Below are 57,671 nucleotides of genomic sequence, written 5' to 3' on the forward strand. Positions count from 1 at the left end.
GTATCGTCAAAGAGATCCTGATCAAGGTAGGCGACAAGGTCGCTACCGGTTCCCAGATCATGATCTTCGAAGCCGAAGGCGCGACCGCCGCACCGGTTCAGGCTGCTGCCCCGGTTGCCGCCGCTGCGCCAGCCGCTCCCGTTGCTGCCGCTCGCAAAGACGTGCACGTACCAGACATCGGTGACGACGAAGTCGAAGTGACCGAGCTGATGGTTGCCGTGGGTGACATGGTTGAAGCCGATCAGTCCATCATCGCCGTAGAAGGTGACAAGGCTTCCATGGAAGTCCCGGCGCCGTTCGCGGGCCGCGTGGTCGAGATCAAGGTTGCCGCCGGCGCCAAAGTCTCCACCGGTTCCCTGGTGATGGTATTCGAAGTGGCTGGCACCGCGCCTGCTGCTGCCGCTGCGCCGGTTCAGGCTGCCGCCCCTGTGGCTGCTGCGCCTATCGCTGCCGCCGCCAAAGAAGTCAACGTGCCGGACATCGGCGGTGACGAAGTGGAAGTGACCGAAATCATGGTCGCCGTGGGTGACAAGGTCGAAGCCGACCAGTCCCTGATCGCGGTCGAAGGTGACAAGGCCTCCATGGAAGTACCTGCGCCGTTCGCCGGTATCATCAAGGAAATCAAGGTGAAGGCCGGTGACAAGGTCTCCACTGGTTCCCTGATCATGGTATTCGAAGTGGCTGGTGCCGCCCCTGCTGCCGCCCCGGTTGCTCAGGCTGCTGCCCCCGTAGCTGCTCCTGTCGCCGCTGCGCCGGTTGCCAAGGCCGCCGCACCTGCTGCTGGCTCTGACTTCGTTGCCAACGATGCCTACGTCCACGCCTCTCCGGCCGTGCGTCGTCTGGCGCGCGAGTTCGGCGTCAACCTGGCCAAGGTGAAAGCCTCCGGTCGCAAGGGTCGCATCGTCAAAGAAGACGTGCAGGCTTATGTGAAGGATGCGGTCAAGCGCGCCGAGTCCGCTCCGGCTGCCGGTCAAGGCAATGGCAACGGCATGACAGTGCTGCCATGGCCGAAGGTTGATTTCAGCAAGTTCGGCCCGGTCGAAGAGCTGGAACTGACCCGGATCCAGAAGATCTCCGGTCCTGCCCTGCACCGCAACTGGGCCATGATCCCGCATGTCACCCAGTTCGACGAAGCCGATACCACCGATCTGGAAGCGTTCCGCAAAGAGCAGAACATGCTGGCCGAGAAGCAGAAGCTGGATGTGAAGATCACCCCGCTGGTGTTCATCCTGAAAGCGGCCGCCAAGGCCCTGGAAGCGCACCCACGCTTCTGCAGCGCCCTGTCCGAAGACGGCAGCAAGCTGATCATGAAGAAGTACATCCACATCGGTGTGGCGGTTGACACTCCGGGGGGCCTGGTCGTTCCGGTCGTTCGTGACGTCAACAAGAAGGGCATCTATGAGCTGTCCCGTGACCTGGCCGAGATCTCCAAGAAGGCCCGTGCCGGCAAGCTGACCGCTGCCGACATGCAGGGCGGTTGCTTCACCATCTCCAGCCTGGGTGGCATCGGCGGTACCAGCTTTACCCCGATCGTCAACGCGCCGGAAGTGGCGATCCTCGGTGTTTCCAAGTCCGAGATGAAGCCGAAGTGGAATGGTAAAGAGTTCGTGCCGCGCCTGATGCTGCCGCTGGCTCTGAGCTATGACCACCGCGTCATCGACGGTGCTGACGGGGCTCGCTTCGTCACCACCCTGAGTGGCGTGCTGTCCGACATTCGTCGACTGGTTCTGTAAATGTAAATGAGAGGGCGAGCACAGAGCTCGCCCTTTTCACTTCTCATTTCATTAACAAAATTATAAAATCGCCCCGTTTTTTTCACGGCTGCAGCCGCCTTCTTTGGCATAAGACTGTGCTGTCCGGGGATATAGAACGACAAAGAGGTCATGATGAGTAAAGAAATCAAAACTCAGGTCGTGGTACTGGGTGCCGGCCCTGCCGGTTATTCCGCTGCCTTCCGTGCCGCCGATCTGGGTCTGGATACCGTTATCGTCGAGCGTTACTCCACCCTGGGTGGCGTCTGCCTGAACGTGGGCTGCATCCCGTCCAAGGCACTGCTGCACGTCGCCAAAGTCATCGAAGAAGCCAAGGCGCTGGCCGATCACGGCATCGTCTTCGGTGCCCCCCAGACCGACATCACCAAGGTCCGTCTGTGGAAAGAGAAGGTCATCAACCAGCTGACCGGCGGTCTGGCCGGTATGGCCAAGATGCGTAAAGTCCAGGTTGTGAACGGCTTCGGCAAGTTCACCGGCCCGAACACCCTGGAAGTAACCGGGGACGACGGCAAGACCACAGTCACCTTCGACAACGCCATCATCGCCGCGGGTTCCCGCCCGGTGAAACTGCCGTTCATCCCTCATGATGACCCGCGCGTATGGGATTCAACCGATGCGCTGGAACTGACTACCGTACCGGGCAAGCTGCTGGTCATCGGTGGCGGCATCATCGGTCTGGAGATGGGTACCGTGTACTCCTCCCTGGGTTCCGAGATCGACGTGGTGGAATTTGCCGATCAGCTGGTACCGGCTGCCGACAAAGATATCGTCAAGATCTACACCAAGCGTGTTGCCAAGAAATTCAACATCATGCTGGAGACCAAGGTCACCGCAGTTGAAGCTCGTGAAGACGGCCTGTACGTCTCCTACGAAGGCAAGCACGCCCCGGCCGAGCCGGTTCGCTACGACAACGTGCTGGTCGCGGTCGGTCGTGTGCCGAATGGCAAGCTGATGGACGCCGAGAAAGCCGGTGTTGCCGTCAACGAGCGCGGTTTCATCGAAGTGGACAAGCAGCTGCGTACCAACGTCGCTCACATCCACGCCATCGGTGACATCGTCGGTCAGCCGATGCTGGCTCACAAGGGTGTGCACGAAGGCCACGTGGCGGCCGAAGTCATCGCCGGCAAGAAGCACTACTTCGATCCGAAAGTGATCCCGTCCATCGCCTACACCGAGCCAGAGATGGCTTGGGTTGGTCTGACCGAGAAGGAAGCCAAGCAACAGGGCCTGAACTTCGAAGTCGCCACCTTCCCCTGGGCTGCTTCCGGCCGCGCCATCGCGTCCGATTGCTCCGACGGCATGACCAAGCTCATCTTCGACAAGGACAGCCATCGTGTCATCGGTGGTGCCATCGTCGGTACCAACGGTGGGGAACTGCTGGGTGAGATCGGTCTGGCCATCGAGATGGGTGCCGACGCCGAAGATTTGGCGCTGACCATCCACGCTCACCCGACTCTGCACGAGTCCGTGGGTCTGGCTGCCGAAGTGTACGAAGGATCCATCACCGATCTGCCGAACGCCAAGGCCAAGAAGAAGAAATAAATTCCTTCTTCCTGCCGTGATGAAAAAGCCGCTCCCATGAGCGGCTTTGTTGTTTTCCGCGATGAGAAAGAGATTTGTTCGGGGCTGTTTGCTATGCTGAGCCCCATCACGTCAAGCAGCGGCCCTCCCATGCAAGTTCCTTCCCAGCCCGATCACGAACGTCAGCGCCTCGATGCCTTGCGCCGCCTCGCCATTCTCGACACCTCCGCCGAGGAGCGGTTCGACCGCATCACCCGGATGGCGCGCAACATGTTCGAGGTGCCCATCTCGCTCATCTCTCTGGTAGACGAGGAGCGGCAATGGTTCAAGTCCCGCTGCGGGCTGGATGCACAGGAGACGCCGCGCGACATCTCCTTCTGTGGTCACGCCATCCTCGGCGATGACATCTTCGTGGTGGAGGATGCGGCGCAGGATCTGCGCTTCGCCGACAATCCGCTGGTGTTGGGGGATCCTCATATCCGCTTCTATGCGGGCTGCCCTCTGCAGCTCGCCGGTGGCTACAAGATGGGGACCCTGTGCCTCATCGATCGCAAGCCGCGCCAGCTGGGTGAGCGTGAGCGAGCCTTGCTGATGGATCTGGCGGGTATGGTGGAGCACGAGCTGGCCGCTATCCAGCTGGCCACCCTGGACGAGCTGACCGGTATCACCAATCGCCGCGGCTTCATCATGCTGGCGCAAAAGTGCCTGCAGCTCTCCCACCGACAGGGGCGGGAGGCGACCCTGCTGTTTCTCGATCTCAACCGCTTCAAGGAGATCAATGACAGCCTGGGGCACGAGGTCGGCGACGATGCGCTACGGCAGATGGCAGCCCTGTTGTCACGGGTGTTTCGCAACGCGGACATCTTCGCCCGGCTGGGGGGCGACGAGTTTGCGGTGTTGCTGCCGGGCATTGGCGCCGAGCTGGTGCCACGGGTATTGGCTCGCTTCGATGAGGCGCTGGCGGCCTTCAATCGGGAGGCAGGTAAGCCCTATCGGCTGATCTGCTCCACCGGGGTGGCCCACTACGATCCGGCGCTGCCGCCCGCCCTCGATCTGTTGCTGCAACAGGCTGACAAGCAGATGTATCACCGCAAGAAGGGCGGCTAGCGAGTCGCTGACATCGCAGGCACTAGCAAATAAAAAGGGGACGCATGGCGTCCCCTTTTTTGCATCCGAGTGGCTTACAACCGGAAGTTACCGACCAGCTTGTCGAGCTCGCCGGAGAGCTGTTGCAGGCTGCGGCTGGACGCCGTCAGCTGATGGGCGATGTCGGCGGTTTCCATGGTCAGCTGGTTGATGTCCTCCACGTTGCGGTTGATCTCGCCGACCACGCTGGACTGCTCCTCGGTGGCGGTGGCGACCTGGATGTTCATGTCGCTGATCTGGGTGATGTGACCGGTGATATGACCAAGCGCCGCATCGGCCTCGTCGGCCTGAGCCACCACCGCCAGACTCTGGGTACGACCCTGGGTCATGGCGCTGACGGCGCGGGCGCTCTGCTCCTGCAGGCGGTTGATCATGCCCTGGATCTCGGCGGTGGAGGCGGCGGAACGGCTGGCGAGGTTGCGCACCTCGTCGGCCACCACCGCGAAACCACGGCCCTGTTCACCGGCGCGGGCGGCCTCGATGGCGGCGTTGAGCGCCAGCAGATTGGTCTGCTCCGAGATGCTGCGGATGGTGTCGAGTATGCTGCCGATGGAGTCGGTCTGGTTAGCCAGGGACTCGATGACGCCAGAGACCTGTTCAATCTCGTCCGACAACCCGACGATGCCGTGGCGAGCCTGGGCGACCATCAGGGCGCCGGCATCGGCTTGCTCGTTGGCCTGCTTGGCCACGTCGGCGGCCAGGGACGCATTACCGGCGATTTCGCCGACGGTAGCCCCCATCTCGTGGATGGCGGTGGCCACCTGCACGGTGCGGTCGCGCTGAGCGGTGCAGTTGTGCTGGGTCAGTTGGGCCTGCTTGGCCACCTCGTTAGCGGTGGCGGCGAGCTGGCGAGAGTTGCTGGCCACCTGCTCGATGGATCCATGGATCTTGGCGACGAAGTTGTTGAAGCCGGTGGCAACCTGGCTCAGCTCGTCCCGGCCTTCCACCTTGAGGCGCTGGGTCAGATCCCCGTCACCGCTGCCAAGTTCGCGGAACAGCCGCGCCAGCTCGTTGAGCGGGCGGCTGACGGAGCCTGCCAGCAGCACGCCGAGCAGTCCCATGCCGACGGCGATCGCCAGGCTCACCAGCAGGATGTGCAGTCTGGCGCTATTGAGTTCGGCGTAGATCTCGGCCTCCGGTACCTGGGCCACCAGATACCAGTCGAGCAGCGGAATATAGCTGGTCGCCAGTACCACCGGCTGGCCGTCTACCTCGGCGTGGGTGGCGGCAAACGGCTGCTTGATGAGAAGGCTGCTGGCGCCTGGGCCCGCCAGCTGGGGCAGACTGTCACGATCGATGCGGGCGGCGTCCGGGTGCAGCTTCACCTTGCCGCTGCCGTCGGTCATGAACACGAAGCCGCTGTCACCGATGCGGAAGTTGGCGAGCATGCTGACCATGCTGTCGAGGGATTTGGCGAGCCCCGCCAGACCGCGACCATTGAGTTGCTGGAAGTTGACGAACAGCTTCACCTCGCCGTTGCTCTCGCGAAAGATGCTGAGCATAAGATCCTGCGGGCTCTTGGTGTAGTCGTAGAACCAGTTGTCCTGCTCATGATTGAGAACGCGCAGGAAGCCATCCTGGTTGTAGTAAGCGGCGCTTTGCCGGTCGGCGAAGGAGGCGGTGACCAAGCCATACTGGGCGGTCATGTCTTTGAGCTGCTCGATGAGGATGGACTCCTGCTCCTTGGGCATGCCACGGGCAACCCAATCCAGCACGAAGCGATCGTTGGCCAGTTGCTTGGCGGCGCCGGCGACCGAGGTGAGATCTTTTTCGATCTCCTTGCCGATGCGCTGGGTCAGGTTCGGCAGCTCCTGTTCGAACATGCGGGTCTCGATCAGCTGCTGGGCTGAGCGCTGGCTGAAGTAGCCGACCAGCAGGCAGGAGAGCGCCACGGCCAGGATGACGGTGGCCAGAATTTTCTGTTTGAGTGTCAGGCTTGCGAACATAGGGTGACTCAGGAGTGTGGGCCAAAGGTTGAGCTCATATTAGCGGCCGAGGGTTGGCTCCCTTGAGGTGATGAGGGGGTTTATTGCCGATTAACGTTTGCGCTCACAGCTTGTTGGGACTGGATTGACGCTGGTTTGCACGCGCCCGCCGGTGCGATGGATATTGATGAAATCTCGCCAGCACAGTCACTTGCGGTTACAGTTCCTCATCTTATAGTGAGCATCACGGCTCACTCGACTCGCACTGGATCAATGGACACTCATATGCGCATCTTTCCCCGGGGATGGACCCACCTGCTCATGCTGTTGCTGGCGACCCTGCCATTCATGGCGGCGGCTCAGACTCAGAGCCCGGATGGCGCCAAGGCGCAGGGCGGCGCCGCCAAGGGGGCCAGACCCAGGATAGCGCTGGTATTGAGTGGCGGCGGGGCCAAGGGGGCGGCGCATATCGGAGTGCTCAAGGCGCTGGAAGAGAAACGCATTCCGGTGGATATAGTGGTGGGTACCAGCATGGGCGCCTATGTGGCGGGCATGTACGCCATGGGGCTCAGCGCCGAGGAGGTGGAGCGAATGACCCTCTCCATCGACTGGAACAAGGGTTACCAGGACAAGGTCAGCCGCGATGAACTCTCCCTGCGCAAGAAGCAGCAGAGCGAGAAGTATCAGCTGCGTACCGACATCGGCGTCAATGGCGATCAGACCCAGCTGCCGGATGGCTTCTTCCAGGGCCAGTCCATGGCCAGCCTGCTGCGCCACGCCACCTCCAACCTGCCGGTGCAAAAGAGCTTCGATAACCTGCCCATCCCCTATCGCGCCATGGCCACCGACATGGAGACGGTGACCCCCTTCGTGCTGGACCACGGTAGTCTGGCCAAGGCGATGCAGGCCTCCATGTCCATTCCTGGCGCGCTCAAACCGGTGGATTGGAACGGACACATCCTCGCCGACGGCGGCACGGTCAACAACATGCCGGTGGACGTGGCCAAGGCCATGGGCGCCGACATCGTCATCGCCGTCGACATCAGCGCCAAGCTGCGCACTCGTGAATCCCTCAAATCGGGGCTGGCCATGATCGACCAGCTCACTACCTACATGACCCAGGTCGGTACAGAGAAGCAGAAAGCTCTGCTTGGACCGAAGGATGTGCTGCTGAGCCCGGAGTTTGGCAACATGGGCATTGCCGACTTCGCGCTGATGCCGGAGGGGATCAAGATAGGGGAACAGGTGGCCATGCGCGCCTCGAGCCAGCTCGATGCGCTCTCCCTCTCTCCCGCCGCCTACGCCGATTATCGCAACCAGAAGTTGAGCCGCCGCGCCGAGCGCAGCGGCCAGCCTGCCTATTACATCGACAAAGTGGAGATCATCAACAAGTCGCGCCTGTCGGATGACACTGTGCGCGCCATGTTGAAGGTGCGGCCCGACAAGGTGCAGACCTACGACAGCCTGGAGGCGGGCATCCGCCGTTTGTACGCGCTGGAATCGTTCGATCGCATCACCTATGAGGTGGTGGAGCGGGACGGCGAAAACGTGCTGGTGGTGGATGCCAGCGAGAAGAACTGGGGGCCTGGCTATCTCAACTTCCAGCTCGGTTTCTCCGATGATTTCGAGAGCAATTCCAACTACAACGTCGGTATGTCCTACACCCTCACCAACGTCAATGACTGGGGCGGTGAGTGGTTGACCGAGGCCTCCCTCGGCACGGCCAAACACATCAAGACCGACTTTTACACGCCGCTGGAGCCGTCCCAGACCTACTTCGGGGAGGCGAGTCTGGCCTACGACAAGACCAAGCGCCGACTCTTCTTTACGGAAGATAATGAGGTGCAGGCATCCAGCACCAGTTCCAGCGTCAGCTACCTGGACTCGGAGTACAGCTTCACCAGCGTGGATCTCGCGCTTGGCTGGAATCGCCAGCCCTGGAGCCGGCTGTCGTTTGGCCTTGAGGGTAAAGTGGGCAGCATCGACATCCAGAACCTGACGAATGCGGATGCGGATGCCACCGCCTGGGGGCCTTATGTGCGCTTCGAGCACGATACCCTCGACAGCCGCTACTTCCCCTATGAGGGGATCTACTGGGACATCAAGGGTGGCTACACCCACATCAAACTCGAGCCAACCAATGAGCCGACCGAGAAAACCGAAGGCCTCAATTATCATCTGGCGATGATCAAGCCCTGGTCCTGGGACAGGCACAGCATCAACCTGATGCTGGAAGGGGGTGGCTCCACTTCTGAGGAAGAGATACCGCTGTTCGTGCAGGATCTGGGCGGCCTGTTCCGCCTGTCCGGCTTCCAGCACTACCAGTTGAGCGGGCGTTACAGCCTGTTCGGTGGGTTGCGCTACATCTACCGGGTGGCAGACAACGACTTCGGCGCCTTCAAGGCACCGCTGTTCCTTGGCGGGTCTATCGAGCAAGGTAACGTCTGGAATAGTGGCGAGAAGATCAGCCTGGAGAACTCCTACACCGCCGGCTCCGTCTATATGGGGGTGGAGAGCTTCCTCGGTCCCATCTTCCTCGGCTATGGCATGGCGGAGGGGGGGCATGACATGTTCTATCTGCAATTGGGCACCACGTTCGAATAACGATGAAATGCTGCTTTTTTGTTAACTCGTGTGAGCAGTGTTTTTTATGGTCTGCAAAAACATGAGTCTGTTTAGATGGTTATGTCAATCTGGTGAATAAGTGCACAGGGTTTGGATTTTAATTACTCGTTAAAACTTATATAGTGAGGGGCACCCTACGGGTGTCCCGCAAGGACGATCGCCGCGAGCGTGGGCGAACCCCAAAAAAAAGACCAAAGAGGAATTAGTCGTGCTTGAAACCTACCGTAAACACGTCGAAGAACGTGCCGCCGAGGGCGTAGTTGCCAAACCTCTGGACGCAGAGCAAGTCGCCGCCCTGGTTGAGCTGATCAAGAACCCACCCGCCGGTGAACAAGATTTCCTGAAAGAACTGTTGTCCTCCCGTATTCCCCCCGGTGTTGATGAAGCGGCCTATGTCAAAGCCGGTTTCCTCACCGCCATCGCCAAGGGCGAAGCCCAGTCTCCCATCCTGACAGCTGCCGAAGCCGTCGAGCTGCTCGGTACCATGCAGGGTGGTTACAACATTCAACCGCTGATCGACTTGCTGGATCATGCGGAACTGGCCCCTCTTGCTGCCAAGGGCCTCTCCCACACTCTGCTGATGTTCGACTCCTTCCACGACGTGGAAGAGAAGGCTAAGGCTGGCAACGTCCACGCCAAGCGAGTGATGCAATCCTGGGCCGATGCCGAGTGGTTCCTGAACCGCCCGGCCCTGGCCGAGAAGATCACCGTTACCGTGTTCAAGGTGACCGGTGAGACCAACACCGATGATCTGTCGCCGGCGCCGGATGCCTGGTCCCGTCCCGACATTCCGTTGCATGCCCTGGCCATGTTGAAGAACGCCCGTCCCGGCATCACCCCGGACCAGGATGGCGTGATTGGCCCGATCAAGGCGATCGAAGAGCTCAAGCAGACCGGTTTCCCGCTGGCCTACGTCGGTGACGTGGTCGGTACCGGTTCTTCCCGTAAATCCGCCACCAACTCGGTGCTCTGGTTCATGGGCGACGACATTCCGTTCGTGCCAAACAAGCGTGCCGGTGGTGTCTGCCTCGGTGGCAAGATTGCCCCCATCTTCTTCAACACCATGGAAGATGCCGGCGCCCTGCCCATCGAAGTGGATGTGTCCAAACTGAACATGGGCGATGTGATCGACATCTTCCCGTACGAGGGCAAGATCAAACGCCACGGTACCAACGAGGTGCTGGCCGAGTTTGCCCTCAAGACTGAAGTGCTGATCGATGAAGTGCGCGCCGGTGGCCGTATTCCGCTGATCATCGGTCGCGGTCTGACCGACAAGGCGCGCGAAGCGCTGGGTCTGCCGTTCTCCACCGTGTTCCGTCGCCCGCAACCCGTCGCCGATACCGGCAAGGGTTACACCCTGGCCCAGAAGATGGTGGGCAAGGCGTGTGGCGTAGAGGGCATTCGTCCCGGCACCTATTGCGAGCCCCGCATGACCACGGTTGGCTCCCAGGACACCACGGGCCCGATGACCCGTGATGAGCTGAAAGACTTGGCCTGCCTCGGCTTCTCCGCCGACCTGACCATGCAGTCCTTCTGCCACACCGCGGCCTATCCCAAGCCCATCGACGTACAGACTCACCACACCCTGCCGGACTTCATCATGAACCGCGGCGGCGTCTCCCTACGTCCGGGTGATGGTGTCATTCACTCCTGGCTGAACCGCATGCTGCTGCCCGATACCGTGGGTACCGGCGGTGACTCCCACACCCGTTTCCCCATCGGGATCTCCTTCCCGGCGGGCTCTGGTCTGGTGGCCTTCGCCGCCGCCACCGGCGTGATGCCGCTGGACATGCCGGAATCCGTGCTGGTGCGCTTCAAGGGCGAGCTGCAACCGGGCATCACCCTGCGTGACCTGGTCCATGCCATCCCTTACGCCGCCATCCAGAAGGGGCTGCTGACCGTCGAGAAAGCGGGCAAGAAGAACATCTTCTCCGGCCGCATCCTCGAGATCGAAGGTCTGCCGACCCTCAAGGTCGAGCAGGCGTTCGAACTGGCCGATGCCAGCGCCGAGCGCTCCGCCGCCGGTTGCACCATCAAGCTGGATAAAGAGCCGATCACCGAGTACCTCAAGTCCAACATCGTCATGCTGAAATGGATGCTGTCCGAAGGCTACGGCGACGTGCGCACCATCACCCGCCGTATCAAGGGGATGGAAGAGTGGCTGGCCAACCCTGTGCTGATGGCAGCGGACAAGGATGCCGAGTACGCCGAGATCATCGAGATCGACCTGGCCACCATCAAGGAGCCAATCCTCTGTGCGCCGAACGATCCGGACGATGCCCGTCTGCTGAGCTCGGTCGAGGGCGTCAAGATTGACGAGGTGTTCCTCGGCTCCTGCATGACCAACATCGGTCACTTCCGCGCCGCCGGCAAGCTGCTCGAGAAGTACCAGGGCGAGTTGCCGACTCGTATGTGGATAGCGCCGCCGACCAAGATGGACAAGGATCAGCTGATCGAAGAGGGCTACTACGGCATCTTCGGCCGGGTCGGTGCCCGCATCGAGATCCCGGGCTGCTCCCTGTGCATGGGCAACCAGGCGCGGGTCGCGGAAGGGGCCTCAGTGGTTTCAACCTCCACCCGTAACTTCCCGAACCGTCTGGGCAAGGGGGCCAACGTTTACCTGGCCTCGGCCGAGTTGGCCGCAGTTGCCGCCATCACCGGCAAGATCCCGACCGTGGCGGAGTACCTGCAGTACGCCAAGACCCTGGATGCGACGGCTGCCGACACCTATCGCTACCTGAACTTCAACGAAATTGCCTCCTACACCAAGAAGGCCGATGAAGTGATCCTGCAGCAAGCGGTATAAGCGCCAGACTGGCAACGCCAATCTGCTAAAAGCCCCGGCCCTGGCCGGGGCTTTTTTGTGCGCGCTAGGCGGCCATTCATGGGGGGAGTGGGGCCGCCTCATTTTTCACCTCTTTGATCAAAAACTGATCTCGCACCAGAGATGGGGCAAGAGAGCGCTATATGATGCTGCGCCCTTGGTCATGCCCCACGCCGGCGTTGCTCATGGGGCCAGGGCGCTCCTCGTTTCTCTCATGGATATGGTCACCTATGCAGCTATTTGGATTTGACGCCTCCCGGCCATGCTGGCGCCTGCTCTGCGCCGCTCTGGTATTCGCGCTGCCCGTCTCGCTCGGGTTATGGGAATTGCATACCAACTACTTGAATACGTTAAGCAAACAGTCGGAATCCGCGGCCAGCAGGGCACTGACCCTGATGGAACTCATGCTGGATCATGCAGAGGAGAACAACCGCAACATGTTCCCCTTGCTCAACTACCCCTGTGAGGCAGCGCTGTTCACCATGCGCAAGCGCGTCGTGCTCGCCCCCTTCGTGCGCACCACCAACCTCATCGCCGACAATGGTGTCTATTGCAACTCCCTGTTGGGGAAGGTGAACTGGCTTGACGATAGTGTCGGCTACAGCAATGGCTTGCTGCGTCTGCTGCCTGGCAACCCTGTGTTGCCGAGGCACCCGGTGCTGGCGGTGCGCAGCAGTGGCGAGCATGGCGCCGTGCTCAGCACCATCGATAGGGAATACATCAAGATCATGCTGACCCTGAGTGCGCCGGCGAGGGGGGAGGTGCTGCTCAACGTGGGCAACAGCTGGCTGAACCATCAGGGGGAGCTGATGGTGCGGGATCCCAAGTTGCCGGCCCTGGCCACCTATGACCTCAAGTCGAGTCGCTACCCACTCTCCCTGTATGCCGGCATGGATATCCCCTCGGTATGGCGGGCGCTGTGGCAAGTGCGACATCTGACCATATTGATGCTGCTGGGCTTCTCCCTGTCCATCGCCCTGCTGGTGTGGTGGCTGCTGGGTCGCCCCCGCTCCATGGAAGGGGAGCTGAAACGGGCGCTGCGGGCGAGGGAGTTCGTGCCCTATCTGCAACCCCTGGTGGTCAGCGGTGATGGCAGGGTGATGGGGGCCGAGGTGCTGATGCGCTGGCAGCACCCGTCCTCCGGCCTCATCCGCCCGGACCTGTTCATTCCCCAGGCGGAAGAGTGCGGCATCATAGTGCCCATGACCCAGTCGCTGATGCAGACCGTGGCCCAGCAGCTGAGTCCGTGGCAGGAGAGGCTGCCGGCAGGGTTTCATATCGGCTTCAACATCAGCGCCGTGCACTGCCGGGATCTCTCCCTGCTGGCGGAGTGCCGCGCCTTCCTCGATCACTTCTCGCCAGGGCAGCTGGTGTTGGTGCTGGAGCTGACCGAGCGCGAGTTACTGGTGGCGACCCCCAATACCCTGGCGTTGTTCAAGGGGCTCGACGAGATGGGGGTCCTGCTGGCCATCGATGACTTTGGCACCGGCCACTCCAGCCTGCTCTACCTGCAGCAGTTCCATGTGGATTATCTCAAGATAGATCAGTCGTTTATCCGCAAGATAGGGACAGAGTCCCTGTCCGAACACATCGTCGACAACGTCATCGATCTCGGCAGCCGGCTGGGTCTGGCACTGGTGGCCGAAGGGGTTGAGACCCAGGCGCAGGCGGAGTATCTGCGACGCAAGGGGGTCGATTATCTGCAGGGCTACCTGTTCGGCCACCCGGTTCCGCTGCGGCAGTTCTGCGACGAGCAACTGCAAGAGGAGGTGAGGGCGCAGCCAAAGCGCGCCTGAGGGTGAACAAGGTGGGAGACCATGCCACAACTGGCATGCGGTAAGATGGCCCCCACCTTTTTCGGCTGATTGGTTTGGTTGTTTTTTGTGCTGTCAGGGTTGTGTTCAGTTTCGAACGCTACACTGGTCGGCCATTTTAAACTGGACCCGTCATGCCATATCATCCCAGGTTCAACAGCTCCCATCCCTGGCTGCGTCTGTTATTCGCCCTGCTGGTATTTTTAGCCCCCATGTTGCTCGGCAGTTGGGGGGGATACCACCACTACCAGAGTAATCTGCGGCAAGAATCTGCAGAAGCAGCGGCTCATACCGTCAATCTGCTTGAGACCATGCTAAGCAATGCCGATGCGGCCAATCGGCAGGTGTTGCCCCTGCTGGATGCGCCTTGCGATCCGGCGTTGGCGACCCTGCGAGAGCAGGTCGCCCTGGTGCCGTTCGTGCGCTCGGTCAATCTGGCCCGGCGGGATGATATCTACTGTTCCTCGCGGTTTGGTCCCTACCGCACCTCTTATCCAATGAAAGAGTTTGCCCGCGGGGTCCTGCTGCTCAACGACGTGGGGCCGGTACGGCAGGGGCACCCCTATCTGGCGGTGCGCGCCAGGCAGGGTCCGCACTCGGTACTGAGCGTCATCGACGGGGATTACCTCCGCTTCATGCTGAGCGTCAACGATCCCGCCATGATCATCATGCTCAGGGTCGGGCCTCATTGGCTCGACAGACAGGGTCACTTTTTCCAGCAGGCACCTGGCTTGCCGGATGAGGTTCAGGTCACCCTCGGTTCAGAGGTCTATCCCTTCACCATTTATGCGGGGCACCGGCTCTCCTCCAGCTGGCAGGGGATGGTGCAGCGACACTGGTTCGGGCTCTGGCTGCTGGTCGGTTTGAGCGTCACCTTCGCGCTGCTCATCTGGTGGCTGCTGGGCCGTCCCCGCTCGCCGGTCAGTGAACTGGCGCGCGCCCTTCAGGCGCGGGAGTTTGTCCCCTTCCTGCAGCCGCTGGTGGCGACGGAGGATGAGCGGATCATCGGCGCCGAGGTGCTGATGCGCTGGCAACATCCTGATGCAGGATTGATCCGACCGGACCTGTTCATTCCCCAGGCGGAGGCGAGCGGCCTGATCGTGCCCATGACCAACCTCATCATGGCGGAGGTGGGCTTGCGGCTGGCCGCCGAGCAGGCGCGCCTGCCCGATGGTTTTCACATCAGCTTCAACATCAGCGCGGCGCATTGTCGTGATAACACGCTGCTGGATGAGTGCCGTGATTTCCTCGCTCACTTCGCGCCGGGCAAGGTGGTGCTGGTGCTTGAGCTGACGGAGCGCGATCTGCTGGTGGCGGATCCCCATACCCTTGAGCTGTTCAGGCAGCTCGATGAGATGGGGGTCAAGTTGGCCATGGATGACTTCGGCACCGGCCACTCCAGCCTGGTTTACCTGCAACAATTCCATGTGGACTACCTCAAGATCGACCAGTCCTTCATCGGTCGGATCGGCACCGAATCCCTGTCCGAGCACATCGTCGACAACGTGATCGATCTCGGCAGCCGGCTCGGCCTGTCCCTGGTGGCGGAGGGGGTCGAAACCCGCCAGCAGGCCGAGTATCTCAAGGGCAAGGTGGCCTATTTGCAGGGCTATCTGTTTGGCCGTCCGGCGCCGCTTGGCGACTTTATCGCGGGTCTGTAGTCATGGGTCTGTGTGCGCTGGCGGGGGAGTCTATTGCCAGTGCGCAAGACCCTGACCTGTAGAGGGGCTTGTTTTTCATGCCTTGGCGGGGACTTTTCGGTAGAATTGGCACTCATTTTGAAGTCAGATGAGGCGCGGTATGACGGTCAGGTTCCAGGCATTTCACAGCATCAAGGCGATTGGCAATCGGGAGGTGCTGTTCAACTGGTCCAAGACCAATCCCCTTGGCGCGCTGGATCAGGTGTGGCGCCCGGGCAACCGCGACGAGTTGCAACGCCTGCTGCGGGAATCCCCACAACGCAAGCTGCGACTGATCGGCTCCGGCCTCTCTTTTGAGCCCATCCACAGCGTTTATACCGAAGGCAAGCAGGCGCTGCTGGTGGACTTGCACCACCTGAGCGGCCAGTTGGCCAGCACGGCCGACAGCGTCACCTATCAGGCGGGCACCCCGCTCGACACCGTCTACGCGGATCTCATCGCCATGGAGCGGATGCTGCCTGCGTCCCCTGGCGTCATCGGCATTCAGACCCTGGGCGGGGCGCTCAGCACCGGCACCCACGGCCAGGGGCTGCACCAGTCCGCCCTGTGCGATGCGGTGGAAGCCATGACCATCATGCTGGCCAATGGCGACAGCCTGCGGGTCGATCGCACCGACCCGCGCTTCGGCGCCTTCGTGATGGGCATGGGCATGCTCGGTATCCTGCTGGATGTGACCCTGCACACCGTGCCAAACCGCATCATGCGCTGCACCAAGTTCACCACCGACTATCCCTTCCTGCTGGCGCACAACGAGCGGCTCAACCGCGAGCACGCCTTCGTGAAGAGCTGGTGGTTCGCCTGGACCGGCGAGAGCCATATCTGGCTGGTGGATCCCGCCAGCGAGGAAGAGGTTGCCCGCTACCGGGCCGCTGGCAGCGAACCGCTGCTGCTGGAGGGGGACATCGACGGCCGCATGAATGCCACCATTGATGCCACCCTGCAGAAGATGGCCAAGGACACCAAGGACGAGGCGCTGGCCGGGGAACACTTCGAGACGGTGCGCCGCTTCAAGGATGCCTCTGACTTAGTGGGCAACGTCTATCAGATCCTCTGCAAGGGAATACCGGCGCCCCAGATCAACTGCGAGGTGGCGGTGCCCCTCGAGCGGATGGAAGAGGCGCTGACCATACTGCAGGACTGGCAGCAGGCGAACCCCGGCGTGCTGCACTATCCCTTCATCCTGCGCTGTACCGGCCCCTCCGAGGCCTGGCTCAGCGCCGCCTATGGCAAGTCGGTGTGCTGGATTGGCTTTTTGGTCTATCTGGCGGCGGACGGTACCTTCGTCAACGGCTCCATGGAGCAGATGCGCGAGTTGCAGCAACTGCTGGTGCCGCTCGGTGGCACTCCCCATTTCGGCAAGCACCTGGCGATGGATCTCTACGATTTCCCGGCCCTGCTGCCGCGCTGGCACGACTTCCTGGCCCTCAAGAACGAGCTGGATCCCCATGGCCGCTTCGAAAACCGCTGGCTCGGCGAGCTGTTTGCCAACCGCTAAGGAATTGACATGACCGAGATGCAAGACACCCGAGCGCTCATCGCCCTGCCGATCAAAGGTGAGTAACTGACATGACCGATATGCAAGATACCCGCATTCCCGTGACCCTGTTGACCGGTTTTCTCGGCAGCGGCAAGACCACCTTGCTCAACCACTGGGTCAAGCAGCCCGAGCTGGGCGAGTGCGCCGTGCTAATCAACGAGTTCGGCTCGGTCGGGCTGGATCATCACCTGGTGCAACAGGTGGACGAGCAGGTGGTGCTGCTCGATTCCGGCTGCATCTGCTGCTCGGTGCAGGGCTCCCTGGTGGAGGCGCTGCAGGGGCTGTTTATGAAGGCGATCCAGCGCAAGATCAAACCCTTCAAGCGACTGATCATCGAGACCACCGGCCTTGCCGATCCGGCCCCCGTGCTGTTTACCCTGAAAGAAGAGGGCTTCATCGCCCAGCGTTACCGCTTCGATGGCACTGTGACTGTGGTGGATGCCGGCCATATCGAGCAGCAGCTGGCGGCGCAGTACGAGGCGGTCAAGCAGGTGGCGCTGGCGGACTTGCTGGTGTTGAGCAAGGGCGATCTGGTGGACGCCGAGACCCAGGCCCGGGTGGAAGCCCGGTTGGCGGCGCTCAACCCTGCGGCGCCCATCGAGCGGGTCAGTAATGGCGAGCTGTCGCCGGCGGTGCTGGAGAAGCTCGGCGCCTACAACGAGGCGGCGGGGCGTGATGTGCGCCGTCTGCTGGCCTGGCTGCGCACTGAATCCCCCAAGCAGGGGCTGGCCTCTCCCATGCAGCCGAAGATGCAGCCGTTTGCCGCCAAGGTGGGCACGGCGGCACCGACCCATTTCGACCACGGCAACATAGAGAGCTTCTCCCTGCGCATCGGCGAGCCCCTCAAACCCTCTCGCCTGCTGGCGGCGGTCGATGCGGTGCAGGCTCGCTACGGCGATGCCTTGCTGCGGCTCAAGGGGATCTTGCTGCTGGAAGGGGAGAGCCAGCCGGTGGTGATCCACGGCGTCCATGGTCAACTCTATCCATTGCAGACCCTGGGGGAGTGGCCGGAAGGGCGCGCCCAGTCCAGACTGGTGTTTATTGTCAAAACCGGTGACAAGGCCGGGATCGAGGCCCTGTTCCTCGAGACCCTCAAGGCACCTGAGCCCACGCTCGAAGAGCAGCTCAGAGCCATGCTCGGCCAGCCAGATGCCTGATATCCTGATATGACCCGCCCTGGTGCGGGTCTATTTTTAGGCACAGAAGTCTTTGACCAAGAAGAGGTTGCTGCTCATGCCCGATAACGTGCACATGGTTACCCCCGCCCAACGCAAGTGGCTGCCCTTGCTGACCGCAGTCGGCTTCTTCATGCAGACGCTCGATGGCACCATCCTCAACACCGCCCTGCCCAGCATGGCGGCGGCCCTGGGGGAGAGCCCGCTGCAGATGCAGTCGGTGGTCATCGCCTACATGCTGACGGTGGCGCTGCTCATTCCGGCCTCCGGCTGGCTTGCGGACCGATTCGGCACCCGCCGGGTCTACCTGGCCGCCATCTTGCTGTTCACCCTGGGCTCCTTGGCCTGCGCCGCTGCCAACACCCTGCCCATGCTGGTTGCGGCCAGGGTGCTGCAAGGGGTCGGTGGCGCCCTGCTGATGCCCATCGGCCGGCTCGCCGTGTTGCGGGTCTACAGCAAACATGAGCTGTTGCGGGTGATGTCCTTTGTCACCATCCCCGGTCTGTTGGGGCCCTTGCTCGGCCCGGCGCTGGGGGGCTGGCTGGTGGAGGTGGCGAGCTGGCACTGGGTGTTCCTGATCAACCTGCCGGTAGGGGTGATTGGATTCATCGCCAGCTGGAGCTTCATGCCTGACTTGCGACAACACACTGCCAAGTTTGATTGGCAGGGTTTCGTGCTATTCAGTGCCGGTATGGTGTTGGTATCCGTCGGCTTGCAAGGGCTTGGGGAGCATAGTATATCGACGGGCTGGGCCTTGTTTGCCGTCTTGTTCGGCCTCGCCGCCATGGCGAGTTACTGGCTCTATGCCGCCAATGCCGAGCAACCGCTGTTCAGCCTGGCGCTGTTCAAGACCTCCACCTTTGCCATCGGCATCTGGGGCAACCTGTTTGCCCGCCTCGGCAGTGGTGCCATGCCCTTTCTCACCCCGCTGTTCCTGCAACTGGGGCTGGGCTTCTCGCCGAGCAAGGCGGGCATGACCATGATCCCGACCGTAATCGGCGCCATGCTGACCAAGACGCTGGTCAACAAGTTGATCCCCAAGGTGGGGTATCGCCGGATCCTCATCATCAACACCCTGGCGCTGGGGGTGCTGATTGCCAGCTTCTCCCTCATCGACAATCAGGTGCCGCACTGGGTGCTGCTGGCCTGGCTGATGGTGTTTGGCGCCGTCAACTCGCTGCAATTCTCCGCCATGAACACCCTGACGCTGCAGGATCTGAGCGCCGAGCACGCCAGCAGCGGCAATGGCCTGCTGTCGGTGGTGATGCAACTCTCCATGAGCCTGGGAGTGGCCATCGCCGCCAGCCTGCTTGGCCTCTTCTCGGTCGGCCAGTCTGCGAGTGATAGCGAACGCTGGCTCGGGGGCTTCCACCTCACCTATCTGTGTATCGGCCTGATGTCGATGCTGGCGGCGCTGATCTTCGCCCAGCTGGCCAAGAAGGAGCGCCCTTGATCCGGGCGCTGAGTGTCATCCACGGGTACAAAGAGGGTGATCAGAGCTGTGCTTCTGGCAGGTAGCTGACCTGGCAGGGCAGAGCAGCCAACAGTGCGGCCAGATGCTCGGTCGCCAGCAGGAAGGTCTGCTCCGGGTGGCCTGGCGTCCAGGTGAAGGCCCCGTGGGCCAGCAGGGCCGGGTCTACCAGCAAGGGGATATCGGCGCGGGGCAGGAAGGGGCAGACGGCTCCCGGCAGGCAGCCAATCTCGGCCTGCATCTCCTCGGCCGTGCAGATGTAAGGCTTGGCACCGAGGCTCGCTTTCACCGCCTTGTTGTCCAGCCGCCCGTCCCTGTGGGTCAGCAGCAGGGCGAAACGGCCATCCTTGAACTTGAGAAACAGGGTCTTGCTGAACTCCGCCTGCCAGCCGAGGCGAGCCTTGACCCTCTCGTCGGTGGCGTAGTCCAGGATGGGTTCGTGCTGATAGCGCTGATGGGGCAGGGTGGTCAGCAGCTGGCAGTTGAAGTCGTGAATGGCGTCGAGTGGCATGGTGGTCTCCTGTGTCAGGCCCATACTGCCCGTCGCCGGGGCTTGGGCCCAATCATCATTGCTGATAGCCGATAAGCAACAAGGGCCCGCGGGCCCTTGTGATTCAGTGATGCTGCAACTCGCGAGCTTGCCAATGAAAGGCAATGGGATGGAGCTGCTGCGATGCCTTGTCATACTGCTGCCACAGCTCACCCAGGGTACGGCCATCGGTCGGGTGGGGCAGGGTGGGCGCCAGCTCGGCCAGCGGCCAGAGCACGAAGGCATTGGTGAGGATCTCGCCACGGGGCAGGGCGACTGGCGTCTCGCAGACCAGCTCGCCATAGAGCAGCAGATCCAGGTCCAGGGTGCGCGGCGCGAACTTCTTGGCGTCCGGCTCGCGGCCATGGGCAAACTCCATGGCGCGCAGCCGCTGGCATAAGGTTGCGAGGGGCAGTGTCGTATCTGCACCGACCACCAGGTTGTAGAAGGGGCGGCCGGCAAAGCCCACCGCCTCGCTCTCGAACACCCGGGAGACCTGGATCTCGCCAAATTCGGCCTGCAGGGCGTCGAGCCCGGCGCGGATGTGGTGCTCCCGCTCGATGTTGGAGCCCAGGCTGATGTAGATGCGGGTCATTTGGTCATCCTCCCTGCAAGCAAGAGGAGGACTCGCTCTGGGACGTTGCGCTGTGCCATCACTGGGCGCTCGCGGCCGGGGTGCGATGGCGCAGGATCTCGACGCCGACACCGGTGGCATTGGGCACGGCGCCCGGCTTGGTCAGCACGACCTTGACCCATTGCACCCGTTCGTCGGCCAGCACCAGGGCGGCGACCTGTTCGGCCATGGTCTCGACCAGCTCGACTATGGTACTGGCTGCGTGATCACAGATCTTGCGTGAGAGGGTGGCGTAATCCAGTGCCAGCTTGATATCGTCGGTTGCGGCGGCGGGGCGGTTATCAAAGCCCATCTCGAGATCGAAGCAGAGCTTCTGGCGAATGCCTTTCTCCCACTCATATACCCCAATGGTGGTCAAAACCTCGAGTCCGCGAATAAACACCTTGTCCATGACAGTACTTCTTCTTTACTCTTGATGGGCTGTGTGAACAGCGCTGGGATGCAGGCCTGGCAAGCAGATTGCTGCTGACGGTCGGTTTGGGCGACAGGCCCAGGCCAGAGAATGTGGCCCGCATCATACCCCATTCATATCGCGGTAAAAACGACCAAGATGACGGCCCTGACGATTTTGATGATTATTCTGGCCTATCTGGGCGGTTCGCTGTCCAGTGCCGTGCTGGTTTCCCGCATCACGGGTCTGCCGGATCCCCGTGACCATGGCTCCCACAACCCGGGGGCGACCAATGTGCTGCGCCTCGGTGGCCGGCTGGCGGCATTGATCGTGCTGCTGCTCGATATGCTCAAGGGCATGGCTCCCGTCTATCTCGCCTGGTATCTGCAGATCAAGCCCGTCTACCTTGGCTTCATCGGCGTGGCGGCGTGCCTCGGTCACATGTATCCCATCTTCTTCCATTTCCGCGGCGGCAAGGGCGTCGCCACGGCACTGGGCACCATGCTTCCCATCGGCTTTGCCATGGGGGGCGCCGCAATCGTCACCTGGCTGCTGGTGCTGCTGGTGAGTGGCTACTCGTCGCTGGCCTCCATCATTACCGTGCTGCTGACGCCACTCTTTACCTATCTGCTCAAACCGGAATACACCCTGCCGGTCTCCCTGCTCTCCTGCCTTATCCTGATCCGCCATCACGAGAACATTACCCGCCTATTAAAGGGGGAAGAGTCTCGACTGTGGGGCCGCCGAGCTACGGAAGTGATGAAAACGGATGCTGTTGCGCAAAAAAGAGACGAACGAGACAAAAAATGAAATTTCCCGTTGACCACCTGCCTTAAAATCCGTTTAATAGCGCCCACGCCCAGATAGCTCAGTCGGTAGAGCAGGGGATTGAAAATCCCCGTGTCGGCGGTTCGATTCCGTCTCTGGGCACCAAGTTTTGGTGCCATGAAGTAAAAATTTGTTCATGCACAGTGGTTTAAAGTGTGCCGGCTTAGCTCAGTAGGTAGAGCAACTGACTTGTAATCAGTAGGTCACCAGTTCGATTCCGGTAGCCGGCACCATTTGCCCAGATAGCTCAGTCGGTAGAGCAGGGGATTGAAAATCCCCGTGTCGGCGGTTCGATTCCGTCTCTGGGCACCAATAAAGGATGATAAGATAGCGATATCTTGCCTCCGATAGTTAATTCCTCCTTAGTTCAGTCGGTAGAACGGCGGACTGTTAATCCGTATGTCACTGGTTCAAGTCCAGTAGGAGGAGCCAATTCAAAAGACCCTTGTCGCAAGACAAGGGTCTTTTTTTATTGCTTTGCGTTCACACTGACGCAGTCGTCAATGCCGCCATGGCATGGGGGCTCCCTCACCCGGCCAGAGAGGTGTGCCACCCAAAGCCGGCATTAAATGAGTCGTAAATGGTCTCGTCACTTAAGCTCCTGTACAGTTCTTGTCCGTACAATAGCCTTATATAACAAGGGCCAAAAGCCTGTAACTAGTATTGACGAGGCTATGATGAACGTAAGACTGAAGACTGTATGTATTGCATTGGCACTGGCCAGCACGGCTGCGCACGCAAGCGATGACATCTATTTCGGTGCCGGGGTCGGTGCGGCCCACTTCAATGGCCTGAACAAGGTAGAAGGCGTTGAGAGTGGTACCGAAGATGCGACTGCTACCAACCTCTTCATGGGTTACAACTTCAACGAAAACTTCGGTGCAGAACTGGGCTACCAGTATGCGGGCCGCGGTAGTACCGATGGCGATCGCTATGAGAATCAGGGCGCAACCCTGTCCGGTATTGGCCGTCTGCCGCTTGGTGAAGACTTCTCCCTGTTTGGTGAAGCCGGTGCTTACTGGTCCCATACCGATGGCTTTGGCGTGAGCGATTCCCGCGTGTCGCCGATGGCGGGCGTTGGTCTGACCTACAAGCTGAACGATGCGCTGGATCTGCAAGCCCGCTACCGCTACATGTGGGATGTGGCTGACCTGACCACCAACACTGGCGAGCAGTACAAGTCCAACCAGAGCGTTGCGACGTTGGAAGCCGTCTACCATCCGTTCCGCACCTCCTATGTCGCCCCGGTGGCTGCACCTGTGGTTGCGACCGCGGCGCCGGTGATCGTTGAGAAGAACTTCTCCCTGAACTCCGACGTGCTGTTTGCCTTTGGCAAAGCGGATCTGAAACCGGAAGGCGCCGAAGCGTTGAACGGTCTGTACCAGCAAATTGTTGAATTCCAGCCGAAAGATGGCAGCGCGATCGTCGTTGGTTATACCGACCGTATCGGTTCCGAGTCTTACAACCAGAAGCTGTCCGAAGAGCGTGCCCGTAGCGTTGCCGACTTCCTGGTGAGCAAGGGCCTGGCTACCAGCAAGATCTCCATCGAAGGGCGCGGCGAAGCCGACCCGGTGACCGGCACCCAGTGTGACGGCGTCAAGGGTAAGAACGAGCTGATCTCCTGCCTGTCCCCGGATCGTCGCGTCGAAGTCCGCGTCTCTGGCGTACAGGAAGTCCAGCAGTAAGCTGACCTTACCCAGATGATGTGAAGAGGGGATGCCACGGCATCCCCTCTTGTTTATCCGCTATGCAGTGGAACTACGAGCGCCCTATGGCGTGCTTACGCGTTCCTTCTCCCCGGTGTGCAACCCTTGTCCAGGCTTGCAGCAAGCTGTCGCAGCTTGTCCTTTATTTATTCCCTATCAGTGACTTACCTCTTGATTCTCGCCTAGTATGGTGGCGTAACGGACGTAGACCACGCCGATCCCCTGCATCAGGCCAGCCACACAGGCCAAGGCTTCCAGTACCTGACTCTTTCTCTCGGACTATGCCTGGCAGGACCTATTTGCTATCGAGGTAATGTATGAATGCAACTGAGCTCTGGCAGCTTTCTCCCGAGAAATTCAATGAGTGGCGCAGGGAGAATGACTATCCGCTGATTTGGGATCTGCTGGTGGCATCGCTGCCCTATTTTGACGACTGGATGACGGAGCAAAAAATAGACAAGGGTGTGATCTTTCAGATTGGGATCGCCAGGTTCATCAGCTCCAGGTGTGTGCTCAGCCTCTGCGTCTACAAGAGTGATGACAAGATAAGGTTGTATGAGACCGGATCGAGTGCGCTGGAATCCCTGCGCAAGAGCGGGCTGATCCAGTCCGAGTCGCGCTTTGAGCCCTACATCATGTGGCTGGCGGGCAAGCACGGCAACGGTGAGCTCAAGAAGGTACAGGGCCTGCTTTCTGTCTCCGAAAACAACAAGGGAGAGGCGCAGGTGCTGGGCAAGCATCGGCTGCTCAATATTGGTGGCCTTGAGCTGAAAACCCCCATCATCTCCGGCCGTTTGCTCGATTTTACCTGCCTCGACGAGCTCTCGCTGGACGGCGCCATCAACAATTCCAAGGTCTATTTATGGCACTGCTCGGCCAAGGGGGTGCGCATCAACGGGGGGGTCATTGGCCTCGATCTGTTTGATTCCCTGCTGTGGGACCACAGAGCCTGGGCCAAGAAGCGGGAACTGGCGCTGGAAGACGGGGTATTTCAGGACTTCACCATAGAGTGCGAAGAGATACGCTTCCACTCCTCCAGGGCCGTGCTGAAGAACGTCTGTGTGCGTGCCAAGAGCTTCGATGCCACCATGGAGCACACCAATCTGGACAAGGTGCAGGTCGCCTATAACCACAATGGCCGGATCGATCACAGCGAGGCCAGCAAGTTGTACCGCAATGCCAAGCGGCTCTTCTCCAGCGTGGGGGACACCGTCGATGCCGGTGAGTGCTATTACCAGGAAAAGGTACACGAGATGAAGTCGCTGGCAAGCCCCAGGGAGCTGTTCAAGGAGAGCTGGCTGCGCAGTGGCCTGCTGAAGAAAGGGCTGCTCTCTCTGCTGTGCTACCTGAAGTGCGCCTCCAAGTTCATCAGCTTCATCACCTGGGGCTTTGGCGAGCGCCCGATCCGCAGCCTGTTGCTGTCGATGCTGGTGATCCTGCTGGCGACCCTGACCTATTTTCTGGCGCCGGAATCCGTTACCCATGGCCACCTGGGTCGCTCGCTCTACTTCAGCATCGTGACCTTCGTGACGCTTGGCTACGGGGATATCTCCCAGACCTCGTCACCGCTCCAGCTGTTGTCGGCCATAGAGGCGTTCAGCGGCATGTTCCTGACCGGTCTCTTCCTGGCGGGCTTTGCGTCGAAGACCAAGCAATATTGATGGGCAGGCTGATGCTGTTGGTGATCGAAAGGCACTGGCCCGAGGCGGATGGAATATCGCCTTGATTTGAAAAAGAGCGTTAAACACCAGGTGTCACCCCGAGTGATATGAAGCCATCAGTGAACAAGCCCAGCCGCCGCGCTGGGCTTGCCTGTTTCTGGGCTGCCCAATCCCTTCCTTGACGCATCGGGCGTGGAGCGACTTTATTTAAAGCTACCTGCCGGGGTTGCGAGGGAGCGAAAACCGGGCGATGCAAAACCACATACAGAGGAGCGAGAGCAGGATACGAGAGACCCACAATTCAAGCTGAGAAGGAATAACGCTATGATATTGAATCACTTATGGGGATTGTATGCCCATCCTCACACCGAATGGCATACCATAGACGAGAGACATGACAGTTTCAGAAACAGTCTGACTCATATCCTGATCGTGGCCCTTATCCCATCCGTCTGCGCCTACTACTCCGCAGTGCATATCGGCTGGAGCATAGGGGTGGGGGATCCCATCACCCTGACCGCCAACAGCGCCTTCGTGTTGTCGGTGGCCATGTATATCGCACTCATCGTCGGCGTCTTCGCCCTCTCCTATCTGGTGCACTGGATGGGCCACACCTTCGGCTCCAACCCCAGCTACACGACGGCGCTGGAGCTCGCGGCCTATACCTCGACCCCGCTGTTTATGGTCGGCTTCTCCGCCTTCTTCCCGCACCTCTGGTTCGTGATGATCATCGGCCTCATCGGGCTCAGCTATTCCGTCTATCTGCTCTATATCGGTGTGCCCATCCTGATGCACATCCCCAAGGAGCAGGGCTTCATCTATGCGAGCTCTGTGGTCACGGTCGGTCTGGTGTTACTGGTCTGCGTGCTGGCGAGCACCGCCATCCTCTGGGGCACCGGCTTCGGGCCCGTGTTTACCCATTAGGGCCTGGCTTGCAGCTGAAGACAAAAAAGGCGCCACTGTGGCGCCTTTTTATATTCCAGTATTTTACTGTTTTATGGTTGATTCGTCTGTTGTGCGCCCGCCAATTCCTCGGTGGTCATGGGCCGCAACACCTTGCAGGGATTGCCCACGGCGACTACGTTGGCCGGTATATCCTTGGTCACAACAGATCCTGCCCCGATCACGCTGTTGTCCCCTATGGTGACGCCGGGGCAGATGACGGTGCTCCCGCCAATCCAGACGTTGTTGCCGATGCGCACCGGCTTGCCAAACTCGACCCCGGCCACCCGCGGGACGACGGCGATGGGGTGGGCTGCGGTGTAGATCTGCACCCCGGGCGCCAGCAGCACATTGTCACCGATATGCACCTCGCACACATCCAGGATGGTGCAGTTGACGTTGGCGTAGAAGTTCTCGCCCACATGGATGTTGGCACCATAGTCGCAAAAGAACGGCGGATTGATGGCGCAGGCCGTGCCCCGGCTGCCGAGCAGCTCCTTCAACAGCGCATCCCGTTCAGGCTTCTCCTGCCAGCGGGTATTGAAGCTGTGGTAGAGGGCGCGGCAGCGCTCACGCGCCGCCTTGAGCTCGGGGTCGGCGGCGTCATAGTGCTCGCCGGCCACCATCTTTTGCCGCTCCTGGCCGCGATTCTTTAGTGTCTGCTGCGGTGAAGTCACCGCTGTGGCAGTGGTTTGTGTCATCGTTTATTCCATCAACCAGATAAGTGACTCATAGGGGCGCAACAATGTCGTTGCCTGCGGCTGGGTCGGGCTGTCCGGGTAGTTGCCCAGCAGCAGGCGCCCCTTACCGGTCTGGAGATCGGTGGGGAGGGCAAACTCCGCTGCCTCGCCGTAGAAGTTGCTAACCACCAGCAGTGCCTTGCCCTGCCAATGGCGGGCATAGGCCCAGAGACGCGGGTGGCCAGGCAGCAACTCCTGGTAATCCCCTTGGGTGAAGATGGGGTGTGCCTTGCGAAGGGCGATCAGATCCCGATAGTGCCAGAACACGGAGTCTGCGTCCGCCAATGCGGCTTCGGCGTTGATCGTCGGGTAGTTGGCGGCGGGTTTGAGCCAGGGCGTGCCTTGGGTGAAACCTGCGTTGGGGGAGTCGCTCCACTGCATGGGGGTACGGGAGTTGTCCCGCGACTTGGCGGCCAGGATGGCGAGGATCTCGGCCTCGCTCATGCCCTCGGCTTGCTTGATGGCGAAGATGTTGCGGCTCTCCACGTCCTGATAGTCATGGATGCTGCCATAACCCGGATTGGTCATGCCGATCTCTTCCCCCTGATAGATGTAGGGAGTGCCTTGCAGGCCGTGCAGGGTGCTGGCCAGCATCTTGGCGGCCACCACGCGATGTTCACCCTCGTCGCCGAAGCGGGAGACGATGCGCGGCTGATCGTGGTTGCACCAGAACAGCGCCGACCAGGCCTTGCCGTGCATGCCGCTCTGCCAGTGGTTGAAGATGCGCTTGAGCTCGAGGAAATCGAACGGCGCCTTGGTCCACTTGTCCCCATTCGGATAGTCGACCTTGAGGTGATGGAAGTTGAACACCATGGATAACTCGGAGCCATCGAGGGCGCCGTAGCGCTGGCAGTGCTCGATGGAGGTGGAGGACATCTCACCCACCGCCATGGCGCCCACCGGGGCGAATACGTCGCGGCTCACGTCCTGCAAGAATTCATGGATGCGTGGCCCGTCGGTGTAGAAGCGGCGGCCGTCGCCGCTGTCATCGTTCGGGAAGCGCTGATCCTTGGAGATGAGATTGATGACGTCGAGGCGGAAGCCATCGATGCCTTTGTCGGCCCAAAAGTGGATGATCTTTTTGACCTCGGCGCGCACCGCCGGGTTTTCCCAGTTCAAGTCTGCCTGCTCGCGGGCAAACAGGTGCAGGTAGTACTGACCGGTGGCGCTATCCAGTTCCCAGGCACTGCCGCCAAATTTGGAGATCCAGTTGTTTGGCACGCCGCCGTCCACGGGATCGCGCCAGATGTAGTAGTCGCGGTAGGGGCTATTCTTGTCCCCCAGGGCGGATTGGAACCAGGCGTGCTGGGTGGAGGTGTGGTTGACGACGATATCCATCACGATGCGGATGTCGCGCCCATGGGCCGCCGCTAGCAGGGCCTCGAAGTCCGCCATGGTGCCGTAGGCGGGGTCGATATTCAGGTAATCGGCGATGTCGTAGCCGTTGTCGACCTGGGGGGAGACGTAGACCGGAGTCAGCCAGAGGGCATCGACGCCGAGGGTCTTGAGGTAATCGAGGCGGGCCATGATCCCCTTGAGGTCACCAGTGCCGCGCTCGCCGCTGTCCTGAAAACTCTTGGGGTAGATCTGGTAAATCGTGGCGCTCTGCCACCAGGGTGTCTGGCTCATGGTCAGGTTCTCGTGTTGCTTGTCATGACAAGGCGCAGCACAGGGCTGCGCCTTGTGTTTTTCCTTTGAGGGATCAGGCGGTTGCCAGATCCAGCTTGCCGGCGGCTTGCTGGCGCTTATAGACCAGCAGGGTCAGCACGACGGGGACGACGATGGCCACCAGCATGGCGATGGCGTAGATGCCCCAGTATTGCGGCTGGATGGAGAGGATGCCGGGCAGGCCACCGACCCCGATGCCGTTGGCCATCACCCCTGCGAAGCCGCAGATGAGGGCCGCACAGCTCGAGCCCACCATGGCGCACAGCATGGGGAATTTGTACTTCAGGTTGATGCCGTACATGGCCGGCTCGGTCACGCCGAGGTAGGCGGAGATGGCAGCAGGCACCGAGATCTCCCGCTCGTTCTCCTTGCGGCTGATGAGGATGATGCCGACGACCGCAGAAGCCTGGGCGATGTTGGAGAGCGCGATCAGCGGCCAGATCGGGGTGCCCCCCATGCTCTGCATCAGCTGCAAGTCTACCGCGTTGGTGGTGTGGTGGATGCCAGTGATGACCAGGGGTGCATAGAGGAAGCCGAACAGGGCGGCGCCGATGGGGGCGAAGGAGCCGGTCATGGCGGCCTTGGCGGCGAAACCGACCCCCTCACCAATCCAGCGGCCGAAGGGGCCGATGAAGGCGTGGGCCACGATCACCGCCAGCAGCAGGGAGATGAAAGGCACTATCACCAGGTAGAGATAGGCCGGGATGATGCGCTTGAGATTGGTCTCCACCCAGGCGAGGAAGACCCCTGCCAGCAGGGCCGGGATGACCTGGGCCTGATAGCCGACCTTCTGGATGACGAACAGGCCGAAGTCCCACACTTCCGGGGTCTGCTGGCCGATGCCGTAGGCGTTCATTAGTTGTGGTGAAACGAGCGTGATCCCGAGCACTATCCCCAGGATCTCGGAGCCGCCCATCTTCCTGACCGCGGACCAGCAGACGCCGACCGGCAGGAAGTGGAAGATGGCTTCACCCAGCAGCCAGAGGAAGGAGTGGACCTGGGCCCAGAACTGGCTGATCTCCACCAGGGTATGAGTGCCATCGTCGAACATCTTGATGTCGCCGATGACGTTGCGAAAGCCCAGGATCAGGCCGCCGGTGATGATGGCGGGCAGCAGGGGTACGAAGATCTCCGCCAGATGGGAGATGCCGCGCTCCAGCGGATTCATGTTCTGGCGCGCCGCCAGTTTGGCGGCATCCTTGCTGCCGCCGCTGACCCCGATCTCCTCGGTGAGCGCCTTGTACCACTGCTCCACTTCGTTGCCGATGACCACCTGGAACTGGCCGCCCTGGGTGAAGCTGCCCTTCACCGCCGGTATGGTTTCGATGGCCTTGGGGTCGGCCTTGGCCGGGTCATTGAGCACGAAGCGCAGCCGGGTCAGGCAATGGCTGACGGTGGCGATGTTCTCCTTGCCGCCGATCTTGTCGATGAGCTGGGCCAGATGTTGTGCGTTGATCTTGGACATGAGTCTTCCCTCTGTGACTCCAGTGAGTTTGGTATGCATCACCCTGTAGGGCCAATCTGCGGACCCGAGCGTTCTTGGTATAGTGCCTATTTAGCATGCTACCAATTTTTCCCGATCAAAATGGGAACGTTCCCATTTCGTGGTGAGTGTCACAAAATGGATGAATCTTGCTCAATGGGAGGTGATGGCAGTCACAAGAGCTGGCTGGGGGCTATGGTGGCCTGCGGCACTCTGCCCTGCTCTATCTGGCCGAGTAACTGACGGGCCGCCTGTTCGCCCGCCCCCTTGTAGCCGAGATCCAGGCTGAGGGCATTGGGGAACAGAAAACCCAGCAGGGGATTGTTGCCAAGGCCGGTCACCAGCACCTCGCTGCGGCCCTGCTCCTGCAGGTATTTGGCGGCGCCCATGGCGAGGGTATCGCTGGCGCAGACCAGCGCCTGGGTGCTTGGGGTGAGCAGCTCGGCCGCCAGCCGATAGCCGCTCTGCAGGCTGAGATCCCCAAGCGCCGTGCGAGCCGTCAGCCCCCGCTCCTGGCAGTGGGTCAGATAGGCATCGAGGCGGCGCTGGCCTGTGGTGAGATCCGATACGTCCACCCCAAGATAGGCGATGTCGCGAGCGCCCCGTTGCTCCAGCTGGGCCAGCATGGTGCGAACGGCGCCGGCATCGTCGAAGCAGACCGAGGAAAATCCTGGGAATTCCCGCGCCACCAGCACCAGCTTCTCCCGATAGGGAGTCATGGCGGGGTAATCGAGATCGTTGAAGGCAAACAAGATGATGCCGTCTACCCCGCGCCTTGCCAGTACCGCCAGATGTTCGCTCACCTTGTCAGGGGAGAACTTGCTCTCCATCAGCACGGCGTCATAGCCGCGGGCGTAGAGGGTCTCCAGCATGCCGCGCACCGCCTGATTCTCGGAGCTGGAATCGAGCCGCGAGACGATGATGCCCACCACCTGCTGGCTCTGGCTGCGCATGGCGCGGGCCGACTTGCTCGGCACGAAGCCGTGTTCGGCGATGATCTGCTCCACCTTCTCCCTTGTCTGGGGTTTGACCTTGGGATCCTGGTTGAGCACCCGGGAGACGGTCGACTTGCCGACGCCGGAGAGGCGGGCGATGTCGAGGATGGTCAGTTTCTTTTCCATAACGGGTGCTCGGGCAGGGGATTGCCCACATTGTTGTGATTAACCCCTGTGAATACAAGCCCATGGCGTTAGAATGACCGCTCCCCTTTCCATATCGGCTGGCGGCCTGCCGCTCGCATCGCACAGGACGCGCATCATGGATCTGTTGGCAAGTCTGCATTTTTCCCTCTCCATCACGGGCCCCATCTGCATGGTGCTGGTGCTCGGCATCTGGCTCAAGCGCCTGGGCCTCTTGCCAGACAGCTTCGTCGAATCCGCCTCCCGCCTGGTGTTCCAGGTTACCCTGCCGGCCCTGCTGTTCCTCAGCATGGTGCGCACCGATTTTTCCACCATGCCGAGCCCCTGGCTCATCCTCTACGGTCTGCTGGGGACCCTTGCGGGTTTTCTGGTGCTCGAGCTGCTGGCGCGGCGCTTCATCAGCGAGCAGAAGTTGCGTGGCATCTTCGTGCAGGGCAGCTTTCGCGGCAACATGGGGATCATGGGGCTGGCCTATGTGCAAAACGCCTACGGCCCGGAGGGGATCGGCGCCGCCGCCCTGCTGGTGGGCGCCGTCACAGTGCTCTACAACATCCTGGCGGTCATCACCCTCACCCGCAGCCTGGGGGGAGGGCGGGGGATCAAGCCAATCCTGAAGGGGATCGTCAAAAACCCCCTGATCATCGCCATCCTCTCGGCGCTGCCGTTTGGTCTGCTCGGCATCGAGTTGCCGTCGCTGGTCATCAACACCGGTAATTATTTCGCCAACATGACGTTGCCGCTGGCCCTGCTCTGTACCGGTGCCAGCCTCAACCTCAAGGCTTTGCGTGGCGGCGCCGGCCTGACCGGTTGGGCCACCGCCAACCGGTTGTTCTTCATTCCGGTGCTGCTGGTCATGGGGGCCTGGGCGCTCGGTTTCAGCACTCAGGCGCTCGGTATCCTGTTTCTCATCAGCTCCACCCCGACGGCGGCCGCCAGCTATGTGATGACCCGCGCCATGGGCGGCGACAGCGTGCTCGCCGCGAACATCATCGCTACCACCACCCTCGGCTCGCTGGTGAGCACCAGCCTGGGGGCGGCTTTAATGAACTACCTGGGACTGATGGGTTGATGATACGAGGCCCGTTGATTGTGGATAGACGGGCTTGACCTTGCCGCTGGCGGCAGCCTTAGGCTGGATTGACATCAACAGAGGAGACACATCATGACTATCGAACTCACCGTATCCGGCATGTCCTGCGGCGGTTGCGCCGCCAGCCTGCAGAAAGCCCTGCTGGCTCAGCCGAGCGTGACTCAGGCCAAGGTAGACTTCGACAGCAGCAAGGCTGTCATCGATGGCGAGCTGAGCAAGGCCGAGTTGATCGCGCTGATCGAGGCCAAGGGCTTTAATGCAGAGTGAGATATCTCAATATGGGTAAAAATCAGACTAATATTCTGTTTACTTGTTTTTATTGGTGAGAGTGATCACTTAAATTTCATTTAAAAAGAATAAAAATGCTGCAATCAACCATTCAGAAGGATTGCAGCATGACCCTCCCTATCCGCAAGACCCTGCTCGCCGTTGTCCTCGGCATGACCCTCTCCCCCCTGGCCATGGCGCTGCCCAGCGTGCACATACTGGCGACCGGCGGCACCATCGCCGGGGCGGGGCAGTCTGCAACCCAGTCCAACTACGAGGCCGGCAAGGTGGCCATCGAGACCCTGATCGCCGCCGTGCCCGAGATGAAGAACGTGGCCGAGGTGCAGGGGGAGCAGGTGGTCAAGATAGGCTCCCAGGACATGAACGACGAGGTGTGGCTCAAGCTCGCCAAGCGGGTCAACGAGCTGCTGGCCAAGGATGACGTGGACGGCATCGTCATCACCCACGGCACCGATACCATGGAAGAGACCGCCTACTTCCTGAACCTCACCGTCAAGAGCGACAAGCCGGTGGTGCTGGTCGGCGCCATGCGCCCCTCCACCGCCATGAGTGCCGACGGTCCGCTGAACCTCTACAACGCCGTGGTCACCGCCTCCGACCCCAGCTCCAAGGGCCGTGGCGTCATGGTCGCCATGAACGACACAGTGCTGGATGCCCGCGACGTCACCAAGACCAACACCACAGGGGTGCAGACCTTTGCCGCCCCGAACTTCGGCCCGCTCGGCTACATCCACAACGGCAAGATCGACTACCAGCGCAGCCCGGCCCGCCTGCACACCAGCAAGACCCCGTTCGACGTGAGCAAGCTCGACAAGCTGCCCCAGGTCGGCATCGTCTACAACTATGCCAACGCCAGCGATCTGCCGGCCAAGGCCCTGGTGGACGCCAAGTTTGACGGCATCGTCAGCGCCGGGGTGGGCAACGGCAACCTCTACCACACCTTGTTCGACACCCTGGCCAAGGCGAGCGAGGACGGCATCCGGGTGGTGCGCTCCGCCCGCGTGCCGACCGGTGCCACCACCCTGGACGCCGAGATCGACGACGCCAAGTACGGCTTCGTGGCCGCCGGCACCCTGAACCCGCAGAAGGCGCGCATCCTGCTGATGCTCTCCCTGACCCAGAGCAAGGATCCCAAGCAGATCCAGCGCTGGTTCCAGGAGTTCTGATCCCGGGGCTCGGCCCGCTAATGTAATCCCATAAAAAAAGGGCAGGATCGGATCCTGCCCTTTTCCATTGCGCCTTGCAGGCTCCTCAGGCCAGCATCAGCCAGCCGCCGAAACCGAGGTACACCAGCCCCACCCAGGCCAGCTTGCCCGCCGTCATCCGCCCACGGCGAAAGCCCCACCACAGCAGTACTATCGCCAGCAGGGTCACCAGGGAGGAGACCATCATGGTGCGGTCGAGCAACCAGGGGGTAAACAACAGACAGAATGCCTTGGGAATGGTGCCCTGGATCATCATGGCGCCGGAGATGTTGGCCAGTGCCAGCCGATGCTTGCCCTGGCGCACCCAGATCAGCACGTTCATCAGCTCCGGCATCTCGGTCGCCACCGGGCTCAGCAGCAGGGCCGCCAGCACGGGAGAGAGGCCGAGCAGCTCGCCCATGCTCTCCAGCTGATGGACGAACAGCTGAGCCGCCAGCGCCACCACCACCAGTGCCACCAAGGTTTGCAGCAGCACCTTGCGAAGCGGCGGGATCCCGGCCCCGGGGGCCAGCTTGAGGGGCTCGGGCAGCTCGACCTCGTGGCTGTCGGTCTGCTGCAGCTCGCGGCGCACATAGATCAGGTAGATCAGCACGAACAGCGGGGCCAGCCAGGCTTTGCCGGTGAAAGTCACCATGCCGAGGGCCACCGCCACCAGAAAGATGCCGACAAACCAGCGCTGATCCCGGCCTATGGCGCGTTGCACCTCGTCCTCCATGACCCTGTGCTCAGGGCTCATGCACAGCAACAGGGTCAGGCCGACGGCAGAGTAGCCGATGGTGGAGAGCACCAGGGGGCCGCCGAGGGCGGCGCCTATCCCGATCTGTTGCTGGGCGGGGGCATCACCCATCAGCAGGGCGGTCAGGGTGACGATGCATTCGGGCAAGGCCGTGCCGAGGGCCGCCAGCAGGGAGCCGGTGGCGGTCTGGGAGATCTTGAAGTGATGGCCTGTCCATTCGATACCGTTGACGAAATATTCGCAGGCGAGGTAGATGGTGACGGCAGAGAGCAGGAATAACAGCAGGGTAATCAGCATGATGGGCAACCGCCGGGCGAGCAGAACAACCGATGGACCCGATACGGCTCGCCCGGCTGGCGTGCATATCGAGGCCAAAGGTCTTGCAGAGCGATAGATGCTATCGCCGCCCATGCCATGGATCGGCAGATCCAAGAATGTTGACATGAGCCCTGCCCGGATCACGGGCGGGTTGCTACTCCCCAATGACAGTGCGGGTTTTTTACCAAGTTGGGCTGCCCCTCACAAGGCAAATTGGCGCTCATCCACTCAACAAGTTGTAAGGGGATGTAACCTCAGTCCGGCGCCAGCAGACAGGCTTCACGATGCGGATCCTGATCTTTTCCCGGAGATCTTCGCCTTGGCACAACGATTGCTTTGAGTTGTCTACTGTCCACAATGCTCTGGGAAGGATGAACGATGAAACGGTGGATCCAACATTTCTATCAGCTGAACCGCCTCAACTGGCTCATGGTCTGGCTGCTGCTCTGCTGCAGCATCATTCTGCTGTTCCCGGCCGGCCTGATGAAGGGGGCGGTCAGCCAGTGGGCCACGACCCACGCCGCCTGGCTCGGGGTCGGCATGCTGATCGCCATCTCCTACTTCTGCAGTCAGGCCTTCCTGATCTTCTGGGAATGGGCCTGTGACGAGTGGCAGTCCCGCCGTCAACAGGGTCAGCTGGCCCAGATGATCGGCTTCCTCGACTTCAACGAGAAGGCGGTGCTGCGCGAGTTCGTGCTGCAGCGCAAAAGCGTCATAAACCTGCCGATCACCGAGCCCGCCGTCAAAAACCTGATGGACGCCGGGGTGCTGACCTATGCCTACGGCAAGCCGGTGCGGGAGAAAGAAGACGAGAACCAGATCCGCGCCCTGATGATAGCGCTGTCGGCCCGGCCGCTGCTCACCTACAAGGTGCTTGGGCTGTCTCGTGGCAAGATGAGCGACGAGCAGGTGGAGCAGATCATGAACGCCAGGCCCAAGTTCGCCCAGAAGAGCCTGCAGCGCTGAGTCGCCGTCATCCTTCCAATAAAAAGAGCCGGACATTGTCCGGCTCTTTGCTATCTGCAGTGATGGTTTGGCTCTGGTCTTAGCGTCACAGGCGCCGACTTGCCGTTACTCGGTTCTGGCTTTGAAGCAACCGGCGCAGACTGGCAGGTCTGCCGTTATTGGGTTCTTGCTTTCAAGTAACCGGCGCAGACTGGCAGATTTGCCGCTATTGGGTTCTCGCTTTCAGGTAACCGGCGTAATCGGGGATTTGCACGCTGAACGCGCGCTGCATGTGCGGGCTGTCCATGATGAAATCCGCCGTCGCCTCGTTGGTGGCGACCGGGATGTTCCACACCGCCGCCAGGCGCAGCAACGCCTTCACATCCGGATCGTGCGGTACCGCATTGAGCGGATCCCAGAAGAAGATCAGCACGTCGATCTTGCCCTCGGCGATGAGCGCGCCCAGCTGCTGGTCGCCGCCCATGGGGCCGGAGAACAGGCAGGTGATGGGCAACTGCGCCTTCTTGCCGAGCATGGTGCCGGTGGTGCCGGTCGCATAGAGATGGTGGAGCTTGAGCTCCTCCTTGCGGCGCATCACCCAGTTGAGCAAGGGGGTCTTCATGTTGTCGTGAGCCACCAGCGCCACCCGCTTGTGGGGCGCCATCTCACGTGCAATCAGTTCCATGGAAATCGTCCGTAGCATTGTGATGGGAAGAGAGCCGTATCCTAATCGAAAGCGGCGCCCGCTGCCTTGCCGGGCGCCGTAACTGTGATCACTTCGACTGTTCAATCCACTGTTTGTTCTTCTGCTCCAGTACCGAGATGGGCAGCATGCCGTATTCCAGCACATGATGGTGGAACGCCTTGAGATCAAACTGGCTGCCAAGGGCTTGCTCGGCAGATTCCCGCATCCGGATCAGCGCCAGCTGGCCTGCCTTGTAGGAGGTAGCCTGGCCGGTGTAGGCCATGTAGCGCGGCACCTCCGAGCTGATGTCTCCGGCCCCCAGCGCCGAGTTCTCCTGCATGTAGCCGACGGCCCTGTCGTGGCTCCAGCCATACCAGTGAATGCCGGTATCCACCACCAGCCGCATGGCCCTGAGCATCTCCTCGTTGAGGCGGCCGAAGTACTGCAGTTGGTTGTTAAAGGCCTCAGAGCCCTCGACCTTCACATCCCCCACCGCCGGATCGTAGAGGCCGCGCCCCTGATAGAGCCCCATGTCGTGATCCGCCAGATACTCGGTGTAGAGCGCCCAGCCTTCCGCATAGGCGGTGTAGGAGGCGTTCGCCACGTACTGCGGGAAGTCGGGATCCTTGGCTGCCAGCTCCTGGGCTATGGTGATCTGGAAGTGGTGGCCTGGGGCCCCCTCGTGGGCCAGCAGGGTGCTGATGTTCCAGCTCTGCAGGCCATAGGGGTAATAGGTGTTGAGGAAGAACTGGCCCTTGCGACCGGTCTGGGGGTTGCCATCCTGATACCAGGCGACGCCGCCGTAGGGAGCATCCTCATAGGCAACCGGCACGACGTCGTAATCCAGCTTGGGAATGGTGCGCTCGGCATCGAAAAAGTCAGGTAGCACCTGTGTCGCCTTGCTCTTGAAGGCGTTGTACTCCGCTAGTGCCCGCTCATGCTCGGCCAGTGCCTGTTGCTGTGGCGCGCTCAGCGCGGCCCCGGCCGCGTTGCCCGGATTCAGGCTGGCGGACCAGACCGCCAGCGGGTTCTGGTAGAAAAATGCAGGTTCGTTGAGGTAGCGGAAGAAGGCGTAGATCTGGCCGCTCTGCTTGTTCTGGGTGACATCTTCGCTGTCGCACTTGCCGACGGTATGGCAGACCTTGACCATGGCGCCGAAGATCCTGGTCACTTCGCCAAGTCCCAGCTCGTGTACCTCCTCCGGTGTCATATTGGTGGTGGTGTGCTTCTTCAAGAGCCAGCGATACCAGTCACGGCCATCCGTCATGCCACAGAAGCCATCATCGCACTCGCCGCTGCCAAGACGCACTGCGTAGGCGCCACCATGCTGGTAATCCAGATAATCCCGCAGCGCCAGATAACGGCTATTGATGCTATCCAGCACGGCCTTGTAATCGGTGCGCAGCGCCTCGTTGGCCTCTGCTGGCAACTGTTGCCAGCCGAGGTAGGATCCCGAGATCGCCTCCCCATCCAGCTTGCCGTTGAGCTGGGCCAGTAGCCTGTCCACCAGCTCGTCTGGCAGGGTGTTGCCCCGATTGCTGCCCAGTTCGAACTGATGCTTCACCTCGGCGAGATAGGCGTCATAGGCCTTGAGCCAGGTGAGGTGCTCCTGATACCAGGCCAGCGGTGCTGCCGCAGTTCGTGCCTTGGCGGTCTGAGCCGGGGCTTCGGCCGTGCGGTCGAGATCCCGTCGCCAGCTTGCATCACCCGGTGCGACTCGTTTGGCCGAGCTCTGGGCGAAGTAGTCGAAGCCAGAGTCGACGGTGCGCGCCGCCCGGCCGCTGGCAGGCAAAGTGCCGACCTCGTCAGCCAGATCCACCACCCGGTTGCGAAAGTGATGGATGGGGATCTGGGATTGGGGCAGCTCATAACCTGCCAGGTTGATCTGCAGATCCCAGCGGATCATGTCGTAGAACAGCCGATCCCGTTCACTCAGCACGCTCGGATCCAGGGCATCCAGTCGCTTGAGCAGGGAGGTGTCGAGCGCCTTGCGTTTGGCAATGCTCTGCTCGTCGATGGCGAAACCGTAGGGATCCAGCGTTTGGCTCTCGCGCAGGGCCTCGTCCATGGTTTGCATCAGGGTTGCCTTGGTGGCGACGGGATCCGCCGGTGCCTTGGAACTGTTGTCCTTGCAGGCGGTGAGGGAGAGAGCGATGGCACAGGCCAGCGTCAGCTTGCTTGGTAAGAAATGCATGGTGTAGTCCTTTAGCTTGTTGTTATTGTGCGTCCCAATAAGGGGTTCCAATAGTGCATCTCTCACGTTTGCTTTTTTGCGAGCTAATTAACAAAAATAAGCTTACTTTTCATGGTGATAAGCATCATGAAAAGCTATGCAGCCGGATATGAAAAAACCCGCCGGAACGGGTTTTTGAATCGATGTGTCATGCCATAACTATTCAGGATGTCAGGATGATTCCGAGTGAAGTTGGGATTGCTGGTAGTTCTCCAGGCCGATGCGTTCGATAAGATCGAGCTGGGTTTCCAGCCAGTCCACATGTTCTTCTTCGTCTTCCAGTATTTCCTGGAACAGGTCGCGGCTGACGTAATCATGTACCGATTCGGCATAGGTGATGGCCACTTTCAGGTCGGGTATGGCATCCATCTCCAGTGACAGATCGCAGCGCAACATCTCATCGACCGTTTCACCGATGCGCAGCTTGCCCAGATCCTGCAAGTTGGGCAGTCCTTCCAGAAACAGCACCCGCTTTACCAGTTCGTCGGCATGTTTCATCTCATCGATGGACTCATGGTATTCCTTGTGCCCGAGCCCCTTGAGGCCCCAGTCATCGTAGATGCGGGCGTGCAGGAAGTATTGGTTGATGGCAACCAATTCATTGGCCAGCACCTTGTTGAGGTGGGCAATGATTTTGGGATCTCCTTTCATCGACATTACTCCTTATGTTCGTGCCTGCGGCTATATAGGCCTGAGGCATCGATCACTAGAGCTTAGTCCAGAAAAGTGACAATAAGAGGCATGACGAATTAGCTCGCCTGGGGATAAGAGGATCCTGCGACGGATCGTCGCAGAAAATAAAACTGTGGTATCAAGCTACTTCGTAATAGAGCGGGGCTTGATCCGATTCAATCTTGTCGAGTTCGGTGCTAATAATCTCCATGGCCATACGTACACACTTGCCGCACTGAGCACCGACTTCCAGTGATTGCTTCAGTTGTCGGAACTCGGTCTTGCCTGCCTGTACCGCCTTGCGGATCTGGGTATCTGTGATGCCGCGGCACAAACACACGTACATAATTTTGACCTCATGCTGGAATGAGATGAATCTAAATGAGAATGGTTCGTAGTGCAAATAACGATTGGTAATAAGATCCCTCGCTTGCCAGCCATTCTCCCCTTGGGGACAATGTGTCTATTAGAGAGGAGACGATCATGCTCAAGAAACTGTTCAGTGCCCTGTTCAAAGGCCAGCCAACGCAAACTGTGGAGGTAAGCCCCACCGAATATGCCGGTTACCTCATCTATCCAGAACCCATGGCCGAAGGGGGCCAGTACCGCTTGGCTGGTCGCATTACCCGGGAGGTGGACGGCACCTTGCTGACCCACCGCTTCATCCGCTCCGATCTATTCGTGAACCCGGCAGATGCCGAGCGCTTCATGGTGCAGAAGGCACATACCTTCATCGATCAGATGGGGGAGCGCATGTTTGAACCCCGCGTTAAACCCGGCGACCACGTGACCCCATGACACTGGTCGAGTCGAAGGCTCTGCGCCAAGCGCTGGCCCATGCTGGTGAGCGGCGCCTGATCTGGCTGGAAGGGGAAGAGGCGGATTGCATCTCCCGCGCCATTCCCCTGCTTGGAGAGGCTGTCTTCTGGCTGGGGGAAGGGCCTGCCAATTATGCGCCCCTTCCCGCCGCCAAGGCGCTACAGCGTCTCGGTCAGGAGTGCGACACCCTGGTGTTCAACGCCTTCAGTGGTTTTCACCCTGATGCGTTTGGTGCCTTGGCGGGCACCCTGCGCGCCGGAGGTCTGTTATTGCTGCTGACCCCGCCTCGGGGAGAGTGGCCAACCTATCCGGATCCAGACAGGCTGCGGCTGGTGGCCCAACCTGAGGATATGGGCCGTGCGGGTCATGGTTTTATTGCCCGGCTGGTGCAGTTACTGGCCGGAGATCATGCGCTCTCTTTGACTCCCCCCGTTAAGAAGGAACCCTGGCAGCCTCTGGGGACGGAACGCCCACTCAGTACCGATCAAGCTAATGCTCTGCCCGCGATTCACAAGGTGTTGCACGGTCATCGCCGCCGTCCGCTGGTGCTCAGCGCCGATCGTGGCCGTGGCAAGAGTGCGCTGCTCGGCCTCGCTGCCGCCGATTTGCTGCGTCAAAACCCTGCTTTGCAGATAGTGGTGACGGCCCCCTCCAAGGCCACTGTCACAACCCTGTTTGCTCATGCCGCCGAGGCGTTGAATTGCCCTCCGGACAAACTGGTCGGGTTGACCTATGTATCGCCGGACAGACTGGTGCAAGGCAGCCTACAACCGGATCTGCTGCTGGTGGATGAGGCTGCCGCCATCCCGACCCCGCTGTTGGAGACCATGTTGGCTCGCCATAGCCGCATCGTTTTCGCGACCACGGAACACGGTTACGAGGGGACGGGGCGGGGCTTTCACCTTCGTTTCAAGCGGGTATTGGATCAGCAGACCCCGGATTGGCAGGAGCTGCACCTGGCAGAGCCTATTCGTTGGAGTTTGCAGGATCCGCTGGAACCACTGGTCTTTCGACTGCTCGGCCTCGATGCCGACGTTCTGCCGCCAGCATGTCTGACGGCCCCACGCTGGCGACAGGTCGAGCAACATGTGTTGGCAGAAAATGAAGCGCTGCTCAATCAGGTGTTCGGCCTGCTGGTGCTGGCGCATTATCAGACCAGCCCGAGCGATCTCAGATCCCTGCTGGAGAGCCCGGACCTCGACATTCACTTGTTGGAGCAAGAGCAAAGCTTACTTGGGGTGGCACTGGTGGCGCGGGAAGGCAATATAGATCCAGAGCTGGCACGTGACATCTGGGCCGGTCGTCGGCGCCCTCGTGGTCATCTGCTGCCCCAGTCCCTGCTGGCCCACTCAGGATTCATGACCGCGGGGGAGCGCAGCTATGCCAGAGTAATGCGAATCGCCATCCACCCGACCTTGCATCGCCATGGACTGGGTTCTTTGCTGCTGGGGAGGCTAGAGGCACATTACCGCGTGCTAGGGCTCGATTATCTGGGCACCGCCTTCTCAGCCAGCGTCGATCTGTTGCCATTCTGGCGCAAGGCTGGGTTAACGGTGCTGCGTATCGGCTTGCAGCGGGATGCGGCCAGTGGCAGCCATGCGGCCCTGATGCTCGAACCACTGAACGCTGAACTGAAGCCTGAGTTGGCCCAATGGCGGCGGCGCTTCGTACGGCAGTTGCCGACCCTGTTGGCGGGGGAACTCAAGGAACTGGATACCGAGCTGGTCTGGCAATGCTTGAGAGGGGACGTCGTTACGGATGGGATGGATCTGGATGAGTTTGAACAGCAGGAATTGGACTGTTTCGCTCATCATCACAAGCCATTCGAACTGTGCCAGTCCAGCCTGCAACACTGGCTGGCTGCCCAAACGATGGTGCTGGATGATCTGGATCCTGATGAACGGCGGTTGCTGATAGCTACTATCTGGCAGTACATCCCCTGGGCCGAGCTGGCCAGGGAACTGAAACTCGCCGGCAAACCTGCCCTTGTCAAACGGCTGAGGGCCTTGTTGGCACGGTTGTTGGCCAAGGATGAGAAAGGGCGCTGAGTCAGGATAAGGTGCGCCATGTTCGAACATCATCAAATCTGCAGTGGCCAGGTTCGAGAACCAGTCAGTTGTCAGCATGCATAAACAAAGGGCGCCATAGGCGCCCTTTGTTTATCTGCCATATTGCTATGTGTCGTGACATCGTGAGCTTAGGCAGCTGCTCTTACCTGGTTCGATAAAAGCAATTCCAATGAAACCTGATCATTCGTGGTCACGTTGGCTTTTTCCGAATATGGACTAATACTTGACTGTGAGAATGATTTTAATAAATGCATTATTTTCAGGTGGTTAGCGCTATCAGTGGTTAAGGCTTACCATCTTTTCTAGCGTGCACAGGGAGTGCAATGTGGGAAAAAATGCAATTAGCCATGGCATGTGGGTGATATTTCTTGCTGGCGGCAGTGCTTCTGCCAGCGACGTCACTTTCAACATGACGCGCGGAGTTACCGCGATCAGTCAGCGGGTCTATGACCTGCATATGACGATCTTTTATATCTGCTGTCTGATCGGACTGCTCGTATTTGGCGCCATGCTCTGGTCAATCATCCATCATCGAAAATCCCGTGGTGCCAAGGCGGCTCAATTTCATGAGAGTACCCGCATCGAATTGCTATGGACTGCCATTCCCGTGCTGATATTGGTGGCAATGGCGGCACCGGCCACCTCAACGCTATTGAAGATGGAAGATACGTCGAAAGCCGATTTGACAGTGCTTATCACTGGATCTCAATGGAAATGGCATTACAAATATCTCGAGCATCCGGTGGAATTCTATTCCTTGCTGGCGACCAGTAAAAAAGAGATCTCGGGCGAACAACCCAAGAGCGATACCTATCTGCGGGAAGTTGATCAGCCTCTGGTATTACCCGTCGGCAAGAAGATTCGATTCCTGATGACCTCTGATGACGTCATTCACTCCTGGTGGGTTCCCGCCTTTGCGGTCAAGAAAGACGCCAACCCAGGTTACATCAATGAATCCTGGACCAAGATAGATAAGCCCGGCACGTATCGAGGGCAATGTGCGGAGCTGTGCGGCAAGGATCATGGCTTCATGCCCATAGTGGTAGTGGCAAAAACCGCTGAAGAATTCGATGGCTGGATTGCCAAGGCCGCAGAAGATCAAGCCGCAGCCAAGGCTCAGCAGCAGGATCTGGCCAGTCAGACCATGACTCTGCCGCAGGCCATGGAATTGGGAGAGAAGATTTTTCTGGGGCACTGCGCCGCCTGTCATCAGCCCGGTGGTACCGGGTTGCCCGGTATTTTCCCTGCGCTGAAAGGCAGCAAGATAACGACGCTGGCGGAGAATCGGGCTCATCACCTGGACCTGGTCACCCACGGCAAGAGCGGCACGGCCATGCAGGCATTTGGCAAGCAGCTGACGGCCCAGGAGCTTGCCGCAGTCATCAGTTATGAGCGCAATGCCTGGGGGAACAATACCGGTGATGTCATTCAGGCTGCGGATGTGCAGTCCATTCTGAAAAATGACAAATGAGGAGTCGGCATGAGCGATGGAATCATGGATAGCCTGCACGAAGACCATTCTCATCGACCGGCGACGGGGCTGAAACGCTGGCTCTATACGACGAATCATAAAGATATCGGCACCCTCTATCTGCTCTTCGCCCTGACCATGTTCTTCACTGGTGGCACCATGGCCATGGTGATCCGGGCTGAGCTGTTCCAGCCGGGACTACAGCTGGTTGAACCCCTGTTTTTCAATCAGATGACCACGGTGCATGGCCTCATCATGGTGTTTGGCGCCGTCATGCCCGCTTTTACCGGTCTGGCCAACTGGTTGATCCCCATGATGATCGGGGCGCCGGACATGGCACTGCCCCGGATGAATAACTGGAGTTTCTGGATCCTGCCGTTTGCTTTTCTGATCTTGCTGTCGAGCCTGTTTATGGAAGGGGGGGGGCCAAGCTCGGGCTGGACCTTCTATGCTCCCTTGTCGACCAAATACAGCGGCAACAGCACGGCGCTGTTTGTGTTCGCAATCCATATCATGGGGATTTCATCCATCATGGGGGCCATCAACGTCATTGTTACCATCTTCAATCTGCGGGCTCCGGGCATGAGCTGGATGAAGATGCCACTCTTCGTATGGACTTGGCTAATCACCGCCTTCCTGTTAATTGCGGTCATGCCGGTCCTGGCTGCCGCCGTGACCATGGTATTGACGGACAAATACTTCGGTACCAGCTTCTTTGATGCGGCTGGTGGAGGGGATCCGGTGATGTTCCAGCACATATTCTGGTTCTTCGGTCACCCCGAGGTATACATCATGATATTGCCGGCCTTTGGTATCGTCTCCAGCATTATTCCGACCTTTTCTCGCAAGAAACTGTTTGGTTATCGTTCCATGGTCTATGCCACCAGCAGCATAGCGTTACTGTCTTTCATGGTCTGGGCTCACCACATGTTCACCACCGGTTTGCCGGTCGTCGCAGAGCTGTTCTTCATGTACACCACCATGCTGATTGCGGTACCTACCGGCGTAAAAGTATTTAACTGGATTGCCACCATGTGGCGGGGCTCGTTGACCTTCGAGACGCCCATGTTGTTTGCCATCGCCTTTATTACCCTGTTCACCATTGGTGGATTCTCGGGGCTGATGCTGGCCATGACCCCGGCCGATTTCCAATATCACGATACGTATTTCGTCGTGGCCCACTTTCACTATGTATTGGTCACCGGCGCCGTATTCTCGATATTGGCGGCCGCTTATTACTGGTTACCAAAATGGACCGGGCATATGTATGACGAGCGGCTGGGACAGTGGCATTTCTGGTGCTCGCTTGTTTCGGTCAACATGCTTTTTTTCCCCATGCACTTCGTCGGCCTAGCGGGCATGCCTCGCCGCATCCCTGATTACGCCTTGCAATTTGCAGATTTCAATATGTTTATCAGCATCGGCGGTTTTGCCTTCGGACTATCGCAGCTGTTGTTTGTCTGGGGGGTGATCAAGTGCATCAGAGGGGGCGAGCAGGCAAGCGATCAGGTATGGGAAGGGGCCGAGGGGTTGGAATGGACCCTGCCATCTCCCCCTCCTTACCACAGCTTCAAGACGCCACCCGAGATTCGGTAGGGAGGTCACATGACACAAGTGAATCACGGCCCTCTGCTGAGGAAACTAGCCCTGCTGATCATGGTCATGTTCGGCTTTGCCTTTGCACTGGTGCCGCTGTATGACGTGTTTTGCCGGATCACCGGCCTCAATGGCAAGACGGCCAGCCTGCCGGCCAGCACGGATCGTGCGGTGATCGATACCAAACGCACCATTCAGGTCGAGTTTCTGGCTCATGCAGACAGCCAGATGCCATGGCAGTTTACCGAGCAGACGGAGCGGGTCTCGGTGCGGCCGGGTGAGATGACCCTGGTTAGCTATCGGGTCTTCAATCCGACCGATCGCACCATGACGGGGCAGGCGGTTCCCTCCGTCTCTCCCGGTCCTGCCGCCGCCTATTTGAAGAAGGTGGAATGCTTCTGCTTTAACCGCCAAGAGTTAAAGGCAGGGGAGAGCAAGCTGATGCCGCTCAAGTTCTATATAGACCCGGCCCTGCCTGATGATATCAACACCATCACGCTCTCCTATTCGCTTTATGACATCACTCAGTCCAAGCCGACCCCGGCTCTTGCACAGAGGAAGTAATCATGGCCAAGGTGAACCAGAGTTATTATGTGCCTGAGCAGAGCCGCTGGCCGATCATGGGTGCCATAGCATTGTTTCTGTTGGCCTTTGGTGCGGGTCATCTGGTCAATGAAATATCAACCAAGCAGCCGGGAATGGGTCGATATCTGATGATAGCGGGCATCGCTTTGCTGATCTTCATGCTGTTTGGCTGGTTTCGCCACATCATCCAGGAGTCGATGACGGGGCTGTACAGCGCCCAGATGGATCGCTCTTTCCGGCAGGGAATGGTCTGGTTCATCTTCTCCGAGGTGATGTTCTTTATGGCATTCTTCGGGGTGCTTTTTTATGCCCGCCAACTTGCCATGCCATGGCTGGATGGGGCCGGCAACAAGGCGATGACGGCACAGCTGTTGTGGCCGGATTTCTCGGCCCACTGGCCCATGCTCAAAACTCCGGGTGGCACCACGACCCAGGCCATGCCGTGGCATGGGATCCCGCTCATTAATACCCTGGTCCTGCTCAGCTCCTCGGTGACCCTGCTATTTGCTCACACCGGGCTGGAAAATGGCAGACGACGTCAGCTCAAGTGGATGTTGCTTGGCACAGTGTTGCTTGGGCTGACGTTCTTATGGCTGCAAGGCTACGAATATATCCACGCTTATCGTGAGCTGGGTCTGCGGTTGGATTCAGGCATCTACGGCAACACCTTCTTCATACTGACCGGATTTCATGGCTTGCATGTCACCCTGGGGACAGTGTTCCTCGGGATCATCTGGCTGCGCATCATGCTAAAGGATCATTTTACCGCCGAGCGGCACTTCGCTTTCCAGGCGGCAGCCTGGTATTGGCATTTCGTTGACGTGGTCTGGCTCTGCCTCTTCGTGTTTGTGTACCTGCTTTGAGGCCTTCAGTAGGGGCGAGGATTGGGCTCTAGCCAGCCCATCGCCAGCGAGAGCAGCAGGATGACGACGACCAGCAGGGAGAACAGGACACGACGACCCAGCGGGGCCGACATCTTCTGGGCCACCTGACCGGTGCTCATCATCAACCAGAGGGCATGGAACAATTGTCCGATGATGAGCAGCAACATGAGTACCAGCACTATCTTGATCAACATGTTAGGGCCCTCCGTAAGATGCGTGAAATGGCGACATGGCATAAGCAACGACCATTCCATCACCGACGCTGGATTGTTCTGATATTCACTCTGGGTGTGTCGGCCTGTTTATGCAAGCTGGCCCTCTGGCAATGGCAGCGCGCCGCGGAAAAAGAAGCCTGGCTGGCGCACTCGGCGGCGGTGCAGCTGGCCGCTCCCTTGACGTTAGCGGTACTCGACTGGCGATATCCAGATCGTCTCGACGGAGTGCCACTGCGGGGAACAGTGAAGTGGGTACCGCCCTATGTATGGTTGCTGGATAATCAGGTGGCTGAGCATGAGGTGGGATATGACGTGCTGATCCCGGTGCGAGCCGACAATCACTCCCCCCTGTTACTGGTCAATCTGGGCTGGTTGCCAGCACCAGCCGATCGGCAACAGCTACCAAGGCCGGCGATCCCCACTGTCCTCGAACTCGAAGGGCTGCTGCGAACCAAACCCGGCGGCATATTGCTGGGCCAGAACATTGAAACTGGCCCATATCCAAACCGGTTGCAGTCCATCAGGGTGGACGCCCTGAGCCAGATCATAGGTTCGCCACTCGCCGACGCCGTTTTCTATCAGAAGAGCTCCCCCTTCGTTTACCACTATCAACAGAATGTCATGCCACCGGAGAAGCACAGGGCATACGCGCTGCAATGGCTGGGTCTGGCGCTGGTGGTGTTGGCGGGCGGGTTGGTGCTGATAAGGAGATCCTCCCCATGAGCATGAAAAAATGGACCAAGTGGAAGGTGCCGGTCGCATTCGTCACGGTGATCCTGTTGCCAGTGGTTCTGGCGGCCCTGACCTTGCAACAGGGCTGGTATGAGCCCGGAACTCGCAACAAGGGGCAATGGCTGAGCCGGGACGTCTATCTATTGCCACCACTCCAGTCGGATCAGATTAAATGGCGGCTGGTATATATTGAGTCCAAACGCTGCGCTGCTGAATGTCTGCAGGTGCCGGTCTTGATGCAGCGGATCCAGAGTGCGCTGGGCCGCAATCTGGACAAGCTGGATCTGATACAGCTGACCGACGAACCTCAGCCAAAGGCCCGCTCCGAGATGAGGGCGGGAGACATGATGCTGGTCGATCCGCAGGGGTTGGCCATCCTGCGCTATGAGGTCCCGACCAGTACGACGGAGTGGCCGCTGTTTGGCAAGGCAGTACTGTCGGATCTGCAGCAATTGATTAAGTACCAACGAGGTGTCGAATGAGCATAGAAAAAGGACCGTTATCATTCGCTATCGTTCCGTCAGTGTTGCCACCAAGGATCCGGTATCAGCGAGGTGCATCATGAGAGTGCAGAAGATGCTGGCATCGCTCGCCATCGCCTTGGCGATGCTGGTGATACTGCTTGGCGCCTATACCCGGCTGACTGATGCCGGGCTGGCATGTCCAGACTGGCCCGGTTGTTATGGAACCATGGCCATTCCCCAATCGACGCATGTTGAGCAGGCGGCCTTGCTCTATCCCGACAACCCGCTGGAACCTCACAAGGCGCGCAGTGAGATGGTGCATCGTTATTTTGCCGGGGTGTTGGGCTGCCTCATCGCGGCGCTATTTGTGCTGAGTTGGCGCGGTCGGCCGCGTCTGCGGCAACTTGCCAGCGGTTTGCTCATGTTGGTAATCGGGCAGGCGGCGCTGGGTATGTGGACGGTGACGTTGGCACTGCATCCGCTGGTGGTGGTGACGCACTTGCTGGGAGGGTTCTCGATTCTGACCTTGCTGTGGCTCTACCGGGTCGAGCTGACGTATCAGGCTGCTCAGCCTGTCGCCTGTGGTCAAGGGTTGCCATGGCTGGGCAACCTGGCCTGTGGCGTCTTGCTGGTGCAGATAGCCTTGGGGGGCTGGACGTCAGCCAACTATGCCGCCATGGCCTGCGTCGATTTGCCGGTTTGTCAGGCGGGTTGGCAGAGCCAACTGGACTGGGCAGAGGCTTTTCATCTGCCGTTGGGGCATGCCAGTTATGAGTTTGGTGTGCTGAGCAAAGAGGCGCGCCAGACCATTCAGATCGCACATCGCCTCGGTGCCTTGATGACGGCCTTGCTGGTCGGTGCTTTTGCGTTGGGACTGATACGCAAAGGCGCGGCCTTGCGTCCTTTGGGTGGGCTGCTGCTGATCCTGCTGCTCGTACAACTGGTGCTGGGTGTTGCCAACATTCACTTGGCGCTGCCGCTGGCCAATGCCCTCGCTCATAACTTCGTGGCGGCGCATCTGCTGGTGTGTTGCGTAGTGGCACGCCGACGCATAGCTTGGCCCTCTCTTTCCCCCTTGCAAGCCCCCGAGGCACTCAGGAGCCAGACATGAACAGCAAGCCATTGGTTTGGAGCATAGATGCCCGGTTGCTGCGGGATTATGTTCAGCTGACCAAGCCCAAGGTGGTGGCCTTGCTGTTGCTAACGGCCTGGGTGGGCATGCTGCTGGCCGAGCCGACAGCCGCCTCGCTGGATCGCATGGTGTGGGGACTGGTGGGAATTTGGTTGTTAGCCGCGGCGGCGGCGGCCATGAATCACAGCCTGGATCGCGGTATCGATGCCCAGATGCGCAGAACGCGTTGGCGTCCGGTCGCCAGAGGGCGGATCGGTACCAGGCAGGCGATGACGTTTGCACTCTGTCTGGCGCTGCTGGGTTTTGCCCTGCTCTATTGGGGGGTAAACCCCCTGACCGCCTGGCTGACCTTGGCCAGCCTGTTTGGCTATGCAGTGGTCTATACCCTGCTGCTGAAGCGGGCCACACCACAGAACATCGTCATCGGCGGCTTGGCGGGGGCCATGCCGCCGCTCTTGGGCTGGACCAGCATCACGGGACAGCTATCGGCCGAACCCTGGCTGCTGGTGATGATCGTCTTTGCCTGGACACCGCCACACTTCTGGTCGCTGGCGATTCATCGGCGTGATGATTACGCCGGCGCCCATATTCCGATGTTGCCGGTGACCCATGGTATCGACTTCACCAAGACGGCCATCCTGTTCTATCTGCTGATCCTGACTCTGATCTGCCTGCTGCCCTATCTGATCGGCATGTCTGGTCTGATCTATCTGGTCGGTAGCCTGGTATTGAACCTGTTGTTCTGCCGGCATGCATGGCTGTTGAAGTTTTCGAGTCGCCCCGGCCAGGCGATGCGCACCTTCCGCTTTTCCATCTATCACCTGATGTTGCTGTTTGGTCTGCTGATCCTGGATCACCACTGGCTATGGCAACTGTCGTGATGGGACGCCAAGGGTGAATGCTGAGCGAATGGGTGAGCCAAGCAGGCAAGTAAAGACAACGAGTAAAAAGGCTGGCCCGGGGCCAGCCTTTTTACTGTCAGAGTTTGACCATGATGTGGCGCGGCACCGTGTAATCCTCCAGCGCGTAGAGGGAGAGATCCTTGCCGTAGCCTGACATCTTCATGCCGCCGTGGGGCATCTCAGAGGTGAGCATGAAGTGGGTGTTGATCCAGGTGCAGCCGTATTGCAGGTGGCTGGCAACCTTGCTGGCGAGGCCGAGATCCCGGGTCCAGACCGAGGAGGCGAGGCCATAATCGGAGTCGTTAGCCCATTGCACTACCTGCTCGGCGTCGCTGAAGCGGGTAACCGACACCACAGGGCCGAACACCTCACGCCGCACAATTTCATCTTCCTGGCGGGCGCCGACGATCAGGGTTGGCTCGAAGAAGAAGCCATTGCCAGGCCGGATCTTGCCGCCGGCGGTTACCTCCACGTGACCACCACTCACCGCCCGCTCCACGAAGCTGGCGACTCTGTTACGTTGGCGGTCCGAGATGAGTGGCCCCATCTCTACCCCTTCCTCACGCTGGCTGCCGACCTTGATGGAGGCTACTGCCTCCGTCATGGCGGCGACGAACTTGTCGTAGATCTTGCCCTGGGCATAGATACGGCAGGCAGCGGTGCAATCCTGGCCCGCGTTGTAGAAACCGAAGGTACGAATACCTGCGACCACGGCATCCAGATCCGCGTCATCGAAGATGATCACCGGCGCCTTGCCACCCAACTCCAGGTGGGTGCGTTTCATGGTACGGGCGGCGCTTTGCAGGATCTTCTGGCCGGTGGCGATATCGCCGGTCAGTGACACCATGCGCACCAGCGGATGCTCCACCAGCGGCGCACCCACGCTCTCGCCGCGGCCACAGATGATGTTGATGACGCCGCGCGGGAAGAGCTCGCTGGCGATCTCGGCAAGGCGCAAGGCGGTGAGCGGGGTCTGCTCCGAGGGCTTGAGCACCACGGTATTGCCGGCGGCGAGCACAGGCGCCATCTTCCAGGCCGCCATCATCAGCGGGTAGTTCCAGGGCGCTATGCTGCCCACCACGCCGATGGGATCTCGGCGGATCATGCTGGTGTGTCCCTCGATGTACTCCCCCGCCAGCGGTCCCTGCAGGCAACGGGCAGCCCCAGCGAAGAAGCGGAAGCAATCTACTACCGCCGGCAGCTCGTCATTGAGCACCGCCAGATAAGGTTTGCCGCAGTTGAGGGATTCGATCGCCGCGAACTCCTCGGCATGGCGCTCGATGGCATCGGCGAGACGCAGCAGCAGGTTGCTGCGCTGGGCTGGTGTGGTGCGACTCCACTGGGCGAAGGCGCGCTGAGCGCCGTTCACCGCCCGGCTCACCTGCTCGAACGAGGCTTCTGGCACCGAGGCGATGAGTTCGCCGGTGGCCGGGTTGAGGACGGGCTCGGCCGGGCCGTCACCGGTGACGAACTGGCCGTTGATCAAGAGTTGAGTTGATAGCTTCATGTTGCATCCTTGCACGGGCGTTGAGTCGTTATTTACCACTGCCAGCGACATCCTGGCCATCGCGGGTGAGGTAGTAGGCAAGCAAAATGGGAATGGTGGTGAAGGCCACTATGATGAGGGCCACCACGTTGGTGACGGGTCTATCCCGGGGGCGGATCAGCTCCTGATACATCCAGATGGGCAACGTGGTCTGCTGGCCCGCGGTGAAGGTGGTGACGATTACCTCGTCAAAGCTCAGGGCGAACGCCAGCATACCCCCCGCCAGCAACGCGGTGGCGAGGTTGGGCAGGATCACGTAACGCAGGGTCTGGAAGCCGTCGGCTCCGAGATCCATGGAGGCCTCGATCAGCGACAGGTTGGTGCGGCGAAAGCGCGCCAGAGCATTGTTGTAAACCACCACCACACAGAAGGTGGCGTGGCCGATGACGATGGTCCAGAAGCTGAACGGGATCTCCAGCAGGCCGTAGGCGGAGCGTAGCGCTATGCCGGTGACTATGCCGGGCAGGGCGATGGGCAGCACCAGCAGCAGGGACACTACCTCTTGGCCGAAGAAACGGCTGCGGGCGATGGCGCCTGCGGCCAGAGTACCTAGCACCATGGCCGCCAGGGTGGCGAGTCCCGCTACCTCTAGCGACAGCTGGATGGCACGCCACACATCGGGTCTGTTCAGGGTCACCTCGAACCACTTCAAGGTCAGTCCGGGGGGCGGAAACTGATAGCTCTTGCTCTCGCTGGTGAAGGCGTAGAGAAAAATAAACAGGATGGGGATATGCAGGAACAGCAGCCCGCCGATGGCGGCATATTTCAGCAGGAGGGATGGGCGCTGGCCATGGTCCTGATTGATAGAGGGATTAGAGCGCATCGAAGGCTCCCAGCCGTTTGGCGGTCGTTAGGTGGATAGCCATGATCGGGTTAGGTATCTGCGAGCAGCCGGTAAGAAGCATATGGGTATCAAAGCGCATCGAAAGCCCCCAGTCGTTTGGCGATGGTGAGATAGATGGCTATGATCAGGATAGGGACCAACGAGAAGGCGGCGGCAAAGGGCACATTGCCCGCCGTGCCCTGCTGTAGATAGACCACCTGCCCGATATACAGAGTCGAGTTGCCTATGATGCCGGGGATGATGTAATCCCCCAGGGTCAGGGAGAAGGTAAAGATGGAGCCCGCCGCAACCCCAGGCAGTGCCAAGGGCAGGATCAGAGTGCGAAAGGTCTGGGCCGGGCTGGCGCCGAGATCGCTGCTCGCCTCCAGCAGGGAGCGCGGGATCCGCTCCACCGCCGCCTGTATGGGCAGGATCATGAAGGGCAGCCAGACGTAGACGAACACGATGAAGGTGCCGAGCCGGGAGAACGACAGGGAGGGGCCGCCGATCAGTGGCAGAGAGAGAATGCCCTCCAACAGCCAGTCCAGCCCCAGTCCGTGCGCCAGCCAGCTGATGACGCCCTCCTTGGCCAGGATCAGCTTCCAGGCATAGACCCGTACCAGATAGCTGGACCAGAGCGGCAGCATGATGCCGAGATAGAACAGGGCCCGGGTCTTGCCGCTGGTGTAGCGCGCCATGTAGTAGGCGATGGGAAAGCCGAGCAGGGCGCAGGCCAGGGTCACCAGTAGCGACATGCCAACGGTTCGAGCGATGACATCCAGGTTTTCCGCCCGCAGCAGGGCGATGAAGTTCTGCAGTCCCAGCTCATGGCGTACCTGTCCGCTGAACTCGTCCAACCCGAAGAACGCATTGGAGAGCAGCATCAGCAAGGAGCCCACATAGATGATGCCGAGCCAGAGCAGGGGCGGGCCGAGCAGGATCCCGAGCAACAGGCCGGGGCGGCCGTAGAGCAGGGTAGACAGGCGTCGCAATGGATTGGGTCGGGTCGCTGGGGAGGTGTGGCTCATGGCAATACTCGCACTGTGAGGGAGGCTCATGACTGAGCTTCCGGTTCGGTGGTGCTCAGGCGGTGGATGGCCTGCTCCGGCCAGCTGAGACTGACTTGAGTGCCACGAGCCAGACGGGCCTGACCTTCGTTGGGATGATTGACGATGAGCTCGAGCCGCTCCCCCAAGTCGACCCGGTAGCGCACGAAGGCGCCCAGATATTCCACCTCACGAACCTCGCCCGACCAACCTGGGTTGCCGGCATCAGCGAGCCGGATCCGCTCCGGACGTACCATCATCTGCCGGCCGTCACCGCACAACCGCCTGGCCTGCTCCCCTTCGAACAGGTTGACGGTGCCAACGAAGCGGGCGACGAAGGAGGTGGCGGGGGCATCGTAGACTTCATCTGGTGCGGCGATCTGCTCTATCTTGCCCTGATTGAAGATGCAGATACGGTCGCTCATGGAGAGCGCTTCTTGCTGATCGTGGGTGACGAAGATGAAGGTAATGCCAAGCTGACGCTGCAATGCTTTCAGTTCTAGCTGCATCTGTTCGCGCAGCTTGAGATCCAGCGCGCCGAGCGGCTCGTCCAGCAACAGAATACGCGGCTGGTTGATGAGGGCGCGGGCGATGGCGATACGCTGACGCTGGCCGCCGGAGAGCTGGCCCGGTTTGCGATTGCCGACGCCTGGCAGGCGTACCAGCTCCAGCATCTCGTCCACCTTGCGATAACGATCCTGCTTGGGCACCCCTCTGATCATCAGGCCATAGCCGATGTTGTCGCGCACATCCATGTTCGGGAACAGGGCATAGTCCTGAAACACGGTGTTGAGATTGCGATCGTAGGGTGGCACTCGGGAGCAGGGCTCACCGAACAACCGGATCTCCCCCATGCTCGGATATTCGAAGCCCGCGATCATGCGCAAACAGGTGGTCTTGCCGGAACCGCTCGGGCCCAAGAGGGTAAAGAATTCACCGGACGGGATCTGGAAGGAGATGTCCTCGACCGCTTTCACCTCGCCGTAGTGGCGACTGACCCGGTCAAATTGTACTGCTGTCATGGTACGTCCTTGTCATCTAACCGGGCCGGGTCTCCACCCGGCCCATCACGAAATGGCTTCGTCGCTGCGACATAGCAGCGGCTGGATCAGCGACCGCCCAGGATGGCGATATAGTCCGACACCCAGCGATAGTAGGGCACGCAGGTTCCCTGGCTCTTGCACTGGGACACAGGCGTGCGCCAGAAGTGAACTCTGTTGAAGTTGTCGATGCCGTTGGTCTTGCAGCCCTCTTTCCCCAGCAGGGCATTGCCCTCGCAGGCGGCGGGCACCACCGGTACCGAGCCAAACCAGGAGGCGAGATCCCCCTGCAGCTTGTTGTTGAGGGAGTGCTCAAGCCACTTGTAGGCGCAGGTCAGGTTCTTGGCCTCGCTGTGTACCATGCTGGTGTCGGCCCAGCCGGTGACTCCCTCCTTGGGCACAGTGGTGGCGATGGGTTGCTTGTCGGCGATCAGGGCATTGGCCTGATAGGGCCAGGAGTCGGAGGCCACTACTCCTTCATTCTTGAAGTCATCGATCTGGACGGAGGCGTCGTGCCAGTAGCGTCCCACCAGCTGACGCTGCTTGCGCAGCAGCTCGAGGGAGGCCTTGTACTGATCCTCGTTCAGCTCGTAAGGATCCTTGATGCCAAGCGCCGGCTGGTGGCTCATCAGATAGAGGGCGGCATCGGCGATGTGGATGGGACCGTCGAAGGCCTGCACCCGCCCCTTGTTGGACTTGCCGTCCGGCAGGGTCTGCTCCTCAAACACCACACTCCAGGAATCGGGCGCCTTGGGGAAGGTTTTGGTGTTGTACATCAGGATGTTGCCGCCCCACTGGTAGGGCACGCCGTAGTGCTTGCCATCGACCGTGTGCCAGAGGGCATTTTGCAGGCGGGGATCTATCTTGCTGTAGCTTGGGATCAGTGCCAGGTTGAGCGCCTGGACCTTGCCGCCCGCGATGAGGCGCAGGCTGGCGTCGCCGGAGGCGGTCACCAGATCGAAGCCCCCTTCGTTCATCAGCGCCACCATCTCGTCCGAGGTGGCAGCGGTCTTGACGCTGACCTTGCAGCCGGTCTCTTGCTCGAAGCCAGTCACCCAGTCGTAGCTTTTATCGGTCTCGCCGCGTTCCACATAGCCGGCCCAGGCCACGATATTGAGTTGGCCTTCGCCCTTGCCGAGCTCGGTGGGGGCGGCTTGCGTCTGGCCTGCCAGCAGGGCCGGGATCAGGGCCAGGGTCAGTGGGGTCAGTTTCATCTTGCTCTCCTTGCATGATCTTGAACCATGGCGATGTCGCCATGGCATTAACATCCTGTTAACTATTCATGAGCGTAGGAGAGGCGGGCAGTAATGAAAATTTCAATTTTTAACCGCAGAGGTATCAGCTAAATCGATATCGAGTGCAGATGAATCTGATTTTCAGTCAGGTGTCGGGGGCTCGTTATGCGCGAGAGGCGGGTTGACGGGCCCGCAACCGGCTCTGATCCCGCACTATGTCGATGAACTCACGGGCGGTCCAGCTCAGGCGCGAGCCGCGGCGCCACACCAGGCCGATGTCGATAGCGGGAATAGGTTCCTTGATGGTGCGGGCCTCGACCCGTTCCTGCTCCAGTGACCAGGGGCGATAGGCGAAGTCTGGCAGCAGGGCGGCCCCGAGCTGGCTGGCCACCAGGCTGCGCACCGCTTCCACCGAGGCGGTGCGCAGCACGATGCGGGGTGAGATGCCGTAACGGCGCAGGCCCGAGCCGATGATCTGATCCAGCTGATCGGCGGTGAGGGAGATCATGGGCTCCTCGGCGAGGGCCTTGAGTGAGAGGGTCGATTCGGCGCAGAGGGGATGATTGGCGGCGAGCCAGAGCCGCAGCGGTGAGCGGGTCAGCAGTTCGGTATCGAACGCCTCCTGGCGGATGGTGCGGTTGGTCATCAGGATCCCCACATCCACTTCGCCATTGACTATCTGGTGCTCGAGGAACGGCTGCTCGTCCTCTTTTACTTCTATGCGCACCGCCGGGAAGGTGCGTCTGAAGCGGCCTAGCGCCTCCGACAGGTAATAGCCAGCTACTAGCGTGGTCACGCCTACGGTGAGTTGACCCTGATCCTGCTGTGCCACCGCCTTGAGGGATTGGCCCGCCTCGGTCATGGCGCCGAGGATGCGTCTGGCATGGAGCAGGAATTGGTGGCCCTGGGCGGTGAGGCTGACGCCGCGCGGGTTGCGCTCGAACAGGGCGGCGCCAAGTTCGGTCTCCAGCTCGCGGATGGCGCTGGTGACGGCCGACTGGGAGATATGCAGTTCGGCGGCGGCGCGACTCACCGAGAAACTGTCTGCCACGGCCACGAAATAGCGGATCTGGCGAAAGGTGAAGTTCATCTGGGCATCCTGCCACTGGGTTGGCAATCAGCTTAACCGCGAACCGCATCCAAACGAAAGGCGCCCGCAGGCGCCTTTGTCATTGTTTTTGAATGATTAGCGGGAGCTGGCCGCCGCAATTACCGGCAGCCGGTTCACCCCCTTGCCCAGATAGGCGAGGGTGATGGTCACAATGATGCAGGTGAAGCTGAGCCACATGTAGGGCAGGTAGTCGAGGGTCGCGACCCCCAGCACCCCGGCCATGAAGATGCCGTTGTCGCTCCAGGGCACCATGCCGCAGGTGAGGGTGCCGCCGAACTCGGCGTTGCGGGAGAGGTTCTTGCGTGCCAGTCCCAGCCGGTCGTAGTTTTTGGCCATGATCTTGGGTGTCAGGATCAGCGACACATACATGGCCGAGCCGAACACATTGGCCAGGAAGGCGGTGCCTATGGTGTGGGTGGTCAGGCTGCCGGCGCTGTTGATACGCTTCTCGAAGGCGTTGGCGATCACCGCCAGGATGCCGACCTTCTCCAGCAAGCCACCAAAGCCCAAGCCGAAGATGATGACGGCCACCGACCCCAGCATGGACTCCATGCCGCCGCGGCCCAGGATGTTGTCGATGAAATCGACCCCGGAGACG

At 60.2% G+C, this 57,671-nt stretch carries 49 protein-coding genes, 4 tRNA genes and 1 riboswitch (2 of these 54 cut by a window edge); of the genes, 32 read left to right on the plus strand and 21 right to left on the minus strand.

Annotation, left to right across the window (positions count from 1 at the left end; genetic code table 11):
- The 3 genes from aceF to BN1137_RS12250 form a co-directional block, all read left to right on the plus strand.
- A protein-coding gene (gene aceF / locus BN1137_RS12240) for a pyruvate dehydrogenase complex dihydrolipoyllysine-residue acetyltransferase (RefSeq protein ID WP_050718879.1) crosses the window boundary here: on the plus strand, positions 1-1,733 show its 3' portion. It extends 154 nt beyond the left edge of the window; only the last 1,733 of its 1,887 coding nucleotides appear in the window; its start codon lies off the left edge, out of view; its stop codon occupies positions 1,731-1,733.
- Positions 1,734-1,886: 153 nt separating this feature from the next.
- Complete coding sequence (gene lpdA, locus BN1137_RS12245) at positions 1,887-3,314, plus strand: dihydrolipoyl dehydrogenase (protein WP_050718880.1); 1,428 nt, start codon at positions 1,887-1,889, stop codon at positions 3,312-3,314.
- Between the two features lie 129 nt (positions 3,315-3,443).
- Complete coding sequence (locus BN1137_RS12250) at positions 3,444-4,400, plus strand: GGDEF domain-containing protein (protein WP_050718881.1); 957 nt, start codon at positions 3,444-3,446, stop codon at positions 4,398-4,400.
- Between the two features lie 74 nt (positions 4,401-4,474).
- Here BN1137_RS12250 and BN1137_RS12255 read toward each other — a convergent pair whose 3' ends face one another.
- Complete coding sequence (locus BN1137_RS12255; protein WP_050718882.1) at positions 4,475-6,385, minus strand: methyl-accepting chemotaxis protein; 1,911 nt, start codon at positions 6,383-6,385, stop codon at positions 4,475-4,477.
- Between the two features lie 264 nt (positions 6,386-6,649).
- Between BN1137_RS12255 and BN1137_RS12260 the strand changes: the two genes are divergently transcribed.
- The 7 genes from BN1137_RS12260 to mdtD all read left to right on the plus strand — a co-directional run bounded on the left by BN1137_RS12260 (position 6,650) and on the right by mdtD (position 19,492).
- Entirely contained in the window at positions 6,650-8,968 is a 2,319-nt protein-coding gene (locus BN1137_RS12260) for a patatin-like phospholipase family protein (protein ID WP_050718883.1), read from the plus strand.
- Positions 8,969-9,197: 229 nt separating this feature from the next.
- Positions 9,198-11,795 carry a bifunctional aconitate hydratase 2/2-methylisocitrate dehydratase gene (acnB, locus tag BN1137_RS12265; protein WP_050718884.1) on the plus strand — a complete coding sequence of 866 codons (2,598 nt, stop codon included), beginning with the start codon at positions 9,198-9,200 and terminating at the stop codon, positions 11,793-11,795.
- Between the two features lie 248 nt (positions 11,796-12,043).
- Positions 12,044-13,609, plus strand: a complete 1,566-nt coding sequence (locus BN1137_RS12270; RefSeq protein ID WP_050718885.1) for an EAL domain-containing protein — start codon at positions 12,044-12,046, stop codon at positions 13,607-13,609.
- Between the two features lie 152 nt (positions 13,610-13,761).
- Positions 13,762-15,288, plus strand: a complete 1,527-nt coding sequence (locus BN1137_RS12275; RefSeq protein ID WP_050718886.1) for an EAL domain-containing protein — start codon at positions 13,762-13,764, stop codon at positions 15,286-15,288.
- A gap of 139 nt (positions 15,289-15,427) precedes the next feature.
- The gene (locus BN1137_RS12280; RefSeq protein ID WP_050718887.1) at positions 15,428-16,822 is read left to right on the plus strand and encodes a D-arabinono-1,4-lactone oxidase; all 1,395 of its coding nucleotides are present in this window, start codon (positions 15,428-15,430) and stop codon (positions 16,820-16,822) included.
- 71 nt (positions 16,823-16,893) lie between these two features.
- Complete coding sequence (locus BN1137_RS12285; RefSeq protein ID WP_050718888.1) at positions 16,894-18,021, plus strand: CobW family GTP-binding protein; 1,128 nt, start codon at positions 16,894-16,896, stop codon at positions 18,019-18,021.
- Positions 18,022-18,097: 76 nt separating this feature from the next.
- Positions 18,098-19,492 (plus strand): multidrug transporter subunit MdtD, encoded by a 1,395-nt coding sequence (gene mdtD / locus BN1137_RS12290; protein WP_050719114.1) that lies wholly within the window; start codon positions 18,098-18,100, stop codon positions 19,490-19,492.
- A 40-nt stretch (positions 19,493-19,532) separates the two neighbouring features.
- Here mdtD and BN1137_RS12295 read toward each other — a convergent pair whose 3' ends face one another.
- From BN1137_RS12295 to folB, 3 genes are all read right to left on the minus strand, one after another.
- A complete protein-coding gene (locus tag BN1137_RS12295) occupies positions 19,533-20,021 on the minus strand; it encodes a YbaK/EbsC family protein (protein WP_050719115.1) in 489 nt (162 codons plus the stop codon).
- Between the two features lie 103 nt (positions 20,022-20,124).
- Complete coding sequence (gene folK / locus BN1137_RS12300) at positions 20,125-20,634, minus strand: 2-amino-4-hydroxy-6-hydroxymethyldihydropteridine diphosphokinase (RefSeq protein WP_050718889.1); 510 nt, start codon at positions 20,632-20,634, stop codon at positions 20,125-20,127.
- A gap of 58 nt (positions 20,635-20,692) precedes the next feature.
- A complete protein-coding gene (folB, locus tag BN1137_RS12305; protein ID WP_050718890.1) occupies positions 20,693-21,064 on the minus strand; it encodes a dihydroneopterin aldolase in 372 nt (123 codons plus the stop codon).
- A 159-nt stretch (positions 21,065-21,223) separates the two neighbouring features.
- On the opposite strand from folB, the gene plsY reads away from it, so the two are divergent.
- The 8 genes from plsY (at position 21,224) to BN1137_RS12345 (ending at position 26,183) form a co-directional block, all read left to right on the plus strand.
- Positions 21,224-21,874, plus strand: coding sequence for a glycerol-3-phosphate 1-O-acyltransferase PlsY (plsY, locus tag BN1137_RS12310; protein WP_050718891.1), 651 nt, complete (start codon positions 21,224-21,226; stop codon positions 21,872-21,874).
- Between the two features lie 47 nt (positions 21,875-21,921).
- Positions 21,922-21,997 (plus strand) — tRNA-Phe (locus BN1137_RS12315).
- A 52-nt stretch (positions 21,998-22,049) separates the two neighbouring features.
- A tRNA-Thr gene (locus tag BN1137_RS12320) sits at positions 22,050-22,125 on the plus strand.
- Positions 22,126-22,128: 3 nt separating this feature from the next.
- Positions 22,129-22,204, plus strand: a tRNA-Phe gene (locus BN1137_RS12325).
- Positions 22,205-22,248: 44 nt separating this feature from the next.
- Positions 22,249-22,324: transfer RNA gene (locus tag BN1137_RS12330), tRNA-Asn, on the plus strand.
- A 245-nt stretch (positions 22,325-22,569) separates the two neighbouring features.
- Entirely contained in the window at positions 22,570-23,577 is a 1,008-nt protein-coding gene (locus tag BN1137_RS12335) for an OmpA family protein (RefSeq protein WP_157433737.1), read from the plus strand.
- Positions 23,578-23,915: 338 nt separating this feature from the next.
- On the plus strand, positions 23,916-25,259 hold the full coding sequence (locus BN1137_RS12340) for a potassium channel family protein (RefSeq protein WP_050718893.1): 1,344 nt from the start codon (positions 23,916-23,918) through the stop codon (positions 25,257-25,259).
- Positions 25,260-25,583: 324 nt separating this feature from the next.
- Positions 25,584-26,183 (plus strand): Yip1 family protein, encoded by a 600-nt coding sequence (locus tag BN1137_RS12345; protein WP_050718894.1) that lies wholly within the window; start codon positions 25,584-25,586, stop codon positions 26,181-26,183.
- Between the two features lie 71 nt (positions 26,184-26,254).
- Here the strand turns inward: BN1137_RS12345 and BN1137_RS12350 are convergent, their stop codons facing one another.
- From BN1137_RS12350 to treR, 4 genes are all read right to left on the minus strand, one after another.
- Positions 26,255-26,902 (minus strand): sugar O-acetyltransferase, encoded by a 648-nt coding sequence (locus BN1137_RS12350; protein WP_050718895.1) that lies wholly within the window; start codon positions 26,900-26,902, stop codon positions 26,255-26,257.
- A 3-nt stretch (positions 26,903-26,905) separates the two neighbouring features.
- Complete coding sequence (gene treC / locus BN1137_RS12355) at positions 26,906-28,570, minus strand: alpha,alpha-phosphotrehalase (RefSeq protein ID WP_050718896.1); 1,665 nt, start codon at positions 28,568-28,570, stop codon at positions 26,906-26,908.
- Positions 28,571-28,643: 73 nt separating this feature from the next.
- Entirely contained in the window at positions 28,644-30,074 is a 1,431-nt protein-coding gene (treB, locus tag BN1137_RS12360; RefSeq protein ID WP_050718897.1) for a PTS trehalose transporter subunit IIBC, read from the minus strand.
- 191 nt (positions 30,075-30,265) lie between these two features.
- The gene (gene treR, locus BN1137_RS12365; protein ID WP_050718898.1) at positions 30,266-31,213 is read right to left on the minus strand and encodes a trehalose operon repressor TreR; all 948 of its coding nucleotides are present in this window, start codon (positions 31,211-31,213) and stop codon (positions 30,266-30,268) included.
- A 136-nt stretch (positions 31,214-31,349) separates the two neighbouring features.
- On the opposite strand from treR, the gene BN1137_RS12370 reads away from it, so the two are divergent.
- The 3 genes from BN1137_RS12370 (at position 31,350) to ansB (ending at position 33,775) form a co-directional block, all read left to right on the plus strand.
- On the plus strand, positions 31,350-32,300 hold the full coding sequence (locus tag BN1137_RS12370; protein ID WP_050718899.1) for an AEC family transporter: 951 nt from the start codon (positions 31,350-31,352) through the stop codon (positions 32,298-32,300).
- Between the two features lie 93 nt (positions 32,301-32,393).
- Positions 32,394-32,588, plus strand: coding sequence for a heavy-metal-associated domain-containing protein (locus BN1137_RS12375; RefSeq protein ID WP_050718900.1), 195 nt, complete (start codon positions 32,394-32,396; stop codon positions 32,586-32,588).
- Positions 32,589-32,716: 128 nt separating this feature from the next.
- Positions 32,717-33,775 carry an L-asparaginase 2 gene (gene ansB, locus BN1137_RS12380; RefSeq protein ID WP_050719116.1) on the plus strand — a complete coding sequence of 353 codons (1,059 nt, stop codon included), beginning with the start codon at positions 32,717-32,719 and terminating at the stop codon, positions 33,773-33,775.
- Positions 33,776-33,860: 85 nt separating this feature from the next.
- Here ansB and BN1137_RS12385 read toward each other — a convergent pair whose 3' ends face one another.
- Positions 33,861-34,847, minus strand: coding sequence for a sodium:calcium antiporter (locus tag BN1137_RS12385; protein ID WP_050718901.1), 987 nt, complete (start codon positions 34,845-34,847; stop codon positions 33,861-33,863).
- A 3-nt stretch (positions 34,848-34,850) separates the two neighbouring features.
- A riboswitch (yybP-ykoY riboswitch) is annotated at positions 34,851-35,043 on the minus strand.
- A 203-nt stretch (positions 35,044-35,246) separates the two neighbouring features.
- Here BN1137_RS12385 and BN1137_RS12390 point away from each other — a divergent pair.
- Positions 35,247-35,834 carry a superinfection exclusion B family protein gene (locus tag BN1137_RS12390; protein WP_042641196.1) on the plus strand — a complete coding sequence of 196 codons (588 nt, stop codon included), beginning with the start codon at positions 35,247-35,249 and terminating at the stop codon, positions 35,832-35,834.
- Between the two features lie 205 nt (positions 35,835-36,039).
- Here the strand turns inward: BN1137_RS12390 and BN1137_RS12395 are convergent, their stop codons facing one another.
- The 4 genes from BN1137_RS12395 to BN1137_RS12410 all read right to left on the minus strand — a co-directional run bounded on the left by BN1137_RS12395 (position 36,040) and on the right by BN1137_RS12410 (position 39,749).
- Positions 36,040-36,498, minus strand: coding sequence for a methylglyoxal synthase (locus BN1137_RS12395; RefSeq protein WP_050718902.1), 459 nt, complete (start codon positions 36,496-36,498; stop codon positions 36,040-36,042).
- Between the two features lie 88 nt (positions 36,499-36,586).
- Positions 36,587-38,692 (minus strand): DUF885 domain-containing protein, encoded by a 2,106-nt coding sequence (locus tag BN1137_RS12400; RefSeq protein WP_050718903.1) that lies wholly within the window; start codon positions 38,690-38,692, stop codon positions 36,587-36,589.
- 210 nt (positions 38,693-38,902) lie between these two features.
- Positions 38,903-39,382 carry a bacterioferritin gene (gene bfr, locus BN1137_RS12405; protein ID WP_050718904.1) on the minus strand — a complete coding sequence of 160 codons (480 nt, stop codon included), beginning with the start codon at positions 39,380-39,382 and terminating at the stop codon, positions 38,903-38,905.
- A gap of 160 nt (positions 39,383-39,542) precedes the next feature.
- Positions 39,543-39,749 (minus strand): bacterioferritin-associated ferredoxin, encoded by a 207-nt coding sequence (locus BN1137_RS12410; protein ID WP_050718905.1) that lies wholly within the window; start codon positions 39,747-39,749, stop codon positions 39,543-39,545.
- 137 nt (positions 39,750-39,886) lie between these two features.
- Between BN1137_RS12410 and BN1137_RS12415 the strand changes: the two genes are divergently transcribed.
- From BN1137_RS12415 to BN1137_RS12440, 6 genes are all read left to right on the plus strand, one after another.
- Entirely contained in the window at positions 39,887-40,201 is a 315-nt protein-coding gene (locus BN1137_RS12415; RefSeq protein ID WP_050718906.1) for an HlyU family transcriptional regulator, read from the plus strand.
- Complete coding sequence (locus tag BN1137_RS12420) at positions 40,198-42,270, plus strand: tRNA(Met) cytidine acetyltransferase TmcA (RefSeq protein ID WP_050718907.1); 2,073 nt, start codon at positions 40,198-40,200, stop codon at positions 42,268-42,270. Before BN1137_RS12415 ends, BN1137_RS12420 begins: the two co-directional genes overlap by 4 nt.
- Positions 42,271-42,616: 346 nt before the next feature.
- Complete coding sequence (coxB, locus tag BN1137_RS12425; RefSeq protein ID WP_332309850.1) at positions 42,617-43,762, plus strand: cytochrome c oxidase subunit II; 1,146 nt, start codon at positions 42,617-42,619, stop codon at positions 43,760-43,762.
- 9 nt (positions 43,763-43,771) lie between these two features.
- Entirely contained in the window at positions 43,772-45,358 is a 1,587-nt protein-coding gene (gene ctaD / locus BN1137_RS12430) for a cytochrome c oxidase subunit I (RefSeq protein WP_050718909.1), read from the plus strand.
- A 9-nt stretch (positions 45,359-45,367) separates the two neighbouring features.
- Entirely contained in the window at positions 45,368-45,922 is a 555-nt protein-coding gene (locus tag BN1137_RS12435) for a cytochrome c oxidase assembly protein (RefSeq protein WP_050718910.1), read from the plus strand.
- 2 nt (positions 45,923-45,924) lie between these two features.
- Entirely contained in the window at positions 45,925-46,806 is an 882-nt protein-coding gene (locus BN1137_RS12440) for a cytochrome c oxidase subunit 3 (protein ID WP_050718911.1), read from the plus strand.
- Between the two features lie 5 nt (positions 46,807-46,811).
- On the opposite strand, the gene BN1137_RS12445 is transcribed toward BN1137_RS12440, so the two are convergent.
- A complete protein-coding gene (locus BN1137_RS12445) occupies positions 46,812-47,021 on the minus strand; it encodes a DUF2909 family protein (protein WP_050718912.1) in 210 nt (69 codons plus the stop codon).
- Between the two features lie 27 nt (positions 47,022-47,048).
- On the opposite strand from BN1137_RS12445, the gene BN1137_RS12450 reads away from it, so the two are divergent.
- From BN1137_RS12450 to cyoE, 4 genes are all read left to right on the plus strand, one after another.
- Positions 47,049-47,765, plus strand: a complete 717-nt coding sequence (locus BN1137_RS12450) for an SURF1 family protein (protein ID WP_050718913.1) — start codon at positions 47,049-47,051, stop codon at positions 47,763-47,765.
- Positions 47,762-48,256 carry a hypothetical protein gene (locus tag BN1137_RS12455; protein WP_232306939.1) on the plus strand — a complete coding sequence of 165 codons (495 nt, stop codon included), beginning with the start codon at positions 47,762-47,764 and terminating at the stop codon, positions 48,254-48,256. Before BN1137_RS12450 ends, BN1137_RS12455 begins: the two co-directional genes overlap by 4 nt.
- Positions 48,257-48,335: 79 nt before the next feature.
- On the plus strand, positions 48,336-49,349 hold the full coding sequence (locus BN1137_RS12460) for a COX15/CtaA family protein (RefSeq protein WP_050718914.1): 1,014 nt from the start codon (positions 48,336-48,338) through the stop codon (positions 49,347-49,349).
- Positions 49,346-50,251 carry a heme o synthase gene (cyoE, locus tag BN1137_RS12465; RefSeq protein WP_050718915.1) on the plus strand — a complete coding sequence of 302 codons (906 nt, stop codon included), beginning with the start codon at positions 49,346-49,348 and terminating at the stop codon, positions 50,249-50,251. Before BN1137_RS12460 ends, cyoE begins: the two co-directional genes overlap by 4 nt.
- A 97-nt stretch (positions 50,252-50,348) precedes the next feature.
- On the opposite strand, the gene BN1137_RS12470 is transcribed toward cyoE, so the two are convergent.
- From BN1137_RS12470 to nhaC, 7 genes are all read right to left on the minus strand, one after another.
- Positions 50,349-51,779, minus strand: coding sequence for a gamma-aminobutyraldehyde dehydrogenase (locus tag BN1137_RS12470; RefSeq protein ID WP_050718916.1), 1,431 nt, complete (start codon positions 51,777-51,779; stop codon positions 50,349-50,351).
- A 28-nt stretch (positions 51,780-51,807) separates the two neighbouring features.
- Complete coding sequence (locus BN1137_RS12475; RefSeq protein WP_050718917.1) at positions 51,808-52,641, minus strand: ABC transporter permease; 834 nt, start codon at positions 52,639-52,641, stop codon at positions 51,808-51,810.
- Positions 52,642-52,730: 89 nt separating this feature from the next.
- Positions 52,731-53,699: an ABC transporter permease gene (locus BN1137_RS12480; RefSeq protein WP_050718918.1), complete on the minus strand. Its 969-nt coding sequence runs from the start codon at positions 53,697-53,699 to the stop codon at positions 52,731-52,733.
- Positions 53,696-54,709 carry an ABC transporter ATP-binding protein gene (locus BN1137_RS12485; protein ID WP_050718919.1) on the minus strand — a complete coding sequence of 338 codons (1,014 nt, stop codon included), beginning with the start codon at positions 54,707-54,709 and terminating at the stop codon, positions 53,696-53,698. The genes BN1137_RS12480 and BN1137_RS12485 overlap by 4 nt, the downstream gene beginning before the upstream one ends.
- Before the next feature lie 86 nt (positions 54,710-54,795).
- Positions 54,796-55,941 carry an ABC transporter substrate-binding protein gene (locus BN1137_RS12490; protein ID WP_050718920.1) on the minus strand — a complete coding sequence of 382 codons (1,146 nt, stop codon included), beginning with the start codon at positions 55,939-55,941 and terminating at the stop codon, positions 54,796-54,798.
- Between the two features lie 184 nt (positions 55,942-56,125).
- Positions 56,126-57,052, minus strand: coding sequence for a LysR family transcriptional regulator (locus BN1137_RS12495; protein WP_050718921.1), 927 nt, complete (start codon positions 57,050-57,052; stop codon positions 56,126-56,128).
- A 96-nt stretch (positions 57,053-57,148) separates the two neighbouring features.
- A protein-coding gene (gene nhaC / locus BN1137_RS12500) for a Na+/H+ antiporter NhaC (protein ID WP_050718922.1) crosses the window boundary here: on the minus strand, positions 57,149-57,671 show its 3' end. 887 nt of this gene lie beyond the right edge of the window; 523 of the gene's 1,410 nt are visible here — the last part of the coding sequence; its start codon lies beyond the right edge, outside the window; its stop codon occupies positions 57,149-57,151.

The sequence above is a fragment of the Aeromonas tecta genome (genome assembly GCF_000820185.1).
Classification (GTDB): Bacteria; Pseudomonadota; Gammaproteobacteria; order Enterobacterales; family Aeromonadaceae; genus Aeromonas; species Aeromonas tecta.

Coding starts and splice junctions, on each gene's coding strand:
- lpdA (WP_050718880.1), top strand. CDS start 1,887: ATGAGTAAAGAAATCAAAACTCAGGTCGTGGTACTGGGTGCCGGCCCT.
- BN1137_RS12250 (WP_050718881.1), top strand. CDS start 3,444: ATGCAAGTTCCTTCCCAGCCCGATCACGAACGTCAGCGCCTCGATGCC.
- BN1137_RS12255 (WP_050718882.1), bottom strand. CDS start 6,385: ATGTTCGCAAGCCTGACACTCAAACAGAAAATTCTGGCCACCGTCATC.
- BN1137_RS12260 (WP_050718883.1), top strand. CDS start 6,650: ATGCGCATCTTTCCCCGGGGATGGACCCACCTGCTCATGCTGTTGCTG.
- BN1137_RS12270 (WP_050718885.1), top strand. CDS start 12,044: ATGCAGCTATTTGGATTTGACGCCTCCCGGCCATGCTGGCGCCTGCTC.
- BN1137_RS12275 (WP_050718886.1), top strand. CDS start 13,762: ATGCCATATCATCCCAGGTTCAACAGCTCCCATCCCTGGCTGCGTCTG.
- BN1137_RS12280 (WP_050718887.1), top strand. CDS start 15,428: ATGACGGTCAGGTTCCAGGCATTTCACAGCATCAAGGCGATTGGCAAT.
- BN1137_RS12285 (WP_050718888.1), top strand. CDS start 16,894: ATGACCGATATGCAAGATACCCGCATTCCCGTGACCCTGTTGACCGGT.
- mdtD (WP_050719114.1), top strand. CDS start 18,098: ATGCCCGATAACGTGCACATGGTTACCCCCGCCCAACGCAAGTGGCTG.
- BN1137_RS12295 (WP_050719115.1), bottom strand. CDS start 20,021: ATGCCACTCGACGCCATTCACGACTTCAACTGCCAGCTGCTGACCACC.
- folK (WP_050718889.1), bottom strand. CDS start 20,634: ATGACCCGCATCTACATCAGCCTGGGCTCCAACATCGAGCGGGAGCAC.
- folB (WP_050718890.1), bottom strand. CDS start 21,064: ATGGACAAGGTGTTTATTCGCGGACTCGAGGTTTTGACCACCATTGGG.
- plsY (WP_050718891.1), top strand. CDS start 21,224: ATGACGGCCCTGACGATTTTGATGATTATTCTGGCCTATCTGGGCGGT.
- BN1137_RS12335 (WP_157433737.1), top strand. CDS start 22,570: ATGAACGTAAGACTGAAGACTGTATGTATTGCATTGGCACTGGCCAGC.
- BN1137_RS12340 (WP_050718893.1), top strand. CDS start 23,916: ATGAATGCAACTGAGCTCTGGCAGCTTTCTCCCGAGAAATTCAATGAG.
- BN1137_RS12345 (WP_050718894.1), top strand. CDS start 25,584: ATGATATTGAATCACTTATGGGGATTGTATGCCCATCCTCACACCGAA.
- BN1137_RS12350 (WP_050718895.1), bottom strand. CDS start 26,902: ATGACACAAACCACTGCCACAGCGGTGACTTCACCGCAGCAGACACTA.
- treC (WP_050718896.1), bottom strand. CDS start 28,570: ATGAGCCAGACACCCTGGTGGCAGAGCGCCACGATTTACCAGATCTAC.
- treB (WP_050718897.1), bottom strand. CDS start 30,074: ATGTCCAAGATCAACGCACAACATCTGGCCCAGCTCATCGACAAGATC.
- treR (WP_050718898.1), bottom strand. CDS start 31,213: ATGGAAAAGAAACTGACCATCCTCGACATCGCCCGCCTCTCCGGCGTC.
- BN1137_RS12370 (WP_050718899.1), top strand. CDS start 31,350: ATGGATCTGTTGGCAAGTCTGCATTTTTCCCTCTCCATCACGGGCCCC.
- BN1137_RS12375 (WP_050718900.1), top strand. CDS start 32,394: ATGACTATCGAACTCACCGTATCCGGCATGTCCTGCGGCGGTTGCGCC.
- ansB (WP_050719116.1), top strand. CDS start 32,717: ATGACCCTCCCTATCCGCAAGACCCTGCTCGCCGTTGTCCTCGGCATG.
- BN1137_RS12385 (WP_050718901.1), bottom strand. CDS start 34,847: ATGCTGATTACCCTGCTGTTATTCCTGCTCTCTGCCGTCACCATCTAC.
- BN1137_RS12390 (WP_042641196.1), top strand. CDS start 35,247: ATGAAACGGTGGATCCAACATTTCTATCAGCTGAACCGCCTCAACTGG.
- BN1137_RS12395 (WP_050718902.1), bottom strand. CDS start 36,498: ATGGAACTGATTGCACGTGAGATGGCGCCCCACAAGCGGGTGGCGCTG.
- BN1137_RS12400 (WP_050718903.1), bottom strand. CDS start 38,692: ATGCATTTCTTACCAAGCAAGCTGACGCTGGCCTGTGCCATCGCTCTC.
- bfr (WP_050718904.1), bottom strand. CDS start 39,382: ATGAAAGGAGATCCCAAAATCATTGCCCACCTCAACAAGGTGCTGGCC.
- BN1137_RS12410 (WP_050718905.1), bottom strand. CDS start 39,749: ATGTACGTGTGTTTGTGCCGCGGCATCACAGATACCCAGATCCGCAAG.
- BN1137_RS12415 (WP_050718906.1), top strand. CDS start 39,887: ATGCTCAAGAAACTGTTCAGTGCCCTGTTCAAAGGCCAGCCAACGCAA.
- BN1137_RS12420 (WP_050718907.1), top strand. CDS start 40,198: ATGACACTGGTCGAGTCGAAGGCTCTGCGCCAAGCGCTGGCCCATGCT.
- ctaD (WP_050718909.1), top strand. CDS start 43,772: ATGAGCGATGGAATCATGGATAGCCTGCACGAAGACCATTCTCATCGA.
- BN1137_RS12435 (WP_050718910.1), top strand. CDS start 45,368: ATGACACAAGTGAATCACGGCCCTCTGCTGAGGAAACTAGCCCTGCTG.
- BN1137_RS12440 (WP_050718911.1), top strand. CDS start 45,925: ATGGCCAAGGTGAACCAGAGTTATTATGTGCCTGAGCAGAGCCGCTGG.
- BN1137_RS12445 (WP_050718912.1), bottom strand. CDS start 47,021: ATGTTGATCAAGATAGTGCTGGTACTCATGTTGCTGCTCATCATCGGA.
- BN1137_RS12450 (WP_050718913.1), top strand. CDS start 47,049: ATGGCGACATGGCATAAGCAACGACCATTCCATCACCGACGCTGGATT.
- BN1137_RS12455 (WP_232306939.1), top strand. CDS start 47,762: ATGAGCATGAAAAAATGGACCAAGTGGAAGGTGCCGGTCGCATTCGTC.
- BN1137_RS12460 (WP_050718914.1), top strand. CDS start 48,336: ATGAGAGTGCAGAAGATGCTGGCATCGCTCGCCATCGCCTTGGCGATG.
- cyoE (WP_050718915.1), top strand. CDS start 49,346: ATGAACAGCAAGCCATTGGTTTGGAGCATAGATGCCCGGTTGCTGCGG.
- BN1137_RS12470 (WP_050718916.1), bottom strand. CDS start 51,779: ATGAAGCTATCAACTCAACTCTTGATCAACGGCCAGTTCGTCACCGGT.
- BN1137_RS12475 (WP_050718917.1), bottom strand. CDS start 52,641: ATGCGCTCTAATCCCTCTATCAATCAGGACCATGGCCAGCGCCCATCC.
- BN1137_RS12480 (WP_050718918.1), bottom strand. CDS start 53,699: ATGAGCCTCCCTCACAGTGCGAGTATTGCCATGAGCCACACCTCCCCA.
- BN1137_RS12485 (WP_050718919.1), bottom strand. CDS start 54,709: ATGACAGCAGTACAATTTGACCGGGTCAGTCGCCACTACGGCGAGGTG.
- BN1137_RS12490 (WP_050718920.1), bottom strand. CDS start 55,941: ATGAAACTGACCCCACTGACCCTGGCCCTGATCCCGGCCCTGCTGGCA.
- BN1137_RS12495 (WP_050718921.1), bottom strand. CDS start 57,052: ATGAACTTCACCTTTCGCCAGATCCGCTATTTCGTGGCCGTGGCAGAC.